Origin of the sequence: Methylovulum psychrotolerans (genome assembly GCF_002209385.1) — a bacterium.
GTDB classification, from domain to species: domain Bacteria; phylum Pseudomonadota; class Gammaproteobacteria; order Methylococcales; family Methylomonadaceae; genus Methylovulum; species Methylovulum psychrotolerans.
On the sequence record NZ_CP022129.1, the window covers coordinates 287,016 to 344,686 of the forward strand.

The 57,671-nt window shown below is 51.7% G+C and carries 38 protein-coding genes (1 of these 38 only partly in view); 6 read left to right on the forward strand and 32 right to left on the reverse strand.

All coding sequences use genetic code 11. The annotated features are described in order from the left end of the window. Positions 1 to 489 carry the 5' portion of an STAS domain-containing protein gene (locus tag CEK71_RS01245; protein ID WP_088617680.1) on the reverse strand. Its footprint begins 747 nt before the window's first position, so the window shows 489 of its 1,236 coding nt (coding positions 1-489); it begins with the start codon at positions 487 to 489; its stop codon lies beyond the left edge, outside the window. Positions 490 to 516: 27 nt separating this feature from the next. Next, the gene (locus CEK71_RS01250; RefSeq protein ID WP_088617681.1) at positions 517 to 3,468 is read right to left on the reverse strand and encodes an ABC transporter substrate-binding protein; all 2,952 of its coding nucleotides are present in this window, start codon (positions 3,466 to 3,468) and stop codon (positions 517 to 519) included. 661 nt (positions 3,469 to 4,129) lie between these two features. Here CEK71_RS01250 and CEK71_RS01255 point away from each other — a divergent pair. Both CEK71_RS01255 and CEK71_RS01260 read left to right on the forward strand, forming a co-directional pair. Further along, a complete protein-coding gene (locus CEK71_RS01255) occupies positions 4,130 to 8,041 on the forward strand; it encodes a DUF3683 domain-containing protein (RefSeq protein ID WP_088617682.1) in 3,912 nt (1,303 codons plus the stop codon). Between the two features lie 284 nt (positions 8,042 to 8,325). Beyond that, on the forward strand, positions 8,326 to 9,165 hold the full coding sequence (locus CEK71_RS01260; protein WP_088617683.1) for a peptidylprolyl isomerase: 840 nt from the start codon (positions 8,326 to 8,328) through the stop codon (positions 9,163 to 9,165). Between the two features lie 20 nt (positions 9,166 to 9,185). Here CEK71_RS01260 and CEK71_RS01265 read toward each other — a convergent pair whose 3' ends face one another. Both CEK71_RS01265 and CEK71_RS01270 read right to left on the reverse strand, forming a co-directional pair. Further along, a complete protein-coding gene (locus CEK71_RS01265) occupies positions 9,186 to 10,067 on the reverse strand; it encodes a LysR substrate-binding domain-containing protein (protein ID WP_088617684.1) in 882 nt (293 codons plus the stop codon). 65 nt (positions 10,068 to 10,132) lie between these two features. Next, the gene (locus tag CEK71_RS01270; RefSeq protein WP_088617685.1) at positions 10,133 to 10,801 is read right to left on the reverse strand and encodes an NUDIX hydrolase; all 669 of its coding nucleotides are present in this window, start codon (positions 10,799 to 10,801) and stop codon (positions 10,133 to 10,135) included. A gap of 166 nt (positions 10,802 to 10,967) precedes the next feature. Between CEK71_RS01270 and CEK71_RS01275 the strand changes: the two genes are divergently transcribed. Then, the gene (locus CEK71_RS01275) at positions 10,968 to 11,798 is read left to right on the forward strand and encodes a cysteine hydrolase family protein (protein ID WP_088617686.1); all 831 of its coding nucleotides are present in this window, start codon (positions 10,968 to 10,970) and stop codon (positions 11,796 to 11,798) included. A gap of 9 nt (positions 11,799 to 11,807) precedes the next feature. After that, positions 11,808 to 12,989 carry a nicotinate phosphoribosyltransferase gene (pncB, locus tag CEK71_RS01280; protein ID WP_232463733.1) on the forward strand — a complete coding sequence of 394 codons (1,182 nt, stop codon included), beginning with the start codon at positions 11,808 to 11,810 and terminating at the stop codon, positions 12,987 to 12,989. Between the two features lie 115 nt (positions 12,990 to 13,104). Here the strand turns inward: pncB and rtcR are convergent, their stop codons facing one another. After that, positions 13,105 to 14,706, reverse strand: coding sequence for an RNA repair transcriptional activator RtcR (rtcR, locus tag CEK71_RS01285; protein WP_088617688.1), 1,602 nt, complete (start codon positions 14,704 to 14,706; stop codon positions 13,105 to 13,107). Positions 14,707 to 14,969: 263 nt separating this feature from the next. Here rtcR and CEK71_RS01290 point away from each other — a divergent pair, with 263 nt between their 5' ends. Further along, the gene (locus tag CEK71_RS01290) at positions 14,970 to 16,199 is read left to right on the forward strand and encodes an RtcB family protein (RefSeq protein ID WP_088617689.1); all 1,230 of its coding nucleotides are present in this window, start codon (positions 14,970 to 14,972) and stop codon (positions 16,197 to 16,199) included. Then, a complete protein-coding gene (gene rtcA / locus CEK71_RS01295) occupies positions 16,186 to 17,217 on the forward strand; it encodes an RNA 3'-terminal phosphate cyclase (RefSeq protein WP_088617690.1) in 1,032 nt (343 codons plus the stop codon). Before CEK71_RS01290 ends, rtcA begins: the two co-directional genes overlap by 14 nt. Before the next feature lie 2 nt (positions 17,218 to 17,219). Here rtcA and CEK71_RS01300 read toward each other — a convergent pair whose 3' ends face one another. From CEK71_RS01300 to CEK71_RS01430, 27 genes are all read right to left on the reverse strand, one after another. Then, a complete protein-coding gene (locus tag CEK71_RS01300; protein WP_157678909.1) occupies positions 17,220 to 18,473 on the reverse strand; it encodes a hypothetical protein in 1,254 nt (417 codons plus the stop codon). Between the two features lie 19 nt (positions 18,474 to 18,492). After that, complete coding sequence (locus CEK71_RS01305) at positions 18,493 to 19,167, reverse strand: hypothetical protein (protein WP_198328412.1); 675 nt, start codon at positions 19,165 to 19,167, stop codon at positions 18,493 to 18,495. 12 nt (positions 19,168 to 19,179) lie between these two features. Continuing rightward, positions 19,180 to 20,976: a putative porin gene (locus CEK71_RS01310; RefSeq protein WP_198328414.1), complete on the reverse strand. Its 1,797-nt coding sequence runs from the start codon at positions 20,974 to 20,976 to the stop codon at positions 19,180 to 19,182. A 95-nt stretch (positions 20,977 to 21,071) separates the two neighbouring features. Further along, positions 21,072 to 21,746, reverse strand: a complete 675-nt coding sequence (locus CEK71_RS01315; RefSeq protein ID WP_088617693.1) for an energy transducer TonB family protein — start codon at positions 21,744 to 21,746, stop codon at positions 21,072 to 21,074. Between the two features lie 6 nt (positions 21,747 to 21,752). Then, entirely contained in the window at positions 21,753 to 22,157 is a 405-nt protein-coding gene (locus CEK71_RS01320; protein WP_088617694.1) for an ExbD/TolR family protein, read from the reverse strand. Next, entirely contained in the window at positions 22,154 to 24,049 is a 1,896-nt protein-coding gene (locus CEK71_RS01325) for a DUF2341 domain-containing protein (RefSeq protein ID WP_088617695.1), read from the reverse strand. Before CEK71_RS01325 ends, CEK71_RS01320 begins: the two co-directional genes overlap by 4 nt. A gap of 56 nt (positions 24,050 to 24,105) precedes the next feature. Then, the gene (locus CEK71_RS01330) at positions 24,106 to 34,626 is read right to left on the reverse strand and encodes a filamentous haemagglutinin family protein (RefSeq protein ID WP_088617696.1); all 10,521 of its coding nucleotides are present in this window, start codon (positions 34,624 to 34,626) and stop codon (positions 24,106 to 24,108) included. 9 nt (positions 34,627 to 34,635) lie between these two features. Further along, the gene (locus CEK71_RS01335; RefSeq protein WP_088621457.1) at positions 34,636 to 36,246 is read right to left on the reverse strand and encodes a ShlB/FhaC/HecB family hemolysin secretion/activation protein; all 1,611 of its coding nucleotides are present in this window, start codon (positions 36,244 to 36,246) and stop codon (positions 34,636 to 34,638) included. 380 nt (positions 36,247 to 36,626) lie between these two features. Then, positions 36,627 to 38,306: a hypothetical protein gene (locus tag CEK71_RS01340; RefSeq protein WP_088617697.1), complete on the reverse strand. Its 1,680-nt coding sequence runs from the start codon at positions 38,304 to 38,306 to the stop codon at positions 36,627 to 36,629. 559 nt (positions 38,307 to 38,865) lie between these two features. After that, a complete protein-coding gene (locus CEK71_RS01345) occupies positions 38,866 to 40,554 on the reverse strand; it encodes a hypothetical protein (protein ID WP_088621458.1) in 1,689 nt (562 codons plus the stop codon). Between the two features lie 808 nt (positions 40,555 to 41,362). Next, entirely contained in the window at positions 41,363 to 42,598 is a 1,236-nt protein-coding gene (locus CEK71_RS01355) for a S8 family peptidase (protein WP_088617699.1), read from the reverse strand. Between the two features lie 7 nt (positions 42,599 to 42,605). Further along, on the reverse strand, positions 42,606 to 43,286 hold the full coding sequence (locus CEK71_RS01360) for an anti-sigma factor family protein (RefSeq protein WP_157678911.1): 681 nt from the start codon (positions 43,284 to 43,286) through the stop codon (positions 42,606 to 42,608). Positions 43,287 to 43,300: 14 nt separating this feature from the next. Next, on the reverse strand, positions 43,301 to 43,882 hold the full coding sequence (locus tag CEK71_RS01365) for an RNA polymerase sigma factor (protein ID WP_088617701.1): 582 nt from the start codon (positions 43,880 to 43,882) through the stop codon (positions 43,301 to 43,303). Positions 43,883 to 43,968: 86 nt separating this feature from the next. Next, a complete protein-coding gene (locus CEK71_RS01370; protein ID WP_088617702.1) occupies positions 43,969 to 44,715 on the reverse strand; it encodes a TorF family putative porin in 747 nt (248 codons plus the stop codon). 38 nt (positions 44,716 to 44,753) lie between these two features. Continuing rightward, complete coding sequence (locus tag CEK71_RS01375; protein ID WP_088617703.1) at positions 44,754 to 45,485, reverse strand: retropepsin-like aspartic protease family protein; 732 nt, start codon at positions 45,483 to 45,485, stop codon at positions 44,754 to 44,756. Beyond that, positions 45,482 to 46,357 (reverse strand): aldo/keto reductase family protein, encoded by an 876-nt coding sequence (locus CEK71_RS01380; RefSeq protein WP_088617704.1) that lies wholly within the window; start codon positions 46,355 to 46,357, stop codon positions 45,482 to 45,484. The genes CEK71_RS01375 and CEK71_RS01380 overlap by 4 nt, the downstream gene beginning before the upstream one ends. Before the next feature lie 68 nt (positions 46,358 to 46,425). Next, complete coding sequence (locus tag CEK71_RS01385) at positions 46,426 to 47,952, reverse strand: GTPase family protein (RefSeq protein ID WP_088617705.1); 1,527 nt, start codon at positions 47,950 to 47,952, stop codon at positions 46,426 to 46,428. A 1-nt stretch (position 47,953) separates the two neighbouring features. Continuing rightward, positions 47,954 to 49,129 carry a GTPase family protein gene (locus tag CEK71_RS01390; RefSeq protein ID WP_088617706.1) on the reverse strand — a complete coding sequence of 392 codons (1,176 nt, stop codon included), beginning with the start codon at positions 49,127 to 49,129 and terminating at the stop codon, positions 47,954 to 47,956. Between the two features lie 33 nt (positions 49,130 to 49,162). Next, positions 49,163 to 49,642 (reverse strand): hydrogenase maturation protease, encoded by a 480-nt coding sequence (locus tag CEK71_RS01395; RefSeq protein ID WP_088617707.1) that lies wholly within the window; start codon positions 49,640 to 49,642, stop codon positions 49,163 to 49,165. Positions 49,643 to 49,648: 6 nt separating this feature from the next. Further along, a complete protein-coding gene (locus CEK71_RS01400; protein WP_157678913.1) occupies positions 49,649 to 51,136 on the reverse strand; it encodes a DUF4034 domain-containing protein in 1,488 nt (495 codons plus the stop codon). A gap of 139 nt (positions 51,137 to 51,275) precedes the next feature. Continuing rightward, complete coding sequence (locus CEK71_RS01405) at positions 51,276 to 51,755, reverse strand: cupin domain-containing protein (RefSeq protein ID WP_198328416.1); 480 nt, start codon at positions 51,753 to 51,755, stop codon at positions 51,276 to 51,278. 150 nt (positions 51,756 to 51,905) lie between these two features. Beyond that, a complete protein-coding gene (locus CEK71_RS01410; protein WP_088617709.1) occupies positions 51,906 to 53,399 on the reverse strand; it encodes a Ni/Fe hydrogenase subunit alpha in 1,494 nt (497 codons plus the stop codon). A gap of 60 nt (positions 53,400 to 53,459) precedes the next feature. Further along, positions 53,460 to 53,654: a hypothetical protein gene (locus CEK71_RS22375; RefSeq protein ID WP_157678915.1), complete on the reverse strand. Its 195-nt coding sequence runs from the start codon at positions 53,652 to 53,654 to the stop codon at positions 53,460 to 53,462. Next, positions 53,651 to 54,139: a type II toxin-antitoxin system VapC family toxin gene (locus tag CEK71_RS01415; RefSeq protein ID WP_088617710.1), complete on the reverse strand. Its 489-nt coding sequence runs from the start codon at positions 54,137 to 54,139 to the stop codon at positions 53,651 to 53,653. Before CEK71_RS01415 ends, CEK71_RS22375 begins: the two co-directional genes overlap by 4 nt. Positions 54,140 to 54,255: 116 nt before the next feature. Next, entirely contained in the window at positions 54,256 to 54,795 is a 540-nt protein-coding gene (locus tag CEK71_RS01420) for an NADH-quinone oxidoreductase subunit B family protein (RefSeq protein WP_088617711.1), read from the reverse strand. Then, positions 54,785 to 55,501 (reverse strand): 2Fe-2S iron-sulfur cluster-binding protein, encoded by a 717-nt coding sequence (locus CEK71_RS01425; protein ID WP_088617712.1) that lies wholly within the window; start codon positions 55,499 to 55,501, stop codon positions 54,785 to 54,787. Before CEK71_RS01425 ends, CEK71_RS01420 begins: the two co-directional genes overlap by 11 nt. Then, on the reverse strand, positions 55,494 to 57,281 hold the full coding sequence (locus CEK71_RS01430) for an NAD(P)H-dependent oxidoreductase subunit E (RefSeq protein WP_088617713.1): 1,788 nt from the start codon (positions 57,279 to 57,281) through the stop codon (positions 55,494 to 55,496). Before CEK71_RS01430 ends, CEK71_RS01425 begins: the two co-directional genes overlap by 8 nt. Positions 57,282 to 57,671: the final 390 nt, after the last annotated feature.

The window sequence follows — 57,671 nt, forward strand, 5'->3', positions numbered from 1 at the left end:
TGCACTGACGGCGATAGTCTGCGGCTGTTGGGCTAAAGCCTGCGCGGAGCCTATCACTGTGCCGTGCTGCTGGGCGGCGGCATCTAGGGTATAGACGGAAAAGTCTTGTCCTGCCAAGTGGCTTTGTCGGCAGGAGCGGCTAGGGATGGCGGAGGGCGTATGAGGTGTGGGGCTACCTACTGTTACGGGTGTACTATCCAACAGTTGGTTAAAACCGACCAGTTTCAGCACCTCACTGACCGTAGGGGAGGGGTTAATAAGCCGTAAGCTACCGCCGATAGTTTTCAGGTTTTTGACCAATAGCACCAGCACCCGGATGCCGGCTGAACTCAGATAACTGACTTGCGCCAAGTCCAAAGCAATACGGTGGGCACCATCGTGGATAATATCCTGCAAAGTTTTGCTGACCGACTGGCTCCAAGCGGCATCAAGCCGTCCTTGCAAGGTGATGTGCATTTCGTCACCTTCCAGTTGGGTAATAATTTCCATGGGCTTGCTCCTTTAGGATGGTGGGGGCTAGGGGAGGCGTAGGTCGGCTTTATTGACCAGCCCGACGGGTAGCGGCAGTTGTAAGGCCTTGGCATGTGCTTCGCTAATAATCAGGCGGATTTTGCTGGGCTTGGAAAAGGCGATGGCCGCTGGCGGCGTATCGCGCATGATGTCGGCGGCTTTGAGGGCGGCATCAAAACCGGCTTGATAATAATCCATAGAATAGGCGACGGCGGCTCCTTGCTTAACTCCCGATTCGGTAAAGGTAAACAAGGGCTTTTTAGCGCGGGTCGCCGCTTGGGTAATGGCGGTGAAGCCGGAAACTATCTGATTGTCCAATATTTGCACCCAAGCGTCAATCGGTTGGCTAGCCATTGCCAAGGCGGCGTTAGGCAGTTCGCTGGCGGAATTGACCGGCATTTTGTTTACCGACAGCCCTTGTGCCGTCGCGGCTTTTTCAAAAGCTTCCATATTGTAAACGGAATTGTCTTCCCCAGGGGTAAACAAAGTGCCTACCCGCCGTAGCTGCGGAAAATACTGTTTTAACAATGCCACCATTTCTTGGAAAGGGGCGAGAGTATAAACGCCCGTGACATTCGGCAGATGGTGGGTATCGTCCGTACCCGCCCCGGCAATGATTGGGTTGGCCACAAAGGTGAAGACAATGGGGATTTTTTTGACCTTGTGCAATACCGTCTGCAAGGTGGGGGTGGACAAGGTCATTAACAGCTCAGTACCGTCACTGCCCGCCGCATCGGCAAGGCCGGACAAGACGGTCATATCGCCTTGTGCTGACGCGTCGCTTAAGACAAAATCGCGTCCCGCCTGCAAGCCAGCCGCCTTAAAGCCTTCGTCAATACCGTGCAAGGCCTCTTCGGCAGGGGGTGTTTCCACATACAACATCCGCTTGATTTTCCAAAGATGGTCTAAAGGTTTGGCGGGCGGTGTCGGGGCAGTGTCAGTAGCTGCAACCGCCAAGGCGCGTAGTTCGTCAGGGAAGGTGATATGTAAGCGTTGGGCACTGGCTTCGTTAAGCACAATGGATTTTTTGCTGACATTGCGGAAGGGAATCCCCGCAGGTTTGATACCTGCCAGTAACTGTACCAGAGGTTCGGCAACGGCACGGCCACTTTCTTTGTAATCGACACCGACAACCATTAAGGCATCGTGACCGATAAAGTCCGGTTGGTCGAGGATTAGTGGGATATTGGCATCTTTGGCGATTTTGGCAATCGCATCCACACCTTGATACATGGTGTTGTCACCTACTGCGACTATCGCCCCGACCTTACGCGCCACGGCGGCTTGTGCCGCTTGCACTACGTCGGCAGTGGTGTTGATAGGGATTTCTTCTAAGGTGATGCCCGCTTTTTGGCATAGCTCCCGCAATACGGCGGCGACTTTCACCGAATTGGCTTCGCTAGGGTTATACAATGTACCCAACGAACGGACACCCGGCAAAACCTTGCGCGTCAATTCCAACATATCGGCGACGGGCGGGAAAGAGCCGATACCAGTAAGATTGGGCAAATGCTCGGTAAAACTTTTCCCCGCCCCCGCCGCCAGCGGGTCGGTGACATAGGTGAAGGCTACGGGCTTATGTTTGGCCATCATGCCCACGCCTTGCAGCACGGGTGTGGTCAGGGTCACAATGGCATCGACATCGCTGTTGTCCAGCACTTGCCCGATAGTCGGAATTTGGGAAATTTCCGCTTGTGCGTGCATAGTCTGGAAGCTAAGATTGCGGCCTTCTTCCAAGCCTAGCGCCTTCAGGCCTTCACGCAATCCTGCCATGACCGAATCAATGCCCGGTTCAGGGGCAAAATATGCCACGCCGATTTTATATGTCCGCCCTGCTGATAAAGCCATGGCCATTGGTGCAACTGCTGGTAAAGGCAAGGCGGCATTGGCAGGTTTAAGCGGGGTTTCCACGCCATTTTTATCAATAACAAGGCTGGCTTGGGCATACAGGGCAGGGTTGAATTGCCAAGCATCACGCAAGCTGCTGAGGGTTTTTTCGTTGAGAAATAAACGCTTAGGCACATAATCTTTGACCGGCAAAGTGGCTGGATTAGCCCCGTTCAAGACATCGGCGGCAATACGGCCTATTTGCTCACCGACTTCGTGATAATCGGCGCCTAAATCAAATAAGCCGCCATGTTTGGCATGGCCTGAGATATTGGAAAAAACGGGGATATGCGCATTATGGGCCACTTCTATCAGGCTATCCACGGTGGCGTTTACAGTGGCATCGCCGCCTGTCCAAAAGGCTTCCACGCCACGCGCCACCAAAGATTCGGCAGCCTCACGCACATCTTTGGCTTGCTCGACCGGGGCTTCCAAGAGGGTTAGCCCCAGCTCTCCGGCCACTGCCCGCGCTTGTTTGGTACAAAATTCCGAATTCACTTCGGCGGGGTTCCAGACCACACCGACCGTTTTTAAGGCCGGATTAAGTTGTTTCGCCAACCGGAAAATGTCCGCAACCGGTTGCGGGGTGCCTATGCCTGTCAAATGAGACGGCTTATCCAAGCTGTCCAAGGCTTTGATGCCGACCCCCGCCGCCACGGGCGAAGTCACCGCCCCAAATACATGCCCGACCCGCCCGTTGCGGTTAGCATTGGCCAAGGCCTGTAACATCACGGTAGAAATGGACACGGCCAGGCGATAATCGCCACCCGTGATTTTTTGCGCCATCAGATTACCCGTGGGCAAATCGCCTTCAGGGTTATAAGTCGTGATTGCCAGATTTTTCCCGTCATCCAGACCTTTGCTATGCAGGCCAGCCAAAATCCCAGCGTGGATTTCTTCCATCATCGGGTTGGAGCTATGCTGCAAAATGGCGATGGGGATGATGGTCGCGGGCGTGTTTGTACGCGCTTGGCCTTGGTGGCGGTTATGCCGATCAGACCATAGTTGCAGGGCAGCGGCAAGAACAATCAGCAAGATGGAAAAGGCAAGGCGCTTAGTGGCTTCGGTCATAATCAGTCGCTAGGTCGAAATACTCTGTTATAGGGCAAAGGAGCCGCCGCCCATTTGCCGGATGGTTTGCAAAGGCGACCCCTTTTTTTCAAGGTCATTAGCCTTAGCGATAACTATGGGGTTAACAATCATTTTTGCGGGTGGACATGCAGTTATATAGTATCGCATATCACAAGAAAATGACCGATAGATGAATTAATCAGCGCCTCCAAAAACATCCGGCAATTTTTCATTGCTGCTGTTGCACACCCAATCCTTAAGCGCACTTATTGTTTTAGGGTAAGCGCATATAAAGTTAAAGACATTTTAATCAATGGGCTATAAGAATAAATAGCCCCAATCAATGCCGATTTCCATGCGGCATATTGATTGTGCGGCAGTTTAAAAAGCCGCTGTGTTTTACTCTACACAACATTTTTTGAGCTGACCGAATGCCCTTTGACTAAAATGTCCATCGATTCAGATAAGGAGGCTTTGCCATTGTCAAACAGACGGCTATCGCTTGCTGAACAAAAGCTACACGGCTTTTAAAAGGTTAAAGTTCAGCGCATTTCTTTGCCAATGTCTCTGCGCTTGCCCTGCTTATTGCCACTTTCGGTTTTTCACCCCGTCAGCTAGTGATACAATGGGCTTTGTCAATTATCCGTAACACAGAATAGTAGTGGACTCAAAACTGCCCTCCCTTTTTTCCGAAGCGTCACCGACACGGTTGCGCGAAATCCCTTATAACTATACCTCTTTTTCCGACCGCGAAATTGTCATCCGCCTATTAGGTGCCGAGAGCTGGCAAATTTTGGAATCCTTGCGTGGCGAGCGGGTGACAGGCCGCTCCGCCCGGATGCTGTTTGAAGTACTCGGCGATATATGGGCGGTACAGCGTAACCCCTACCTTGAAGACGATTTACTGGATAACCGCAAGCGCCGTCAGGCCTTGCTGGATGCTTTGCGCCATCGTCTGGGGCAAATGGAAAAACGCCATGCCGACCATGAAGGCGAAAATGCCGAGCGGGCGAAGCGGGTGGCAGTGTTGCTCACTGCCGCGCATAAGGCCGTGGATGATTTTGCCGCCCATTTTGAACGTACTCACGCCATGCGCCGTAAGGCCTTGGCCTTGTTAGCCAAACACACGCGCAAAGATAATATTTGTTTTGACGGCTTTGCCCGCGTCTCCCATGTCACCGATGCCACCGATTGGCGGGTTGAATACCCGTTTGTGGTGCTGTATCCCTGTAGCGAAGACGAAGTGGGGCATTTGGTGCGCGACTGCATCAAGCTCGGCCTGACCATTATCCCACGCGGCGGCGGTACAGGTTATACGGGGGGTGCCGTACCGTTGACCCCCTATGCCGCCGTCATCAATACCGAAAAATTGGTGGAGATAGGCCGGGTTGATCCGGCCAGCCAATTGCCGGGAGCCGGGCAGCCTTACGCGACCATTTATACCGGGGCTGGCGTGGTGACACGCCGGGTCATGGAAACGGCGGAACGGGCAGGGCTGGTGTTTGCTTGCGACCCCACTTCCGCCGATGCTTCGTGCGTGGGCGGTAATGTCGCGATGAACGCAGGCGGCAAAAAAGCCGTGCTGTGGGGTACGGCGTTGGATAACCTGTGGTCTTGGCGGATGGTGACACCGGATGGTAACTGGCTGGAAGTCGAACGCCTCAACCACAATCTCGGCAAAATCCATGAACAGGAACAAGTCACCTTTCTGCTAAAACGCTATGATGCCACCCGCCAACAGTTACTGGCCGAAGAGCCTCTGGTCATCCCTGGGGCGGCGTTCCGCAAAGGGACGCTAGGCAAAGACGTGACCGACAAATTTCTCGGCGGTTTGCCCGGTATCCAAAAAGAAGGCTGTGACGGCATCATTACCTCAGCACAGTGGATTTTACACAAAATGCCTGCACATACCCGGACGTTTTGCTTGGAATTCTTCGGGCAAGTGCGCGAGGCCGTGCCCGCCATTCTGGAAATCCGGGATTATCTGGCGGCTTTGCCGAAAGAAGGCCCGTTACGCGTGATGCTGGCGGGGCTTGAGCATTTGGACGAGCGCTATGTCAAAGCGGTCGGTTATGCCAGTAAAGCCAAGCATCATGGGCGGCCGAAAATGGTGCTGATCGGCGATATTGTCGGCGATGACGAAAAGCAAGTCGCCCTCGCGGCTTCCGAAGTCGTGCGCTTATGCAACGCCCGCAATGCCGAAGGCTTTATCGCCATCAGCCCCGAATCCCGCAAGACCTTCTGGTTGGATAGGGCGCGTACCGCCGCTATCGCCAAGCATACCAACGCCTTTAAAATCAACGAAGACGTGGTGATTCCGCTGCCGCGCATGGGCGATTATTGCGACGGTATCGAACGCCTGAATATCGAACTGTCGCTACGCAATAAATTGCGCTTATGTGCGGCCTTGCAAACGCTATTGTCCGGCGATTTACCGCTACGCTCTTATGAAGACAGCGTCGACAAAACCGAGCTGATCGGCGACCGCCGTAACCTAGCCCTATCAGCCTTAGCCACCGTACAAACCCGCTGGCAGTGGCTGTACACACATCTGGACTTACCGTTAAGCGCGGCGGAAGCCCAGTTCGCCGACTACGGTATCGAAGCCGACACCCTGACTAACCGTACCGAACAGCCGACCTTGTTCCATCGCCTACAAGACCGCTCGGTGCGCGTGTCGTGGAAGCAAGAATTGTTGCCCAGATTGAAAGAAATTTTTGAAGGCGACAATTTCCGCCCTGTCATCGAACGTATTGAAGCGGTGCATAAAGACATCTTGCGCGGGCGCGTATTTATCGCCTTGCACATGCACGCGGGTGACGGTAACGTCCACACCAATTTACCCGTTAACTCCGACCATTACGAGATGTTGCAGGAAGCTAACGGGGCGGTGGTTGCCATTATGGCCTTGGCGCGTTCTTTGGATGGGGTCATTTCCGGCGAGCATGGCATCGGTATCACTAAGTACGAATTCCTCAGCGAAGCCGAACTGGCTGACTTCCACGCCTATAAACAGCAAGTGGACCCCGAAGGCCGTTTCAACCGAGGCAAACTGATGCCGGGCGGCAATCTCAGCACGGCGTATACCACCTCGTTCAGCCTGATGGGCTATGAATCGCTGATTATGCAGCAAAGCGACATCGGGGCGATTTCCGATTCCATCAAAGACTGTTTGCGTTGCGGCAAATGCAAACCCGTGTGTGCCACCCATGTGCCGCAAGCGAATTTGCTCTATTCGCCGCGCAATAAAATCCTCGCCACCTCGTTGCTGATCGAAGCCTTTTTGTATGAAGAGCAGACCCGGCGCGGCATATCCATCACCCATTGGAAAGAGTTTGAAGACGTTGCCGACCATTGTACGGTCTGCCATAAATGCTTTAACCCCTGTCCGGTCGATATTGATTTCGGCGAAGTGTCAATGAACATGCGCAACCTGTTGCGTAAAATGGGTAAGCAAAGCTTCAACCCCGTGAAAACGGCGGCTATCGCTTTCCTCTCCACCGGACATCCCAACAGCATTAAAATCATGCGTAAATTGCTGATTGAATGGGCCTATAAAGCCCAGCGCTGGGGCAATGTCCTGCTCAAACCGTGGACGCGTAAACAATTGGTGCAGCCGCCGTCTTCGACCGGACAACCGCAGTTACGCGAATATGTCTTGCACTTCACCAACCGGAAAATGCCCGATAAAGTGCCGTCAAAAACCGCACGGGCCTTATTAGGCATAGAAAGCGACCAGATTGTGCCGATTATCCGCGACCCGGCCAAAACCCGCGCTGACTCGGAAGCGGTGTTTTACTTCCCCGGTTGCGGTTCCGAGCGCCTGTTCTCGCAAGTTGGTCTGGCGACCCAAGCCATGTTGTACGAGATTGGCGTACAAACGGTATTACCGCCGGGTTATTTATGTTGCGGCTACCCGCAACGCGCCGCCGGACAATACGACAAGGCGCAGAAAATCACCACCGATAATAGGGTGCTGTTCCATCGGGTAGCCAATACCTTAAACTATCTGGACATCAAGACCGTCGTGGTCAGTTGCGGCACTTGCTTGGACCAATTGCTCGATTACGAATTTGAGAAGATTTTTCCGGGTTGCCGCTTAATCGACATCCACGAATACCTGTTGGAGAAAGGCGTACAACTGGACGGCATTAACGGCAACCGTTATTTATACCACGACCCTTGCCACAGCCCGATGAAGCAACAAGACCCGATGAAAACCGTCAACGCCCTGATCGGCACGACAGTCGGCAAATCCGAACGCTGTTGCGGCGAATCGGGTACATTAGCGGTGGCACGGCCTGATGTGTCAACCCAAGTGCGCTTTAGGAAAAATGCCGAACTACAAGAAAACGCCGCCGCCATCCGCGCCGACGGTTTCAGCGGGCCGATTAAAATGCTCACCTCCTGCCCCTCCTGCGTCCAAGGCTTACAACGCTTTACCGATGATGTGGAGCAGTTGGAAGTGGATTATATCGTCGTGGAAATCGCCCGCCACAAACTGGGTGCGGATTGGTTGAAAAACTATATCGGCCAGGCAGGTAATGGTGGGATTGAGCGGGTTTTGTTGTAAAAAACCAAAAGTTGAAACGTCGCTTAAGGCCTTTCAGGCTTGCAAGCCTGAAAGGCCAATGTTATTGCTAATTCCCCATCGGCTTTAATTACTATTCGAGTGTTGTTACACCCAAGGATTGATATGGGGCATACGCGAAAAAGGTATTGTCGGAGACATTAATAGACCTAAACTGTTACCAGACAGATTCTTAGCTGCTTAACCGTACGCCAAGCTTGCAATCTCCCCGTTCTTCTTCGGATAATAAGCCTGCCCACTCTCACTTAAACTTCTGGAATCCCCCTATGCGTCGATTAGCTATTTTACTGTGCCTTGGTCTGGCCTCATTCAAGCAAGCGGCAGTTGCCGCTACGCCACCGTCGATATTCGAATTGCAAACTAATGTCGGGACTATAACCTTCAAGGTTGATTACACAAAAGCCCCTATCAGCGCCAATAATTTCTACAAGTATATTCAAAGCGGTTTTTATAAAAACACACTCTTTCATCGCAGCATTAAGGGCTTTGTGGTGCAAGGGGGCGGTTACAGCCGATTTGATGGTAAGCTGAAAACAACCTTGGCCGCTATCGTTAACGAATCAAACAATGGTTTGAGCAATAAAACCGGCACCATCGCTATGGCACGGACTTCCGACCCTAATTCCGCCACTTCGCAGTTTTTTGTTAACCTCACCGATAACCTGTTTTTAGATTATGCCAGTGCCAGTAGTCCGGGTTACGCGGTTTTCGGCAGTGTGATCGACGGGATGGATGTAGTGGGAAAAATCGCCAATTCAGCGACTTATAATGACCTGCCTTTTACGGGTTTCCCCAGTCTCGTGTATATCCAAAATGTGTTCAGTTCCTACGCGCTTAACAGCAATGTCTCGCTCACCCGCATTACCTTAAACGGTTCGGGTACGGTCACCAGTTCGCCAGCCGGTCTCAATTGCGGTACGGCTTGTGTGTTATCCCAACCTGTATTAGGTAAGGTGATTTTAACGGCGACCCCCATCAGCGGCTTTTCTTTTACGGGTTGGACAGGCGATTGCCAAGGCTTTAACCGGACGATTACCTTAGATACCCTAAAAGGCAACCATAATTGTATGGCAACATTTACCAAAGATTCGACAGTTGCCCAATAGCGGCTGCAAAGGGGAGGGGGTTATTCCCAAGACAAGGTTTGGACTAATTCCCCTAGGCGTTTAAGCAAATCGCCCCGGTGACTGGTTTTGCGCCATACCAAGCCGATGGTGCGGCTGGGGGCGGGCAGGGCGAACGGCAGGTAACAAATGCCTTCATCGTGGGTACGGATGGCGACGCGCGGCATAAAGGTGATGCCCGTACCCGCGCGGACCATTTGCCGCAACGTCTCCAGCCCGGTGGCGCGGACATCTTGTTGCTCCTGCAAGCCGTTGAGCTGGCATATTTGTAAGGCATGGCCGCGCAGGCAGTGGCCTTCATCCAGCAATAACAAAGCTTGCCCGGACAAATCGGCGGGGTTAACAGTGGCTTTACTTGCCAACGGATGGTCGGCGGCAACAGCCAAAAAAAACTCGTCGGCAAACAATTCTACCGTCGCCAGATAATCATCAATAATCGGCAACGCCAATAAAGCCGCGTCTATTTGCCCCTGTTTCAGTTGCTGGAGCAATTGCTCAGTTTTTTCTTCCACCAAAATCAGCCGTACTTTGGGTAAAGTCTGTTTAATCAGCGGCACTAATTGGGGGAAGATATAAGTGGCTAGAGTTGGAAATGCCCCCAAGCGCAAATTACCCGCCAAAGGATCTTGGGCGATACGCGCCAATTCGTTGATATGCCCGACTTCCTGTAAAATCCGCCGCGCCGAAGCGATAATCTGCTCGCCCAGCTCGGTCGGCAAGACTTTTTTATTGGTGCGCTCAAAAATCTGCACACCCAAACTGTCTTCAACTTTTTTGATTTGGGTGCTTAAGGTCGGTTGGCTGATATGGCAACGCTCCGCCGCCTGCACAAAACTGCGCAAATCGGCAACTGCAATCAAATAATGCAAATCCCTTAGGTTCATAGGTTATCGTCCGGCAAATTTATCTTATCGCCATAAAGATAAGCCATTATGCCGCGGCTAGCCAACTATAATCCCCTCGCCAATGATTTTAAGCCGTTTTTAAATTCCGCTTTCAACCGATACAACTGGGCGGGCCTATGGGCACCCTCCGTTTCCATTTGTCCGGGTACAGCTTCCAATACGGCTAATTCCTGCATTTTTCTGCGGAAACTGACCTTGTTTAAGGCTTCCCCCAAACAGGCTTCATAGACTTTTTGCAGTTTGGGCAAGGTAAACGTTTCCCCTGCCAAATGGCACGGCAATGAGGAATACTGCGCCTTATTGCGTATCCTATCGACGGCTGTGGCGATAATGTCGTTATGGTCGAACGGTAGGCGGCGTAAGGCATCAACCGGGAAAATCGCCACATCGGGATGGTGTGCGGATTCGATGACGCGGTAATGCACCAAAGCAAAATAGGCCACCGATACAGACCAGCCGCGCGGATCTCTGGCCGCGCCCGCGAAAGTCTGCAATTGCTCCAGATAAGGCGGCAAAATCCCGGTTTTCTCATGTAGTATCCGCACGGCGGCATCTAAGCAATCACGGTCTTCTTGGGCATGGATATAACCGCCAGGTAAGGCATCACCACCTTGAAAAGGTTCTTTATCGCGTTTGGACAAGGCGACACCTAAGCGCCCGTTATGGATGGTCAAAAAAACAATATCGACAGTGGCAATGACAGCTTGGTGCATGGGCTTTAAAAGTTGGTTTTCGGGTGTTTGACTTAGTTTACCGAAGATATTCCCTACACAACACCATTAAATTTTATCGGCTTATCAGCAATATACTTAGTTGCATTTTGTAACTAATAGGATTACACTAACTGCACATCACTTATTTTTACCAATGGCTTCCCTAATGCCCGACAGACAACTGCTGATTATTGATGCCCAAAACGATTTCTGCGCTTTGCCCACCTATAGCTATTCGCCAGCCTTGGCGGTTAAAGGGGCGCATGACGATTGCCTCAGATTGGCGCTTCTGATCCAACAAGGCGGCTTAGCCATTTCCGACATCATCGCCACGCTCGATTCGCATCAGCCATTAGACTTGGCTAACGCGGTCTGTTGGCGGGATAGGTACGGCGGCAGTGTGTCGACCTTCACAGCAATCACTGCCGCTGAGGTGCGTAACGGCGACTATCGGCCTATCATTGGGGTATCCGCCCAAGACGGTGGCCAATTTCTGAGGGCGTATTTTGACGCGTTGGAACAAGCCGGGCGAACATTGACCCTTTGGCCTGAGCATTGCCAGATCGGTACGCCCGGACATAATCTGCACCCTGAAATTGCCAGCGCATTGCGGCAATGGTCATTACAGCGCTTAAAACCCATCACATTTATCCAGAAAGGCGAAAATATCTGGACGGAGAGCTTTTCCGCCCTAAAGGCCGTGTTTCCGTACCCTGACGACGAATCCACCCAATTAAACCAAGATTTATTGGCTTTATTGGCACGCCAAACGGAGATTTTGGTGGCGGGCCAGGCAAGCAGCCATTGTGTGAAAGAAACGGTGGAAGACCTATTGCGTTATGCCCCTGCCTTGCGCGACAAATTGGTTTTGTTGACCGATTGCATGAGCCCGGTGCCGGGTTTTGAAAACATTGCTCAGCAATTTTTCGCCGATATGCAGGCACACGGCGTACGCTTAGCCAGCAGTGCCGATCTGCTTGCCGAACTTACCGATTAAGGAATGACTATGCCTATCGTTAAAAGCTTATTGGAAAATGACCTGTATAAGTTCCCAATGTGGCAAACTATGCTGCACAAACGGCCTGAAACCTTGGCCGAGTATGAATTTGTCTGCCGCAACACCCCCGCTTATCCGCTGGCCGATTTGGTTAAGGATGTCCGGGCGGAGTTGGCGCATCTGTATAGCCTGCGCTTTACCGATGATGAGTTAAATTATCTGGCGGGCTTGCCTTTTCTCAAAGCGGATTTTATCGGTTTTTTGGCGGCATTCCGTTTTCAGGCAAACTATCTGCAAGTATCAGCCGAGAGTGGGCAGCTTAGGATTCGTGCCGTCGGCCCGCAAATACAAATCATGAATTTCGAAATATTCTGCTTGTATATCGTTTCGGAACTGTATTTCCGGCGTTTCGACCCCGCCGTTTTGTTAGCGGAAGGCCGCCGTCGGCTCCATGAGAAAATCGCCGTACTGAAAACCTTTGCCGCCGAACCCGCCTTACGGCATCCGTTCGAGTTTTTTGATTTCGGCTTACGCCGCCGGGCTTGGGGAGCATGGCAAGAGGAAGTGGTCACCACCCTACAGCAAACAGTGCCGACTCTACTGAAAGGCACTTCCAACGTTTATTTGGCCAAGCAACTGGGCTTAACGCCCATCGGCACAATGGCGCACGAATATGTGCAATCTTACCAAGCCCATGTCCGTTTGCGGGATTTTCAGCGGGTCGCCCTAGAAGATTGGGCGCAAGAGTTTCGCGGCGATTTGGGTATTGCCCTGACCGACACTATCGGGATGGAAGCATTTCTGCGTGATTTTGATTTGTATTTTGCCAAGCTGTTTGATGGTTTGCGCCATGATTCCGGCGATCCGTTCGCTTGGGGGGAAAAGGCGATCCGCCATTATCAGCAACTTAACATTGATCCGAACAGCAAACGCTTGGTGTTTTCCGATAGTCTGGACATAAGCAAAGCCATCGCCCTGTATCGGCAGTTTGGCGGACGTATCCAACTGGGTTTTGGTATCGGCACCCACTTAACGAATGATTTGGGGGTGCAGCCTTTGAATATTGTCATGAAGCTGATGCGTTGTAATGGCGAACCAGTCGCTAAACTGTCAGACTCGCCCGGCAAAACCTTATGCCAAGACGCGGCCTTTATTGCTTATTTATGCCATGTTTTTAACCATTTTGTTTGAAATGATCCCATGTTGGCTCTGTCCGCTGTGCTTTTGGTGCAGGCAGGTAAATGCCAGTTTTAGTATTTTATTTCAATAACATAGAAAGTACCCTTAATTTAAGGCAGAGAGACGTTTATAGCTCAGCCGAATTTTTTGTATAGTGCTTAACCGTCTTAAAATCCAAACCATATTTACTAAGAAATTGGATTAGCCTATGGCTATCGTTACCCGATGCCTTCTGTTGACGGCTGACGTTAAACAGTTTGCGGCCTGCTTCAGCGGCGCTGTGCGAAGTTTGGCAAATGCGGATGACATACGCCAATTGCGCTTGGTCAAACAAATCCACGGGCGCATCCAATAACTCTGCCAAATCCGTTGCGGCGTTATCGCCTTGGTTTTGCCGCCAAGCATGGCGCAGGCGGTCTATTTCCTCGGCCACCACTTCTAAAGTGATGCGCCCGCCGTCCGCCAAGGTTGCCATGCGGGTAATGCTGGCGTTAAGGTCGCGGAAATTGCTGTTCCAGGTCGCTTCCGGGGCTTTCGCAAATTGTAGGTAACATTCCCTGGCCTGTTTATTAAAGCCTATCAATGTGCGGGTCTTCTGGCTGTACTTTTCCAGCTCATAGTCTATATTGGCATCCAAGTCTTCCAAGCGCTGTTTTAAGGACGGCAATTGGTAAGACCACAAATTAATCCGCGCGAGCAAGTCTTCCCGAAACCGCCCTTGTTCCACTTGCGCAAATAAATTACGGTTAGTACCTGCTATCAATTGGAAGCGGCTGCTGGTCTCCTTATCCGAGCCTAAGGGCATAAAGCGTTTATCTTCAATAGCGCGTAACAGCATGGCCTGTTCATCCAAACCCAGTTCGCCAATTTCATCCAAAAACAACAGCCCGTTATCGGCTTCGGCCAGTAAGCCCTTGCGTACCATAACCGCTCCGGTAAACGCGCCTTTAACATGGCCGAATAGAGCCGACATGGCATTATCGCCGCGTAAAGTCGCACAATTGACTTCCACCAACGCCCCAGGAAATTGCCCGCGTTTTTTCTTCAATTGATAAATGCGCTTAGCTAATTGCGATTTGCCGGAACCGGACGGGCCGGTCAGCAAAATAGGTTCTTGCGAGCGGATGGCGACTTTTTCGACTTGCTCGATCATTTTATTAAAAGCCGGGTTACGGGTTTCGATGCCGCCTTTCAGGTAATGCGCACCTTCCTGATGCTCTTTGGCAAAACGCGATGCCAACTGATCGTATTTGGATAAATCCAAATCAATGATTTGATAATGTCCCGGCACAGTCTCCCTTTTATAGGGTGGCGACGTTTGCACCAAACGCCCCGGCAAGTAGCGGGCTTCAGTCAGCAAATACAGGCAAATTTGCGCGACATGCGTACCCGTGGTGATATGTACAAGATACTGTTCCTGCTCGCTATTAAACGCGTAGCCTTGGGCAAAATCCAATAACTCGGCATAGACGCTTTGAAAATCCCAAGGGTCGTCCAGGTTGATAAGATGTTGCCTGACTTCGGTTTCTGGGGAAATGGTGCGGATGTCTTCGGTGAGATTTTCGGCAATCTGTTGGTATTGGCTTTGGAACAGTAACTCCAGCCTATCAACCAGCAAATCGTCATGCTGGCATAAGGACAAAGTAGGCCGCCAGCGTTCCCAGCGTTTGTAATTAAAGCCGCGATTGTCTAAAGACGTGCCGAGCAGGCTGATGACAACGGTTTTCATAATATCTATTTTGATAGGCTGTTATTTATTTAGATAGCTTTTACTATAGTGGCTTTTTGGCAAAAAGCCACTATTTAGTATAAGTGCTTGATAAATTTATCATGATATTATAGATGGATACTTGGCGCGGCCTTTGCAATGGCTTAAGTAGGGCTTTATAAACTATCAGGATATAAAAGCTTGGGGGATAAGCCCCCAAAAACGTAAGCGGAAACTCTACATTGTCGGCATTTTGCCAAAGCCAAACCTAAGGATGATAAACCATGAGCCAACCCAACTATGAAGTGACCCACGTCAGCGGCGGTGTACCGATCAAAACTTGGACACGCGGCGTACCCTTTGAAGAGCAGGCCCGTGAGCAATTGATTAACATCTCGCGCTTGCCGTTTATTCATAAATGGATAGCCGCGATGCCTGACGTGCATTTAGGTAAGGGGGCGACGGTCGGCAGTGTCGTGCCGACCTTAAACGCGATTATTCCAGCGGCAGTGGGGGTGGATATAGGTTGCGGCATGATGGCGGTAAAAACCGAAATCCGCGCCGAGCAATTGCCGGATTCGTTACGCGATGTCCGCCATGCCATTGAACGCGCCGTACCGCACGGGCGGGATATGCATCCGGGTCGCCGTGATAAGGGGTCTTGGCATGACTTGCCCGAAGAGATTGCCCAGGTGTGGAATTTACAACTGGCGGAGCCGTTTAGCCAGTTGTGCGAAAAACATAAGGTGCTAAAGAACACCAATAATGCCAAACATCTGGGCACTTTAGGCACAGGTAACCATTTTATCGAAGTGTGCTTGGATGAAAGCGATGCGGTCTGGGTGATGCTGCACAGCGGCTCACGCGGGGTCGGCAACCGTATCGGCACGCATTTTATCGAACTGGCACAAAAAGAAATGCAGCGCTGGTTTATCCAATTGCCTGACCGTGATCTGGCCTATTTGCCGGAAGGCTCCGAGTATTTTGCCGATTATGTCCAAGCGGTGGAATGGGCGCAACGCTATGCCCAACTGAACCGCGATATGATGATGCAACGGGTCTTAAGCACTTTGTCACTGAGCTTGGGGCTGAATTTCAATGCCCAAGTGGCGGCGGTCAACTGTCACCATAATTATGTCAGCCGTGAGCACCACTACGGCAAAGACGTGCTGCTGACCCGCAAAGGTGCGGTGCGGGCCGGGCTGGGGGAATGGGGGATTATTCCCGGCAGTATGGGGGCGAAATCATTCATCGTCCGTGGTTTGGGTAACGAAGAAAGTTTTTGCAGTTGCAGCCACGGTGCCGGGCGGGTGATGTCCAGAACCGCCGCCATAAAAAATGTCTCGGTGGCAGAACATGTCGCCGCTACGGAAGGCGTGGAATGCCGTAAGGACAAGTCGGTCATCGACGAAACCCCGTCCGCCTATAAACCTATAGAGCAAGTGATGGCGGCGCAAAGCGATTTGGTGGAAATTATGCACACATTAAAACAGGTGGTTTGTGTCAAAGGTTAGCGAGGGTATTGAAATTGACGGTAGCCAAGGTGAAGGCGGCGGGCAAATTTTGCGTACCGCTTTAGCGTTATCGGCGTGTCGCGGTGTGCCTGTGCATATCCGTAACATCCGCCAAGGCCGCCAAAACCCAGGCCTGATGCGCCAGCACTTGGCTTGCGTCAAGGCCATTGCCGATGTTTGCGGCGCTGACGTAAAAGGGGCTTTTATCGGCGCGACGGCGCTAGCGTTTACCCCCGGCCCTATCAGGGCGGGGGATTACCGCTTCGCGGTGGGCACGGCGGGCAGCAGCACATTGGTGTTCCAAACCGTCCTGCCCGCTTTGCTGATGATAGGGCAACCCTCACGCCTGACTTTGGTCGGCGGTACGCATAACCCGATGGCCCCCAGTTTTGATTTTATCGAGCAGGCGTTTTTGCCGATCTTGCGCCAACAAGGCGGCGAGTTTAGCTGCCAATTGCACCGCTACGGTTTTTATCCGGTCGGGGCGGGGGAATGGACGGTAACGGTTAAGCCCGCCGCCGCTTACCGCCGCTTATGTTTGGAAACGCGCGGCGAGTTGGTGACGGCCCACGCCCGTTGTCTGAGCGCGAAAATTCCCGGACATATTGTAGTCAGGGAAAAAGACCGTTTATTGCGCCGCCTAAAATGGCCGGAAGAGAGCATCAGCACCGCGCAAATTGACTCCTTGGGGCCGGGCAATAGTGTCATTGTGCAAATGGATTATGCGCATATTACTGAGTTGGTGGCAAGTCACGGGGCGTTGAATATCAGTGCCGAAAAAGTCGCCGATAGTGCCGTTGATGCCTTACGCCGCTACCAAAGCAGCACCGCCCCAGTCGGTCATTATCTGGCCGACCAATTGTTGTTGCCTTTGGCTTTAGGGGCAGGCGGTTCGTTTATTACCGGAAAATTGACCGAGCATTGCCGGACGAATATGAATGTTATCCGGCAACTGTTGGCGGTGTCAATTGATACGGAAGAAGTCGCGCAAGGCTGGAGGGTTACGGTGGAGACGTAAACTCACAAACACGCCGTTAAAAAGTCCTGATAAGCCGCCAGCACCTGTTCATGGCTAATTTGCCGGGTGCTTCTGGCCAGAATCTCGACGATACCCAACACGCTGGGCAACAAGGTGGCGTTGAGTTCTATCATGCCTTCAAAGTCGGTGCTGTCGGTGATTTTATAGGTTTGCCCCAGTTGGCAAGTCTCCGCCTCTAATTGGGCAGTCAGGCCGCTGTCATATCGGGAGACAAATTTGTTCTGGTAGCCGGAGCGTTTGGATATGGCTTCATAAGCCCAGTTATCATAATACAAAACAGACACTTGCTTGTGGGTGGCGGTCAGGCGGGCCGATATTCTCTTAACCTTGCCGATGCCTTCGGCGATACCTGCCTCATCCAGCTCAAAGGTGCAAAGCCCCGGAAAATATAAGCAACGCTCAAAGCCTTGGGTTTCATAAGCCTTTGATAATGGAAGTATTTGCCAGTTATCCGGTAGGCGGAATTGTTGGTTACTGACAAATAACGCCAATAAACGGGTAAATTTCGAATCGCCTGTAATCAGCACCGCCTCTTGTGCCAACACCGCCGTCAGTAATTGCGTTAAGGCCCGGTCGAACGCCTGGAACACGGCGGATAAATCCACCGCCGTTTCACCCCGCAAATAACGGTTGATATAAAGCCAGCCGATCAGGCTGGGATGGGCGCTGGAGTCGATAAATAGCCGTTCGCCGTGGCCAAGCATGGCGCGGCTATCAATGGCTATGTCGGAAAATTGCGCCAACACCGCGTCCAGATTCCAAACCGGATGCCGATAATCTCCGCTCTCTTGATAGTAACGTCCGGTGCTGCGGTTTTGGTATTCGCGTATCGACAAATCCCAAAATAACAGGCGCAATCGGCCATTAAGCTGCCGCTTAAGCGCGTCCAGAGCCGTTAACGACAACGCGAACAAACGTTGGTCATTGGTTTCGTTAATCAAATCCTTCTCAATGGAGAGATACTCTTTCGGTTGCGGATAGTCCGGCGTAAACGTCGGATCATTCAAGACCGGATTGCCGAACCTGAAATCGCCGACGATCACAAAAACTTCTGACTCCGGTGTGGCGGTGGCCAGTTCTTTCGTGATGCGCGGACTCCAAATCGGTAAGCCACCGACCCCAATCAGGCGGCTAGGTAGCGTCAGTTCCGGCAGTTGCCGGGTTGCCAGCGCGTGCCGGAGCCTGACCACATGCGACGGGCCAATGATAAGACGTTCAGGCGTTGTTTTGGACATGATAGGCCTCGTAATTAGCTTATGGGTTTGGCGCGGCGGCATCCGCTTCGGCTGACTGTGCATGGCCCGCCTCAGCAAATTCGGTGACTTTAAGGTCCGCCAATTTAAACTGATAGCTTTCCACGGTGTTTTGGGTTTCGACTTTACCGATACCGGTAAATGGCTCCAATTCCGCCGCTTTACTCCAAAAACCTTTGTCTTGGTATTTGCCGACCAACGCTTGGTTGACCTCCAGCAATTGGTGGTTCTTATCACGGCATTGGCCTATCCACTGCTCACGTTCCTTGACAGCGGCGACCAGCAATTGGTTATCGTTTTGGATTAATTTCGCCTGCGCAACAATATCTTTCAGTTTATTGTGCAAGTTTTGCAGTTTGTCACGTTCGCCTTGCAGTTGTACCGCCAAGGTGCTGTTGCTGGTGTGTAAAGCCTCTTCTTGGCTTTTATGCAGCACCAATTCGGCTTGTAAAGGCCCTAACTGTTGGGCAGTGCCTTCTAGTTTTTTAACTTGGTCGATTAAAGCGGTTTTTTCCGCTTCTAAGGCTTGCTTTTCTTCCGTCAACTGCCGGACGGCACCTTGGGCTTTTTTTAAAGCCAGTTGTCCGGCGGATTCCTGCTTAGGTGCGGCCAAGGCGGGTACACTTAACAGGCAAGCTAACAGCAAACCGCTATAAAGAGTGGATTTTGGGTTCATTTTTGTCTCCGCCTATATACGCATGTTCAAATCCAATACCGCCGAGTCAATATCTAATGGCGGGCCGTCAATGGCCTCGGTGCTGAACCAACGGAACATCAGCCAAGTATTTTTGGCCACACCGTAACTGCCGCCTAGCATCCAACCTTTGGCATCCGTACCGCCTTGATGGAAAACATTGTCGGTAAACGCGTCTAAAATAGCGTCACGTTGGATGTAACGGTAAGCGATAATGGTGCTCCAGTCTTTAAAGTATTTAATTTCTGGCTTACCGACATCCAGACGGATTTGGAAAGCATCCGTCCTTGCCCGGTTGTTGTTGCCCAAATAGCCAGGAAATTCGCGCTCGATGCGGGCGGCATCATAGCCTAAGTTTTTCGCATAATCGAATGACACTAAGGCATGGGTCGGGGCAAAATCGGCAAAATCGTACATCACCGTCGCGTTGAATATTTTAAAGTCTGAGGCCAAGCCAAACAAACAGCCTTGGCCTTGTAGGCTTTGGCTATCGGTACAGCGGCTGTTGCTGCCGTTATTGACGTTAATCGGCACTAAAGTATTGCCCTTTTGGATAAACTGCGGGGCTGTCCAATCATAAGTAAAGCTGTCGCTGGCATTGCTGCGGGCGCGGAGATTTTCATAATCGTAGTATGCGGCGGCGACTTTCAGGCGCGAATCGTTATGTACCAGCCAATCGGCACCGATTTGCCCGCCGAACAGCCATTTGTCGACAGTGGAAAAGTTGACTTCCTGAATCGGAAACGCGCCTAAAGTGACAAATAATGAATCGGGGGTCTGTGGCCCCATTTGCAAGCCGAAGCGGCTATTAGCTTGGGCGGGCTGATAGTATTTGACACGGTCTTGCTCTTGGTTAGTATGCCAACGGAACGTAGCCGCAAAACCTTCAAAACTCAAATCCGGGCTGTAGACCATTTCGGTGGATACCCAAGGGTTGGCAATCCGCCCGCCGGAAAGGGTAAACCAGTCATTATGTTGGCTGTCGACAAAATCGTATTGCGCAAAGGCACGGTCAATGGCAAGTTGGAACGATTGCCCGGTATTGCCGAGCGTCTGGTTGCTGGAGACCGGACTGTACTGGTTAGTGGTAGACAAGCGTAAACCCGCCTTTAAGCCGTCGGTGATTTTCGCATCAATGGCTAGGCGAAAGCGTTCGCGTAGGCGTAAACGGTCTTCGGTGGTGTTGAGATATTGCTGGTTTCTGCTTTGCGCCGCCAATTGGCCGCCATCTTGATTGATATTCAGATAATCCAGATAGGAGCTTGGGCTATTGGCCGAGCCGAAAATGTCATCTTGGGCGCGCAAGCGCATGTCACCGGAAATTTTGATGTTATTTAACCATTCCGGCAACGCGGCGGGTATGCCCCATTGTTCTTTTTTGGCATCCGCTTTCACTTCGCTCACTACTTTACCCGTCATATTGGCAATGACATCTTGGCGGATCTCTTCTTTGACAAATTCAGGCACATAAGCAAAACGGATACTTTTGGCATCTTTTGGTTTGCCAGCGTCTTGGCTTGCGGTGCTGTCCGGCACAGCAGGGGGCTGTTTGGCCTCCAGCGCCGCTTTCGCTTTGGCGGCTTTCATCAGGCTTTCTGCCTTCTCTTTATTTAATAAGCCTTGTTGGACAAAAATATCAATCAGATTGACGGCAGTGTTTTTTAAGTTAAGCAGTTCCTCACGCTCACCCGCAATTTCTTGCTTGAGCTTAAGCAAATCCTCTTTTTCATCCGCCATAATCGGCGTTACCAGCGAGCTTGCCAGTAGGGCCGCCAAGGTTTTTTTGGTCATTATCGTTACTCTCATTACGGTATTTTGAATTCTATTGGCATTGCCCTTTAGGGCAAACAACATTGCCGATCCGCCCAAAAGCTTGCGGACACGCCCTAAATCCTTGAGGTGACGCGCAGCTTAATCGGTTGCGGCATCGTTTCGGGCGGCGGTTTGGCTAAGCTGAAACGTAAGGTCGGCAGGGCGGCGCGGATGGCTTGATCGACTTCCGGCTTACCGCTGGGGCTGGCTAATTCAACGCGGTTGACGCTGCCGTCGGCATTGACCCAGACATTCATTTGTACGCTATAAGCCGCCTTACGCGCCGGGCTGTCCGTCAGTAGGCGTTGCAATTCCTCCTCCAGACCGCGTTTTACTTGCCCGCCATACCAAATCGCGGCACTGCCTGCCGTGCCGCCTAACAAGCCGCGCCCACCTTTTTTACCGATTAGGCCAAAGCCATCAGAACCTGCACCGCTATCGGCATCTACGCCCAGTTCTTCACCAGCGGGTTCAGCCGCCGCTTCTGGGGCGGGTTCAGGTTCTTTTTCCGGTTCCGGTTCAGGCATTTTTTCCGGCTCAGGCTCCGGTTCCGGCGGTTTTTGCTCAGGCGGCGGCGGGGGTGGCGGAGGCGGCGGTTGGATCATGGTGATTTGCTGCATCTGTTTTTTCGCCTGCGCCGGTTTTTGAAACATGCCTTGTAGAAAATACACCGCGACGGCGATCAGCAGGGCTAAAACAATACCGATAATCAGCGGCAAGTTGCGTAACCAACGTTGGTATTTCTCCATAACCGCCTACTTGACCAGTTTTTGGGTCACCAGACCCAGTTGGCTAATTTCCAGCCGGGTGACAATATCTAACACTTCAATGACTTTTTCATACTGTACGGCGGCATCAGCCTTCACTACCACGGGCAAATCCGGTGTCGCCGCTTTATATTGCCCTAAACGCGTTTCCAAATCGGCCAGAGAAATCGGGTAAGTATCCAAATACACCGTACCGTCTTTGGTGATGGAAATGGCTTTAGTTTTTGGTTTCGACAACGACGGCGTACTGCTGGCTTTGGGCAGGTTGACGGTGATGCCCTGTACAGTCGCCGTGGTCATAATGATGAAGATCAACAACAATACATAAGCCACATCGAGCATGGGGGTGATATTGATGTCATCGTAGACTTTGCCTTCTTCCCCGACTTTCATGAGCTTAACCTCTCTTGTTTGGCGGCGATGCGCTCGGCAATAATGTTGATGAACTCTTCAGTGAACACGACTTTTAAATCCGGTTCGCCGCGTTGGCGGTCGGCGATACGTTTGGCGATCATCGCTAAAAACTCATCAGTAAAAACGTGCATGTCGGCGGTGATGTCCTTAATTTGCGTGAGCAAATAGTTGTAGGCGAACAAGGCGGGGATAGCCACCGCCAACCCGGCAACTGTAGCCGCCAAAGCACCGGAGATACCTGGGGCAATCGAGTTGATATTGACATCTCCTGTCGCGGCGATTACCGCAAAGGTGATCATTACCCCCATAACCGTACCTAGCAGACCTAAGAACGGCCCGCCGGAAATGGCTATGGTCAGCAACACCATATTTTTGTTGAGTTTTTGGCTCTCCCGCACAACAGCGGCATCCAAGCGGGTACGCACCAAGTTTAAGGCTTCGGCGGTCAGCGGGGTAACGCCCATGCCATCACCAAAATTCACTTTCAACTCATGCACGCCAGCATGGTAAATGTGATAAATCGGCGAGCTTTGGAAATGGTCATGCTTGCCGACGATGGCGGCGAGAAAATCAGAGTCGTTGACTTCTTGCTCGTCTTCGTTTTCTTCCCGATCCAACGCATCCAAATGTGCCGCATCGACATTACGGTATTGCTTGAGGAAAGCGGCGTTATCCTTACCTGCCCGCCGTAAAGCCAAGCCCTTACCGATCATCACTAACAGGCTGATGACTAACATCACACCGCACAAGGCGATGACCACCCAGCCGTCTACCGTCAAACTTTGCAGAATAATGACGAAATAATTGGGGCCTTCGGCGGAACCTCCGGTTTCGTCCTGACCCAAATTCAGGACGCTAAAATCGGGGCTTTGGCTACGGAATTGCAGTTTAAGCCAATCGGGGCTACGCGCCTGTTTGGCGATCTGCACTTCATCAAGCAAGCCAGTTAAACCTTGCCCGATACTGACCGACGGATTCATGGCCGCGAGTTTGATGGCGGTGTTGCCGACGGCTTCGCCGTTCAGGTATAAGGTCAAACGGTCCGCTTGCGCCACTAGGGCAATTTGTTGCCATTGGCCTAATTGCAGGTTGGCGGGTAACGTTTGGCTAACGCCGCCGCCTACGCCCTGATAGCTGGCGGTGATAGCCGAGCCTTGTAGCGTTAAGGTGATTTCAGCTGCACCTTCTTTGGCCTGTACCAATACAGCGTTGGTTTGGGCTTGGTCAATCTTCGCCCAAGTAGTGAATGTCCAGCCGCTGTCTGGCGTAATGGCAAGTGCCGGGGCGGCGTTAACGCTAATACCGCCTTGCCCGTCAAATTTAGCCGCCGACCCTATCCAGCCCGCAGGGTCGATAGTGGCTTTGGAAGCCGAGGCATGGAGGCTATAGGCCGTGGCATCTTGCGGCAAGGTTTCGCCATCATTGAAATGGTAGACTAAGGCTTGGTTGACATCGTAAATGCCTTGCGGGTCTGAAGCATCGGCAACTTTGGGGTTGCCATAATACAGAGTGAACACATCGGTACTGACACCGCCGCGCACTGTCGGCAGTTTTACCCAAACCAAACCGACTTCGGCCAGCGGATCGACTTTTTCGATGGCATATTTCAGTGCCGTTTTGTCATCCAACATAAAACGCAAGTCTTTGCCATTTTCGGCCAGCTCGGCAAAATAACCGAAATTGCCGGTATGTAGACGTAACAAAACCGGCACGTCGCTCAGCGTCTCTTGGATGTCCGCCCCTGTTGCGCCGGCATCTACCGTTAAAGGTTTGCGTGAAGACCAATCGTTATTCCACCAAGCCAAGGCCACGGTAGGTAACAAAGACAGCAGCAAGGCCAGTTTAAGAGAATTACGGGTAGTTTTTTTCATGGTTTAGCTTGGGTTGATTAAAAATAATTTAGCTGTTGCCCAAAATAATGGGTCACTTAACCGCCGCAGCCTTTTTTACCGTCACGGACATCAGCCACGCTACAATCACCATAACCGACGACATCGGCACTCAGTAGGCTGACGGTGGTTTTTTTCTTGTCGCCATCGCCGTTGGCGGCGTTGTTATCTTCTTCATTCGTAGTGGTGGCCTGTTTGGCGGCACTGGCGGCGGCACTGGAAACCCCTGAAGGAACAACCGGAGTTGCTACGGCGGTAGGGACACCGGATGTACTGCCGGAAGCGGAAATGTTCGCCGCACCGACTACCGCTGTGGCGGCGATAATGATTTGTCCGCCACTGATTCCGGCTTCGCCCGCATCAATCACCCCGACTGGGGCGGCAAGGTAGACATTGCCTTGTTTTTTGGTTTTGTCTTGCGGATTGATGGTTTGGATACCGCTACCCGATACGATAGGCGGGAAGGTGGTGACGATATTGCCTTTGGCATCGACAGTAGTAATCGGTGCCGGGGCAGAAATCGCCGACTTCGCACCTTTACCCGCATCAATATTGCCCGTCGATGACCAGATGGCGATGTCGCCGCCGCCCATAGTGAAGACCCGCGACTGGTTGACGTTAAAGTCACCGTTACTGACGGCATTAATATCACCCGTTTGTTGGGCGACGATACCCAACTGGTCAGCACCTTTGGAAATGCCGCCCACTGTACCCGCCAAACCGACGTTGACCGCCCCGCCTGGTACCGCCAAGTCAATACTGCCGCCCGCTAAGGTTTTAATTTGGCTGAATACTAAAGACAGGTCACCTTGGTATTTGCTACCCGGAAATAATGCCGCAATGGCATCAAAACCTTGTTGGTAGAGGGCTTTGCGCTGTGATTCAGGCGCCACCGCCGCTGCGGCGGCGGACAATTTGATTTCATTAAACAGCACATCCAGTAACAGCTTTTGCTTGCGGGCATCAGGCAGTTGTTCAAGCACCGCCAATTTTTGCGCGGGTGATAAACCAGCCAGTTGGTCGTTGCCATTGTCATCAAGCAGTTTTGCGTTACTGAGGTAACTGCTGCCCACCGCGAAATATTTGTTGATAAAGCCGGCATAATCGACTTTGTCGGAAATACCCGCCAAGACATTAATGTCCGCGCCGTTAGTCGCCGACAAGCTGGTGTTTTTGGTATTGCCTATAGTATTAATACCTGTCGAGCCACCTAAGCTAATATCGCGCCCAGCTTGGATTTGCAATTGCCCGGGGCCGCCCAATTCAATACCTTTATCATTCGCCTGGACGATACCATCGGTACTGATAAGCGCGTCAAAAGTAATGTCCCGACCCGCGACAACCCGTGTCACATCGTTGACGGAAAGGTTTTGGCCGAACAGGCTAAGGTTAGAGATGTCGCGCCCGGCAATAAAATCGGCGGCTTGCGGGAGGAAAAACGTCACTTCCGAGTTGGAAGAAAATCCAATATCACCCGTTTGGGCGATAATTTTCGGTTTAGCGCTAGCTCCGCTATGTACTGGTGTGGCGGCATGGATTAACGTGGCATCTGGCGTGGATGGGTCTAAACGTTCGCGTGCCCGGATCAGGCCATCGCTCAGGCTACCTTCAAGTTGTTGGGCAGGACTGTTTACGCCGGGTAAGAAGCTGAGGTCGGCATCGGACATATTGACATTAATCAGCTGCGCGGCATCGCTATCTGTGCCGATGTTGCGGTAAGCCAATAATGCTAAGATACCTTGTGCCGAAGGCATTAAGGTCATGGAGTTATCGATGCGGATATCACCTGAAAAGGCAACCGCACTTAAACTGCCCGGATAGACGGCGTATTCAAAGCCTGAGGAGGTGCTGGTATCGACATTTTTCGAGTTTCTGATGCCGTCCACATCGTTTTCTAAAACGATATTGCCCGCTGTCGCCAACAGATTAACTGCGCTGGTGTCGCTATAAGTGAAAAACAGCGAGTCGCCGCCTGCCGCTAATGGCAAAGGATTATTTTGCTTGATAACAGTGGGATTCAGCACTGAGGCGATCACGACATCTTGGCGGGCTTGCACAGTAAAACTGCCGTCACCCTCTTCTAAAATCGCCCCCAAGCCGTTGGCGGCTTTACTGACGCTGCCGCCCGCATCCAATTCTGCCGTACCACGGCCTATATAGTATTCGCCGCCGACAATGTCATTGCCCGCTTTGAGTTGCAAATTACCGCCGCCGTTGACTACCGTGCCGGTTTGCGTCCATTGGTTAGTCGCCTCACTGAGTTGGCCAAACGGCTTGCCTGTGGTCGGCAGCATCACGGACAAATTGTTGACGGAACCGCCCGCTTCGATGTTGACATCGCCACCCGCTAAAGAGCCGATGTTTTGGTTGAAATAATGCTTGCCTTTTGAGGAAATGCCGTTAGCCGGGTTGGTGCGGTCGCCGCTGATATTAATCCCCCAAGCGGTAGGACGGCTGTTATCACTGATAGAGCCGCTACGCACCAGCCAATCGCTGGTTTGTTGTCCGGTATAGATGCCGTTGATATTGCCGCCCGCATGTAAGCCGATAGCACCGCCTTGCGTGGGATACTCTGCGACCATGAACACCAGACCTAAGCGGCTTTCGTCAAAATAACCGTAGCGCAATAAGGTGTTCATTTGCACGGGGTCTAGCCGATTCAGATACTCGGCATCGGTTTCTCCCGTCAGTTTTGCCGGAACCCCCGGTACCGACCCGCTTAACAGTTGCCCACGCGTATATTCGGCGGTTGTCCCCATGGTGTACACGGCTGCTGATGCAGTGCTGTCATTCGGGTCAGCGACAAATTGGATATTCCCACCCGCATTAATATCAATACTGCCCGTGCCAGTCCTGACCATCACTTGCGTACTGACTTGCGTGCCTGTGCCGTAAGGGTCAGCCGCCAGATAGCTGTTCGCCAGATTGACATTGCCGTCAGCAGACAAATCATAGCTCCAAGACCGTCCTGTTTGCAGCACATCTTGCAGCTTCATTGACGACTGTCCGGGTAAATAGGCTGTGGCAAACGCATCAGTGATGCTGGCCTTAACATTAAGGTTACCGCCTGCGTGTAAGGTCAAAAAGCCCGGCAGGGTCTTGTTGCCTTGGCTGTCGGCATAACGCCAGTTGAGAAAATCCCAAGTAGTGTTCAGGCTCAAATTACCCGTACTGCGGATTTCAAGGCCGGGCAACAAGTCAATCGCCGTGCCGGAATCATTCACCAAACTCGGCGCGGAGGCCATGAAACTGCTGGTGTCATGTTGCCAAGCGGTAATATTACTGGCTTTGATCGTGCTTTGCCCATCATAAACACGGGTCGCTTCCAGCGCGGTGCGGGTCGCATCAGCACCGATAATATGGCTATGGATCGCCGTCGCGTTTACGGTATGTAAAGTATCGTCGCGGCCTGTGCGCAAATGCACCGAACCGCCCGTACCACCAGAGCCTGCGGATACGTCAATTGTCCCGCCCGTTTGCGATAAGTCCAGCAAACCGCTGCCCGTGTCATCACGATGGACAGTATCCAGTATGACACTGCCGCCAGCCGCTCCGGCAGTGGTTGTTGAAGCGATGATATGGCCTGTTGACCCCAAGATAATGCCGTTGTGGCCATAAACCGATACGCTGCCCGCTTGCTTGCCGCTGGCATTAAGCGTGCCGTTGATGGCAACATTGCCTTGATCGGCCAGCAAGGCCAATTGCTGGGCGGTGACGGTATCGGTGGCGGCGACTGTCAAGTCGCCCGTATGTTGCTCAACCGTCAAGGCTTGGGTGAATCCGGCGGCTGCCAATTGGCTGTTCAGCGCCGAAAAGCCGCCCTCCCCCAAGGTATTGGCGTTCAGATGGAAAGAGCCTTGTTTGACCGCGCTATTGGCTTGGGCACCATTCAATGCCGTTATATTACCTTGCCAGTTGAATTGGCCTTGAGTAACGGCGATGTCTAAAGTTCCGGCATCGCTGGCCTGTTGTGTGCCATTGGCCGCTCCGGCCAAATTGATGCCGGCACCGTTTGCCAAGGTGATGTTACCTTGGTTGGCCGTCAGCGACACATTGCCTGCGGCGGAATATTTGACCACGTCGGCAAAGTTGAGCGTCCGGCCTGAGACGTCAAGACGCGCCCCGTCATTAAGGGCAATATCGCCTTTTAAGGCGGTGAGTTTGACAATGCCGGACGGCAAGTCAAAACGTCCGTTACTGGTGATAGCATCGCCCGTGATTGACCAACTGACACCCAGCCCGCTAGTCCACGTCGGGTCAACCGCCCCCAACGCCGTAATATTGACTTGGTGGCCACTGGCATCAATGGCTGTCGTCGCTCCTGCGTCACCGATAAAATGTCCGGCATTGAGGTTTAAGTCACCCGCCACGCTCAGATTGCCCGCAGCAAGCAACGAACTTTGCCCAGTACCGCTGGCTAAGATTTGCCCTAAACCTTTAATAGCGGTGCTGGCATTCAAATTGACCGTAGCAAACCCCGTCAGCGCATAACTGCCGCTACCCAACTCGATTTGCCTAGCATTCAGTGCCAATATGCCCGTACCCGTACCACTGCTGTCCGCAGTCGCCTGGGTATTGCTCAGCTTAATGGTGTCCCCGCTTAAGTTGGCGGTAGCCCCATTATTATTAAAGCCATTGATGTGTGCAGCATTAATGTTGATCAGCCCGGCATTGACGTTGATGCCGCCGTAGATATTAAAATCACTGGCACTGGTCAGCGTCAATTCATCCAAACTAAACTGCGTGGAGGCCAACACCAAACCCGATGTACCTGTAGGTGCCGGGCCAAAACTGATTTTGCTGGAAGCCAAGGCCAGAGAACCGCCCTGCATATCAATTGAGCCTGCAAATACTGTGTCCTTGGTCGAATCCAGCAACATTGAATGGCCGGACTTAAGATGCGCACCGCTTTCCACCACCAATGTACCGATTGCGCCGGATACTGTCTTATCGCGTGTCACTTCCGCCTGTGCCGACGAAGACAACCGCACCAATGCCCCATCACTGTTATCCTTACCTTTTTCGGTTACGGTCAGGGCTACGCCTGTCGCATTAGTTTTGCCCGTACTTTCGACGATGGCACCGGATTTTATGCGCACTTCTTGGTTGGCCGCCAACAACAGTTCTTGGCCTTGCAGATCGGCATCACCGGCAATGCTCAGGGTTTTTGACGACACACTGACGCGCTGCCCAGTGGCGGTTTTACTGCGGATACCGCCCAACAGTAAGCTGGGGGCATTCAGATTATTCAAATCCTCGGCTAACAGGCTGACCGTACCTGAACCTGCCGCCGCCAATTCTTCGCGCCGCCCGACAATCGCCAAATGGTCGGCGCTGATGTCAACTTGTCCGCCCCGGCCATTATTGGCCGGCGCCGCCGCCAGTTCCGCCCCCAGTGACAACCCGGTTTGGGCGCTGATAGCCAAGCTTCCGGCATCTTGTGGCAAAGCGGCCACGACTGTGCCGTCAGTTGCGGCTTTGGCGGTGAAAAAACTGTTGGCAAAATAATCGGTGTATTGCGAATAAGTCCGCGCGATGCTGCCCGATTCCACGGTAAAACCTTGCCAACGGCTGTTAGCGGTATCGGTGCTGGCCACTCCGTAACGGCCGGCAACAATGGTGGTTCCGGCCAAATCAGTCACCGTCACTCCGGGCTGCATGTCTTGCGTACCCGTTTGTGGTGTGACCAAATAGGCCCCAGGCAACAGTGCGTAATGGGCGGGCAATAAGGTATACCAGCCAGCGGCCAAACCGGAACCGGCACTGAGATAAACGCTGTCACCAACGCTTAAACCCGAAGCGGCAAATTCTTGTGGATCATAAGGTGTGAGGGAGTTGCCCAAGCTGGGAATGACCGCAAATTTTTGCGTAAAGCCATTGGTATTGGCATCCAGCACATCAGTGGAACCGCCGGGGCCAGTGATAAATTCATAGGCGTAGAGGTCACCGCCGCCCGATAAATCGACCTTGGCGCCGCTGTTTAAGGCGATATTCTTACCGTTTAGGGTCAGGCGTTTTTCAGGCGGATTGCTGATGACAATATTGGTATTCCCTGTGCTGTCTAATGGGTACAGCCAATTTAAGCCACCGGAACCTTGGCCGAATAATACCGTCAGACCATCGCCCGATACCGAAGTCAGGCTACCTGCGGCTAAGGTCAATTGTTGGCTGGCATTCAAGGCCAAAGTGCCAAACGGCACTTTCACTACCCCCTGTTGGTTGATGTTCGGGGCATTGATAGTCAAACTACCATCGGCGGAATAAACCGCACCCGGTGTGTTGCCGCTGTTTTTAATGGTAACGGTATGGTCGCCGCCACTGACAGAAATCTTATAATTGCTTAAGGTCGCCGGATAGACTTGGCTGGCGGTAATGTTTAAATCACCCGCCAGTTTTAGCTCGCCCAGATAATCTTTAGTATCGCTACGGACACGGATGCCAATAGCACGGACATCACCTTGGCTGTCCAAATTGACTTTGTTAAAGCCATTAAAACTTAGGCCTCCAACCAAATCAATGCCTTTGGCGGCGACTGTCAATTGCCCAACCCCGGTTTTAGCGGCGGGCGCTAAGGTACTGGAAAAGGTGCCGTCACCCAAATCCGTATCGACCCGGCTTTGGCTGGAACCCAACTTGGCGTAAGCGGTGTTCAACGTCACTTGCCCGTCAGTGGTTTTCAGGGTCGGCGTATCCAAGACGATTTGCTGGCGGGCGGTTAAGCTGACATTGCCTTGAAATTCGATAGCGCCGGCATATTTGCCGTTTGCCCCCAAGACATCGGTTGTCAACAGCAAACTATCAAAACCGCCATTATTAAGCGGCTTTTCATTAAATAAAGCCCGGCCACTGTAGGTGTTAGAAGCGATAGAGCCACCTTCGGCCAAATCCTTAGGGATAAATTGAGTATCGGTTTCGGCAATGACAATCGTACGCGGTAGGGCAGGGTTTATATCATCAGGAAATAGACCGCCGCTGATCGGCAACACCGGCTTATTGCGTAAGCCCCGGTTAAGTTCAACGCTAAGCGTACCGCCAGCGGCAGTGCCGCCGCCGCTATGGGCGCGTAATATGCCATCCGCTAAAATACCTTCACCTGCTTTAAAATTAATGCTGCCGCCTGCGGAAGTAATGGTTTTGGAGACGGTTTCCGGCTTACCTGTGCTGAGGTTGGTCTGTTGAAAATCCAGTTGTTCTGAGGTGCCTGACACGTTAATGACCGAGCCGGCCCGGCTGACGATATAGCCGCGATTGGCGGTCAAACTGACGCTGCCACCCGCCAACACCTCACCTGTTTTCAGGCCATAGTTGCTCACTTCGGGCTTAAACACGCCTTTCGCCAATAAGCGGCTGTCTGCCCCCAACCAAATGCCTTGCGAGGCATAAAAACCTTTGTCGCCACTGGTCGGTGTGTTGATGTTCAGGGCAATCGCCCCGCCGGGTGTGCTGATTGTGCCGTCCACAAAAATGGAAGTGTCGGAAGACAGTGTTACCGAGCCTGCCGCATCCGTTTGGATTAACGCCCCTGTACCGATACTGAGGGCTTCGGCGCGGTTTTGCGTCAACAACTCGCTAAAGGTCAAGCTCAGATTCGCGGCATTCCTTTCGCTGTCAGGTAAGGTGGTGATGGCCGTAAAATCTTGCAGCTGGCTACCTGAGGCTTGGGTGATGGCAGTAGTATCCACTAGCCAATTGTTTTGCCGGACAGTCAGGTGGACGTTATCGGCGACTTTTAGGCCATGCTGGTTAGCGGTGAGGTTGTAATTGGCAAAGCCGCCTTGTTGGAAGAAATCCGGAGCTAAAACCAGCGGTGTGGTGGTCGCGCCTGTATGGGTAGGCACATCACTGGCGGTGCCGATGACGATTTCATTTGTGTTCAGGCTTAGGCTACCGCCTTCGTTAATGCCAAACGCGGTCACGCTACCGTCCATCAGCAGGCTGGAAGACACGCCGCCGCCGTCATGGGTGGCGGCGGTCAGGCTGATTGAGCCGCCTTTGCCCGCCGTAATTTTGCCTTGGCTATTGAGCCATGCGCCGCCGTTGGCATTAATTTGGCTGCCCTGTGCCAAGGACAAATCACCTTGTTCGGAAACCAAGGTGACGGAACCGCCTTCACTGGCAATCAAGCCCAAGGTATGACCAGGCTTACCGTCAATGACATCGTTTACCCATAGCCCCGATACATCAATCAGTGCCGAACTGCCGAGGTTTACCGTACTGGGCTGCAAGGCATCGTTAATGCTGATCGGGTTGAGCTTAACCGTACCTGCATGGGCGGTAATTGTCCCTTGGATGTCAAAACCGCTCGCGGCTAAATTAAGGTTACCATAGACAGGCAAATCCAAATTGGCCCCTTTTTGTAAGCTGACCGAGCCGTTGGTTTTGATGCTGACGTTAGTGATGCCGGAGCCTTTAAATAGTTGGGCATCCAATTGTAACGCCGCCGCGTCGGTAGAACTGTCCGTTGTTCTGGGCAAGGCATCAGTAAAGCCCACATCGGCTAAATGTTCGCTTTTATTGAACACCACATCTTGTTTGCCCAATAAATTATTATTGCTTAAATTAATATTTAAGGTGCTGCCAGTGGCTTGGCTATCTGCTGTGCGCTGCAAAGTACCCGCCACAGTGGAGCCGTCCAACGTGCCGTTCAATAAGGTTTCATAAGCGCTGATATTTAAAGTCCCGCCCGCTTTGCCGTCGGTATAACCAGCTTCAAAATACTTAACCGCCAAGCCCGGAATCGACCACGTTTCCGTTACGCCCCATTTCGGATGGCTGTCGCTGATCTGGCCTAATATCGTGTCGTAATGGCGGTTGGCATGCGCTTGGGCAATATCGTAAATTTGCCCATCCGCCACCAGTTTAGTGGTGCTGATATAACCGTCTTGATACACTACCGAACCGCCGGAAAAATCAATGGTGCTGCCGGTCTGGGTAATGACATCGCCGCTGGATTGTAGGTTGACCGTACCGCCGGAAGTGCTGCGCTCATCAATATTGCGGGCGATGCGGTCGACCGCACCTTTAATGTCGGCGACCGGAATAGTGGCGGTGTTGACTGTGCCGTCGCTGTTATAGCTTATTGCCGCGTCGCGCAAATCCACCGAAACAGTTTGCCCGTACAAGACACCGTTACGCTGTAACGGCGCATCACGCAATTCGTTTTTACGCAATTCGACTTTAACGACATTACGCTCCATCGCCACGTTGACGTTTTTCATCCCTGAAGCATCGACGACGCTACCCGTTTCCAAGAAAATCCGCGCATTGCCTTTCACTGTGCTGTCGGTAGGATCATCAACGGCCTTTATGCTAATATCGCCGGATTTCGCCTGTACTGTAGAGCCTTTATGCAAATACACATCGTGGCCGCTGATTTCTATTTGTGAGCGGCTTTGGGCTTGGGCATCTATCGCCGTGGTGGTTTTGTCGCTATCTAAGCCGACACTGGTGATACTGCCTGCCGCCAAATGTACGGTGGCTTTAGTGCCTAAGCCGTCATCCAAATCAGTCGTCCTAACCGTGGCTTTAGGCAAAAGCTTACCGCCTGTGCCGGACGGATCTTGAATGCCTTCATGCGCTAGTAGCCTGACCGAACCGTTGAGACTAACCGAAGTCGTCGCCGAGGCTGTGCCTTCTTGGTTGACAGCGAAGCCCATTAAGCTGACGTTACCGCGTTCCGCCAACACTTTGCCCATATTATTGACTTCACCACCCGTACCCACTTCAACCAACAAGCCACGGATATCCGAATCACTGCCCGCTTCCTGCAAATAGACCTTATCTGTAGACGCGGCGAGGATAGTTTGCCCGTCCGGCGTTTCTATAGTCCCGGCATTATTAATGACCGGGGCGGCAATAATGACGCGACCTCCCGGAGCATTAGCCTTAATATGCGCCCCTTGCTCGATAAAAATCTGGATTTTGATTTTATCGCCATTCTGATCATGGATAATATGGCCTTGGCTATCTTTAAGATACACCTCACCATTACCTTGTAAGGCTGCCGAGCCATCGGTATTGAAGGCTTTAGTCAGACCATTTTGGAAGGTGGTTTCGCTTACGCCCAGCGTGCTGGCAACCAAGGTATTGACATTAACTTGTGAATTAGCCCCAAAGACAAAGCCGTTTTGGTTGACCAGATAAACTTGGCCATTAGCAGTTAAAGACCCCATGATGCGGCTGGCATCAGCTTGGTGGATATTATTTAAGGCCACGGAAGTGGTGGCGGGCTGGTCGAAATGCACACTATTGTCAACGCCGATATTAAAGCTTTGCCAATCAATACTGGCCTTATCGGTGCTTTGGTTAATCGTCATGGCTGTACCCGACACCGAAGCCGCTGCGTGGCCTTGGCTGGCAATATCCACTGGGGTATCGGATAAGGTGACGGGATTAACCGGCACAGGCAGTTCCGCGTAAGCCGCCGATATACCCGCGCCCATCGCCAAGCCCCCGGCGATTAAGGCGCGGATCGCCACAACCAAAGGCTTAGGGCTAAGCGGATGGCTAGGCCTTAACACTAGCGGGGAAGGTGTAGTTAAATGCGTTTGCGTCATCATATTGCCGCCCTAAAATTCGTAAGCCATGCGAAAGTCAACGCGTTGGGTGCCGACATTGACCGTACCTTGCCTTTCCAGCGGATAAGCCCAATCCAATTCGCCCAGCCAGTGCTTAAAAAACTGTAGGCGCACCCCCGCCCCTGTGCCGGCAAGGCGATAATACTGGGGGTTCGGTGCTATGGCATGGTCAATCCACAAATAAGCATAATCAAAAAATGCGTGCAGGCGCAGGTTTTGGGCAAACTCCCAATCGCGCCGTTTCAGTTGCGGACTTTGCAATTCCACCGACAAATTGGCCCCGTCATCACCCAATTGTTGGGTCTGATGGTAACCGCGCACGCTTTGCGGGCCGCCGACGGCAAATTGCTCGTTACTGATAAGAGGCATATTGGTAATCTGTCCTGACGCGCGGGCCGCCAAACGCATATCCCACGGCAATTCGCGCAGATGTTTAAGTTCTGTGGTGAAATAGGCGTAGCTGGCTTTCGCCTTATAGCGGCGGTTTTCAAATTCCTGATCGTCGCTACCGAATCCACGCAACGAAAAGTGCAGGGCGGAATTGAGCGTTGTCAGTACGCCTGAAGAACGCCAATTGGCATCGTAACCGATTAAAAAAGGCACATAGCTGATCGGCGAGGTTTGTAGGTCTTGACCCTGCTGGCTAATGCCCTGATTAAAACTTTTATAATCAACCCCTAAATTTAAGGTATGGCCATAGTTGTTAATGCCAGGCAAGGGCGTGACCAAACGCGCCCCATAAATTGCCCCGCTACCGACTACTGATAAGCCGCCGACACTCGCCCCCAATTGGGTATTGGAACTGATGCCGATACCGTAAAGCGCCAAACGGCTATCCGCCCAATGGGTAGGTAAGACATAAGTGCCCGACCAGACATCCACTTCATCGGAATTTTCCGGCGACACCTGATACTGTAATGATGCGCTGTGGAAACGCTGCCACAGGTTGTCATAACGTAGTGAACCGATCAGGCGCGAACGGGAGGTGTGTTCGGAATTGCGCCCGTTCATTTCGAGGCTGCCATGTAAGGGTAATTGGTCTTTCACACGCAATTCCACTTCAGTGGTGCCGGGTGTAGATCCGGCTCGGAAAATCGGCGTAATTTGGCGGTCTGCCGACTCTTTGCCCAAATCAGCTACCTGTTCTTGTACTTTGGGCATATACGGTACTTGCCCAGTCGCTAAAGCAGGTACTTTGTCCCGAATTTTGCCTAAGAAAAAATACCGCGACCCTGTTACTTTCAGCCGCTCCACCGCCCCTTCAACGACTTTCAGCCGCACTAAGCCATTCACCACATCCTGTTCGGGAATATCCACCAATACAGTCGGATAGCCATTATCTTTGTACAAGGCTTCTAAGGCTTGGCGGGCTTTTTCGACATCATCAACGGTTTTGGCAGGCCCTAAAAAAGGATAGAGTTTTTTTTCAACCAGGGTTTGTGCCAGTACGGTATTGCCGTCAACCTGCATTTCCAACATATCAAACGTAGGTAAAGCTTCGGTAGGGGCAGCAGGCGTGGCGGTAACTTGCTGCGCCGCTGCACCTGATGAAAAAAACCACACGCTAGTGCTTATTAAGGCGTATTGGGCTAACTGCTTCATAAAAAATAAGATAATCGGCAACGCTGCATTAGAAAAACCCAATGCTTTCCGCGCCAAGAGAAGGGTTTATAAGTACATGAGTTATGCTTATTGCAGATAGTATGCCAATATTTACGCTATTGATTCATAATAGAAAATAATGGCTTTGCTAGTGAATGGCTGTTGAATTATCAACAGCCATTGCTGATTTGCTGTTGATAATTCAACAGATAGGCAATAACTTCTCCCCAGGCAACCAGAAATTGATAGTGCCGAAAGCAATTCGCCACAAATGGCGCGACCTTGTTAGCCATAAATCTGGCCACGCCCTTTGTGGCATATAGCTTGCTAAACAGCAAACGCCGCTTGCAGCTTAGCTGAGAATATCCGTATTTCCTGAGTTATTTCATTTGTACCGCTAAGCCACCTGCGGCATTGGCATCTGCCACGGGCACCAGTTCCGTATGTACCGTGCCGTTGTTTTTATGCGAAAACGGTACGACCGGACTGCTGGAAGCAAACGGGATGCTGGCAGTAAAGCCGCGCGGGTCGGCGGTGGTGGCAAATGCCCCGGTTTTACCCCATGGCTGGGTGGTAGTAACCGCACCTATAATGGTTGGGCTGCCCAAATTGTCGGCCAGGGTTTTCATGAGTTTGGTTTTTAACGCCCAATTTGCATCCCAATATTTGCTGGTACGGTACAGCACAACACCCTCGCCCCAGTACGGATAGCCTCCCGCAGCAATGTTTTCTAGCGTCGGCGCGTAGCCGTCAATCCGAATGTAACGCCAAGGGTCGCCGCCCGTACCTGTAACCGTAACGGTGTTATTGCGGTCGGCCGAATTGACGGCGATACCCCAACGTTTGGCATAGGCGCTGCCATCGGCCACGTTGTTAAAACCCAGGACATTAGTACCGTTTTGCCAGTCCTTCAGCAAGGTACCGGTATCGGCAACAATAATTGGCTCCTTAACGATAGGCAAAGAGGCATCTTCATCGACGGCACTATCAGGCGTTTTAGTAGCTGGACTAAAGGCATTTTTGGTCGCCGGATAATTCAGGAATACCGAATAGGCAATGACACTGGTGGCGGCACCGTTATTTCTTAAACCCAAAGCCACTGGGGTTAAGTTATTACCTGTTGTCGATTCCTTGTAAGGGGCGGTGACACCTGCATCAGCCAAGATGCTGCTGTCCAACAAACTTTTGACTTTGTTACTGTCCGTTTTATCAACAATTTTTATCTGATCCCATGAACCTATTTTGCCTGCAATCAGCGAAGCCAACAGGTTATGGTTAAGGCTGGGCATATCGTTTTCGTTATAATTGCCGACCACCACGCTACTGGACAAGGTGCCTGCGCGTTTTTGCGCCGCTTGCAGTACCTTATATAAATCTAGCGTCACCGCCACTCCGTACGCCAAGCCGCCTGTAGGCACTATGGTAAACGCGCTCGTACCTGTGGTCGGAATTTGTATGGTCGTCAATGGCCAACCAGGTTCAGGCAAGCCCGTCATCAGTTCGTTTTGTTGGTCGGGATAATTGGCTGTGCCGGGTTTTAACAAAATTGCCGGATCAACCGCAATAGAGCCACCATCAGAAATGTGTTTGATCAGGTAGGTGCTGGCATTGGTTGCGCTGATTGTCTGTTTCCAAGCCTGCGTGCCGTCCGCTATCCAAGCGGATGCCGGCTTGCCGACAATATTGAGATGCTCAAGAGGAATATTGCTGTTTAAAGGGATGACCCCATAGCCAGACCCACCTGCGGTACGTCTGACCAAAAGGATTTTTTTACCCGCCAAACCAGAGCCTAAATTGGCGTTACCCGTGAAATAATGCGCTGTCCACCGCGAGCCTTTAGAACCCGTGACCGGATCGACATCATTAAAGGTATCGACGGTGCCAGATGCAGCCAAAGTGGTGGTGACCACTTGGGTGTATGCATTGGTTAGGGCTACTGCCCCCGAAATAAAGACAGTAAGGTTAGGTGTGCCGTTTGTCCAAGGTGTCAGTGCCTGTGCCGTGTGCGGGCCAGCGAATAATGACACGGCGATAGCGAGGGAGGTAGAGAGTTTTTTCATAGCCGCTTTCCTGATGAGGGTAAATGAACGCTTGTGTATAATGTTACAAATAAGTAAGGTAACGCATTGGTTGAGGCAGTTATCATGCCATTTCAATACGATGTATACTTAACTATATAACGATAAATAAAGCAAGCATTAACGGGTTATGAGGATTATTTTTGTAGCCTGTGCAGAACGCTTTAATGTCATAAAGCCGACAAAATACGTTAAGGCCAGTTGGATTATTGGCGTAAAACCGACAAGATAGCCGCACCAATACAGAGTCGCTGATGCCTGCGAAAGCTCTGAAAATAGCGTAACGTAGTGATAGGTAACATGATGGAGTGGGCAGAATCCTCAGTCGCTTGCAACAAGTAGCTTACAAGCGACTGGGTTTAGGGAGGGCAGATGCTGAGCCAAAGATAGGGGCAATCTGTATAGGCTGTAGGGTCTTTTGTGAATCTCTGTAAAATCCGTGGTCTTATCTGTCGCCCAGTGCTTTTTAGGGCTTGCCGTCATTGCAACGGCGCAAAAGACGAGCCGGGCAGCAGTGTGTCCGGCCTGTTAAGGCAAAAGCTTATTTCAATTGGATGGCAAAACCGCCAGCGGCATTCGTGTCGCCAACAGGCACAATGTCAGCATGTGGGTAAACGCCGTTTTTATGCGTCAATGCCACAACAGGGTTGCTGGTATTGAAAGGAATGCTTGCGGTAAAGCCGCGCGGATCGGCAGTTGTGGCGAAAATGCCAGTTTTGCCCCACGCTTGGGTGGTGTTAACTGAACTGGCAACGGTCGGACTGCCCAAGTCATCCGCTAAAGCCTTCAACAGTTTGACCTTAGTCGCCCATAAAGCATCGGTGCTTTTCGCTGTACGGTACAATACTGCACCCTCCGCCCAATGCGGATAATCGCCTGCTGCGACGTTTTCTAAGGTCGGGGCGTAGCCATCGATTTTGATATAACGCCAAGGGTCGCCGCCTGTTCCGGTGGCTGTCACCGCATTATTGCGGTCGGCACTGTTGATGGCAACACCCCAACGCTTGGCGTAGGCAGAACCGTCAGGAACATTGTTAAAGCCCGTCGCGTTAGTGCCATTTTGCCAATCTTTTAACAAATTGCCGGTATCAGCCGCCCCGCCAGGGGATTTAACGATAGGCAAGCTGGCATCTTCATCGACTGCCGTATTAGCCACGGTACTGGCAGGTGGGAAAGAATTGGCGGTGCTAGGATAGTTAAGGAATTTCGCATAAGCCACCGCGCCGATAGCCGCGCCGTTGTTGCGTCTGCCTACCGCTACCGGAGTCAGGTTATTGCCCGTAGTGGTTTCTTTATAAGGTGCGGTGACACCGGCATCGGCCAGAATACTGCTGTCCAGCAAGGTTTTGACCGTGTTGCTATCGGTTTTATCAACAATTTTGACTTCTTCCCAGTTTTGGATTTTACCCGCCAGTATAGAAGCCAGAACATTACGGTTCAGGTTAGGAAGGCTGGCTTCGTCATAGTTGCCGATAACCACAGAGCTGGGCAATGATCCGGCACGTTTTTGCGCAGCTTGTAAGACTTTATACAAATCCAAAGTGACCGCCACACCATAAACCAAACCGCCAGTCGGTACGACAGTAAAGGCATTAGTTCCTGTTTTCGGTACTGACGTTAATGCTAAAGACCAATTGCCTTCAGGTAGGCCAGTAATCAGTTGGTTGACGGGCAACGGATAGTTTTGGGTATTGGGTTTTAGCAATATATCGGGGTCAACACCCAAGAAACCACCATCAGAAATTGCTTTAATCAAGTATTTGGTCGCGTTGGTAGAACTGATTGTTTGTTTCCATTGCTTAGCGCCGTTAGCAACCCAAGCGGTAGAGCCTAGCCCTATCACTTTTAATTGCTCAAGGGCAATACCATTGCCTGAGTTGGCGATTAAAGGCACAACCCCATAACCGGCCGCCCCATAGATACGTTTTTCTAACAAAATTTTCTTGCCCGCTAAACCTGCACCTAAATTCGCGTTGCCGGTAAAGTAATACGCCGTCCAACGGCCACCAATAGTGCCAGTAGCCGGATCGACATCAGCGAAGGTGTCAACTGTGCCTGATGCAGCCAGTGTGTTGGCGACCACTAAGCCATAGGCCTTATCCTGCGCCGCCCCGCCTGAAGTGTAAACGGTAAGGTCGGGTGTGCCGTTTGTCCAAGGGGTAAGGGCGTAAGCTGCCTGTGTACCCGCCAGTAAAGAGACCGCTAGTGCCAATGTGTTTAGTTTATTCATAAAAATCACCTTTTTTAGTTTTAAAAGCCAAGCGTTATGCAGATAGCTTGCAGGGAAGGATTCTGCTGAATAAGCTATTGCACTCATTGTGCCAATATTTAATCTATTGATTTTAAATGATTTTTATTTTTAAAGTTTCAAAGAGGTGTTGGCAGACAAACAGGGTGCTGTTGGTGTGGTGTATTTTTAAAAACAGTTGCGCTATCCAGCCGCATCATTTGCCTTCATAAACCATGATGCTTTGGATGTGTTCTGATAGCCGGCCAAAAATTGATGGTAGTCCGCTGTTGCAGAAGACAAAACAGCCTGATCGTCTTTTTGCTACACACTCTGTCCAATCTTATGGTTTTTCTTCCCACATCGGTGCTGGCTTCTCATTTCCAATTGCACCAAAAATAAAATATATTTTTCACTTTAAAGGTGTAAAAATTATTATTAATTCAACACTGATATAGATAATCCCCATAATCTATACCAATGACTGCGTCTATGAGATTTAAATGGTTGGCAACTATTGCACCCAGACGGGCATCCCATGAGATGCTTACAAAGGATTGCCCAAGCCGTTATCATGTCAGTAAATCCAGATGCCACGGATGGCATCTGTCAATTTCGTACCGTTGAAAATGATCGGATTTTATTCAATTTCCGCCAGTTTTCTTGTGAGATTAATGCGCTCATTCCTGCGAATTGGATTCTCTTGCTTGGCCTACGGCTCTCCGGTACTCGCGAGTACGCGATAATAGCGAATCTCTGCCCCTAAGGGTATGCCGGAATGACAGGTATATTGCTGATTGTGGCTTATAGCCTATCGGCTACTCTCTAACCTAAGGGCGGCGGTGATGGCAGGTAGTTGGGCGGCTAAGTTGTGGGAACTGCTACGCAATAGGTGCAGGATGTCGGCACTGCGCCAGTCGGGGTGCAGTTGCATCGCTAATGCCGCGACCCCGGCGACGTGGGGGGCGGCGAAGGAACTGCCGTTCATGAAGTTATAGCTTTGTTGGGGTACGGTCGTCAGGATGTCTTTGCCGGGGGCGACAATGGCGGGATGGTTACTGTCATCTTCGCCGACAGCTATCACACCCTTAACATTGGCCGGAAAACCGCCGATTTGGCCTAGTTTCGGCATGGCGGCGACCACCAACGTGCCTTGCGCTAAAGCTTTGTCCACTAATTGCCGTAATAACGGATCATCCGGGCCGCTTAGGCTAAGATTAATGATACCGCAACCCATGCGCAAAGCTTGGTTGAGCGCGAACGCCAACGTAAAACTATTGCAGTTCGCCGCCAAGGCCTGAGGCTTGCTAGGCCAGCAAGCCCGAAAAGCAAACAGCTTAGCATCAGGGGCGATACCAGCTATGCCGATGCCATTGTCAGGACGTGCCACCAGCACCCCCGCTACCGCTGTACCGTGGAGATCGGCCATATTATGGTCGGCAGGTTCTGGCGCCATATTTTCCGAATAATTGATTTGTCCTTGTAAATCAGGATGGCTGCTGTCAACACCCGTGTCGATCAAGGCGATACGCACACCCCGTCCGGTGGTGGTGCGGTGTAACTCGGCGATGCCTAAGGCTTGGAAACCAGTCTGCAAATGCACATAAGGGTCGGAAGCCATTGGCACAGGGTCGCCGCCCAGTACCCGAAAATGCTGTAGGGCTTGTACTGCGGCTACTTGGCGGTCTTTATTCAGGGCGCTCATGACGGCAGATAATGGCAAACCTTCGGGGACTTCGTAAAGTACGCAACTAACCCCTAATTCCGTAACCGGCCATTGGGCGACAACCTGTAAATGGTGGCGTTCCGCCAACGCCCGCGCCACCCGCCCGCTCCAACCTGAGTTTTGGTATTGGCCGCCGGTAGGGTAATTGTCAAGCGCGTTGCCGGACACAGTACGCCCGATGGTCTGGTCTACAAACGTCACCAGCAAACGGCGTTGATCGGCGGCATTGTCGCCGACCCGGCTAAAGTCGGTAATATGGGAACAAGCCGCCAAACTCAGCCATAAGCTCAGCAAAACAAGGCGGCTAAGAAATAATGACATGGCGGTATCAAGGGGTGATAATGGGTTCGGCGAACAACACATCAGGCTGGGCGCGTAACATTGCCAAAGCAGCCGCCATATCGGGGCTGTCCGGTACGACTTCCAGAAGGACGGTATAAGCGCCGACACTATTCGGCTCACCGATCCGTTGCCCGTGGATTTGCGCCAACAAAGCGTTAATACGCAGATCGGCTTGCTTATCCGCAAACACGACATGCAGCTTGGTGCCGCCAATAGACACGGGCGGGGTGGCTGATAAAGTGTAATAATCGGCAGGTGCCAACCGCCACGTCTGTGTCCCTTGCGGTATGAGCACTAACAGGAGCAGCAGAGCGGCGGACAGCGGCACGCTGACCCACCGCCATCGCCTGCGCCGTCCACGGTTAGCCGATAACGCCACCAAGCCGGGTTGTTGCGGACAGGCCTGTGCGGCTACTGGGCCAGTTTGCAATTTTGTCCGTAAACTGGCAAAAGAGCCTTCGGCAGCAATATCCAGTACCTTGGTTTGCTGTACGGTATCTGCCAATTTATGTAAAAACAGCAATTCCTGTTTGCATACCAAGCAAGTGCGCAGATGCCGTTCGACTTGTTGCCGCTCGTCTGCCGCCAATGTGCCGTTGACATACCAAGGCAACAGCTCCGCTAAGGCTTGGTGTGGTTCTTTTGCCAATAAGTCGGCTGTATTCATGTCATTACGCTCCATTAGTTGTTTGAAAATGACTGAAGCCTTTTACGCGCATGGAACATACGGGTCTTCACGGTATTTTCAGGGCAGTTGAGGATATGGGCGATGTCTTGGTAAGGCAAGCCATGGTAAAAAGCCAGTTCGATAACCGCCCGTTGGTCTGGCGGTAACGAGGCAAGGGCGCAATTGAGCCAATCTTCGTTTTCATGGCGTTGCGCCAAATTGGCGGCCGGATCGGCCACTTCGGCCAGCCAATCGTCACTGTCGGCATGGGCGTTACGCGCATTATGGTCTAGGGCTTTCAAAGTCTTATTGTAAGCAATGCCAAAGACCCAAGTGGACAGTTTACTGGTATAGTTAAACCTCTCCGGTTTTTGCCAAACCACTAATAACGTTTCTTGGATAATTTCCTCAACGGTTTCGGGTTGGCGGCTAATGCGTTGGATAAAACGGAACAACCGGGGGTAATAGAGCTTATAAAAGGCCTCAAAGGCCGCCATATCGCCCGCCTTAAGGCGTTGGAACAGCGTGTTTTCATCTTCGGCCGGGCTGGGTTCCGGTATCGGCGGTTTTTCGCGGGTTCGCACTAAACGCAACATTGCCACTTTTCCTTTGCTAATCTGGGTTTGCTTCTCTCCTATATCCTGATAAATCGGCTAAAGGTTCAATCGCCGCTAATAATTTCTTAAAACCCCAGACTCATTGACAGCAAATACTGGTTCGCCATAGGCGAGGGCTGGAACCAGCCATAGTGGTAATTTGCCCAATAGTTACCGCCTAACTGGGTATCGACATAGCGCAAATCGAGGCTTAAAGAGCTGGTCACAAACCAAGATAGGCCTGCATTCCAATAAAAATAGTCCTGCCCCAGCAATTGCCCCATTTGGGCATAAGCCAGACCCGCCGACACCTGCACAGTATCGGCAATATCCCGGTGGTAGTCCAATTCATAATTGACCGTTGTGGCATGACGTTGGTAAGCATTCGGTGCCATGGAAATTTTCGCACTGATGCTGTCCTGATAATGCAGGGCGGCGGAATATTCCGCATAGTCAGCAGTTTGGGCAAATACTGTCCCGTCGTATATATAACCTGTCGCCGCTACCGCCACTTGCCAATCCGTAGCAACCGGTAGCCGCCAACCCGTATAAGGCCTCGCTTCAAACTCGGCAGTCCCTTTATAATAACGGCTACTCAAAGCGACTGGTGATACCCCCAAACCCGCAAACCATCCGCTCTGGTTTTGGTAATCGAATTGGCCTTGGCCAACCGGATCCCCTTGGCTTTTAGAATACCCCCGATACACATAGTCGCTCAACAGGCGCACTTTACCGTGCCACTCCGCCCCAACAGGCGGCAGGTAAAGCGACAAGCCTAAGTACCACAAAAACAGATGCTGTGGCGGTTTTCCCAACGTAGCCGTCAGTTTCATGGAGGTCTGGCCTTACTTAAAAACCAGAACAGCCGCGCTCACCGCGCCGCCTTTTTTATTAGCGTAATCGCCTGTAAATTATCATCAATCGCCATTTGGTAACGGCCTAACACGCTCATACCCAACAGGCGGGTATTGCCTAACAGCCGATCAGCGACAAAGGCCACTTCCACATTAAACACGGTCTCCCCGGCAATTTTCAATTCCTGCAACACCCCTATCTTGGCATCGCTCAGGCCATTGGCGGTTTGCATTTTTTGTAGCGTAAATTGGCTCTCACTCAGGCCTAAAGGGGCGATCATGGATTCGGGTAAGACCACCAAATCGGCTCCGGTATCGATCAGCATATCCACCGTTTGCCATAGCCTGCCATCACCGGAAAGGGCGACGGAAACCATCAGATGCTTGCCTTCCTGACGGGTCGGCAAGACAATGCCCCGATTTTCGCGGGCGGTTTTTTTGTTGATAATGGCAATATGCGCCAATTTGCCTTGCTTGTTGCGGCTAGTGATATAGTTAAACCCCGCCAGCAATTGGCTCAGTTGCTGGTCTAAATTGCCATAAGCACGCACTTTTGCTTCATTCTGGATGCGTTCCAAGCCGCTGATTTCGATGTGCATCTGTTCTTGTAGCGACTGGATTTGCCCAAACAGATCGTCACCTTCCAGCGTGGCTTGCGCTCGTGCCGTTAAAACTGCCCCCATTAAGCTGATAACGGCCAGCAAACGCAAGACGTTATGGGGGTGGTTAAGCCCGCTAAACAGGGTCATGGCTGCACGCCTATCTGTTCGATAGTTATCATGTCTGCGAGACCCAGTTCGGGCAGGCGGTAACTGGCCAGATCATCGTGCAGATGTTGTGCGTTGCTGCTGCCGGTCAGCGGTATCATGCCGATTTGCAAGGCGAAGCGGAACACCAGTTGCGCTACCGTACAGCCTAAGCGTTGCGCCATCTTAAGTATCGGGGCTTGCTGTAGTTCGGTCGAGTTGGCCGTTAATAACGAGAAGCCTTGGTAACGTATCCCATTAGCTTCGCATAAAGCGCGTATTTCCGCATCCCATTGGCTACGCGCATAACAGCGGTTTTGGACAAAAGCCGGTTTAATTTCGGCTTCCGCCAACAAGCTGTGCAATTGTCCGAAACTGACATTAGAAATACCCAATAACTTCACCACACCTGTGTGGCATAAATTTTCCATCGTCCGCCACACTTGCCAATCGGCATCAACCAAACCCTGCCGCGCCGCCGGGCCATGCAAAATATAAGAGTCCAGATAATCGGTCTGTAAATGCTCTAAAGAACTGGCCAGCGATTGCCGGACTTGGGTGCTGTAATCCGCCTTAGGGTCGTAAGGCAAACGGTGGTCTTGGCTGGAGACAAACGTGAATTTACTTTGTAAAAACAGCCCGCTGCGTTGGCACAACCCATCCACCACCGCCTGTTGGACGGCCTTGCCAATCGCCGCTTCATAGTAATGGCGGCGTTGGTTGGCGGTGTCGATACCTAAAAATCCTGCCTTAAGCGCTTGGTAGGTCAGGGCTTCGGTGAGGTCCTCTTTCCAGGCCGTACCGTACAGGAACGTTGGAACGCTTACGCCTCTATGGTCGATAAGCGGGCTGATGGATAATTGTGGTTGGCTCATGACAGTTTTCGCTGAGGTCTGAAAGATAGACAACAGTTTCTATGATTAAAGGCCAATTGGCAATAGCCTTAAAGCCTATCCAACACCAGTCGCCCCGCCTGCATGGCCTGCTTGCGCCATTGTTGCCAATAGCTTTGGCTTTGTTGGTGGCGCAGACAACGTAAATACCGCACCCGCTGGGCTTGGTCGAGATGCTCGTGCAGCAAGGGAATTAAGCCATCTTCGATATTGTAAGCGGCTTTGTCCGGTGCCAAACACACAGGCACGACAGACGCTAACGGCAATTGCAAATCCCCGGCAATGGCTTCGCAGGCTTGGCGGATGTGCTGGGCTTTGGGGGTATCCGGCTGCTGGATATTGTACGGCGGCTGCCAATCCCGGATAGGCCGGAGGCGGTCGATTTGGGTCGCTACGGCGAGGATCACAGGCAAGGCTTGGTGTGGGCGTTGCTCCTGAAAGTAACGGCGTATCTTGGCCAATTGCCCGGCATCGGCGGCGCGGGCCGCTTGGGTGGCAGAGCAGACCAACAGAATCACATCGACTTTCGCCCATTCGTGCAGTAACGCCGCCGGGGCTTCGGGGTGCGCCAACCCGGCATAACCTGCACTGTCGAGAATAATGGCTTGTTGCAAACCATCGCGCTCCAGCGCATAAGGCGTAATTTCGCTGGTGCTGGGCAACAGGCTAGCGGCACTTTTTATTTCCCCAAACAAGGCGTTAATCAGGCTGGACTTGCCGCTGCTGACTTGTCCTAACACCAAAAACCGCAACGGCTCCAGAGCTTGCGCCTGGGCGGCGGTTTCGGCAAGGTCTGCCCTGGAATCGGGCGTTAACTGCCCAACCGTCACCATATCATCCAAGCTGATCTGGCCGCTGTACAGTTGGATGGCGTAATAGCCCAGTTTATTAATATACGCCGTGATGAGGCGTTGCGATAATTCTTTGGTGACGGTACTTACACCCTTACTGACCAACACCCCCCGCGCCGCCGCCAGAGCCGCCCCCGACCAATTGAATAACCAGTTGCCGATATTAAAAACCGCTTTGAATTTATTCAGGTTAACCGCCGCCTGTTGCAGGCGGAGCAGATCGCCGACCCGCACCGCATGGCTGCCCGGGATTTTATCCAACACCTCACGCTGGAGGTCTTCGCAAACCAACACAATCAGCTTGAGCAAGTACGGCAAGGGAAACTCTAACACCGGATACTTAGAATCGGCGTGAAAGTGTCTGGCAACCACGGCCAACACTTCATTGCTTAGCTTTAGGGCTTGGCGGGGGTCGGTCAGCACATCGGTTTGGCTTTGCCAACGTTGCGTCAAGGGTTCCAGGGCTTGCCAAGCCGATTGCGCGGTGTCCGACCAGTTAGGATTAGCCGGGTTGCTAAATGCGTCTATGATAATCGGCTGGGCGGCATGGCTACGCCAGTACAACAGGGCATAAACCAAGGCGAAGTTAGCCGATAACGCCACCATGCCTTCATAAAGCCAGCCCTGTTGCCATAACCAATAGCCCCCCAAACCGACCAAGCCCAACACGGGCAATAACGCCAATACGGCGACCAAAATGCCAAAACGGGTGATGGAGACCGGCATATCAATTATCCTTCTGCTTAAGAAAGTGCCGCGCTTGGCTAAATGCCTCGTTGTAAGTGGCTTTTATGGTTTCGGCGGTCGGTAAGGCACCGCGCTCGACACCGTATAAATACACACAAAAGGCTTTGCCTAAGGCATAAGTCATCGCCCCTGAATACACACCCGCCACCGCCGAGCCGTACACCGGGACTAATTTCAGCAACTCGCGCCCTAATAGCCCCAGACCGACACTCACCCCTATCAGGCTGGTAAATTCGGCATACAGCCTGCGGGTCAGTTCCAAACCATAAATCGACGCGATGCTATGGAACAGCTTGGCCTGCACCGCCAGCACCAAAGGCAAACCTGCCAACGGCACTGCGCCCATGCCGACATTTAACAGTGCGTAACCGATCAGATGCGGGTGGGCTTGTTGGGCATGAAAATCCAGTAATGCCTTATGGTGTTCCGTGCCGCGTAACAAGCCCAACACCCCCTTGGGTAAGACCGTTTCAATCGTATCCCACAATGCCTCCCCGCCATAATCGGCAGGTTCGAAACCGTCTTCCGGCAAGGTGAAATCCACAGCGACAAAATGCGCGGGCAAGCCGTTAAACCAACTCCGCTGATATAGCAAGACTTGTGCTAAAGCGTGCGGCACTTGCGGCGGGAAAGGGCTTTGCAGGTAAGGGTAAGGTTGCAAATGCCCGACATCACCTTGATAGGCTTCATGCAAGGTGGTTTGCACGACAATGATCGGCCAATCAGGGTGTTGCTTATGAATGGCTTGCACCGTGGCGACCACTTCCGCTTGGTTCATATCCAAAGCGCGGAGGACGACAATCAGCAAATGCGCCTGATTAGCGCACCACGCTAAATCCTCTTCGGGATTATAAGCGGTTTCGCCCAAGCCGCGCGTGTCCAAAAACCTAAGCAACGGATGGCTGGCGGACGGGAAATCATAAAACTGCGAACGCTGGGTACAGGCTTGGAAACCATTGCCGATAGCCGCCTTATCGCTACCCGTCAAGGCTCGGATCAGCGAGCTTTTCCCCGCTTGGGTTTTACCCAATAGCCAAAATACCGGAATCGGCAAACCTTGCCTGACCGCGTTGATTTTCACCTCCACACCGTCGGCCTTAGGGCTAAACAGCGCGTCGCCCAAACCTTGCCACGTCCACTTACCGAGTATTGTCATGGGAATTGATTGAATGGAAAAGTTATTACCGATTTAAGGGCTTAACAAGCATCGCCAAGCCGCCACGTCTAAGTCTGTCAATAAGTGCTGCAAAAACTGGCAGGCTTCCGCCAGATGCCCGCCCGCTTCTGCACTTAAGCCTTCACCCAGTTCAAAATGCTCACCTTTAATGCTGAGCAAAAAACACGGTGGGGGAGGTTGGTGTTTAATGGTTTGGTACACCGCCAATACCGCTGCCGGGCTCATGGCGTGGGTCGTATAACTGTCATCCTTAGCGGCGGCGAGTTCGGCAAACGCGAAAGCGCCGCTACAGTTAACCGAAGCATCGACAAATAATACTAAAGCCCGCTGTTCCAAATCCAGCGCGTGTTCAATCTGGAGTTGGAAATCATCGAGCAATTCCACTGAAGCCAAATCGGCATGACCTTCAATATACGCCAACGCCAAAGGCCCTAAGGCATCATCACCACGGCTAAGATTGCCATAGCCAAATATTAATATGGGTTTGGGCATGAAGGTTTATTCCTGTATTGGCACTTGGCTTTTAAAGCGATCATACGCCTTTTGCCCATCGGCATTGCCTAAATCAGCGGCTTGCTTGGCATCGGCGACCGCTGATGCCAAGTCGCCTTTATGGAAATAAGCTCCACCCCGCTCAAGATAAGCCTTATCATCTTGTGGGTAGAGCCCTAAATAGCGGTCCCAATAGCTAATGATAGTAGCCCAATCGGCTTTCTTAGCCAGTAACCAATCCATAAGCTGATAGTAACCGATTTGTTTGGGATCAGCTTCAATAGCCGCGTTTAAATCCGTATAGGCGGAATCAAAATCCTTTTTATCAACCAGTTCCCGCGCTTTCCGGTAGTAGAGATCCGCGACCCAATCTTGCAGCGTATCTAAATCGTCATCATTAGGGTCTAGTTGCCGCGCCCTAGCAATATCGGCTAACGATTCTGATAAGCTATCTTGATAGGTTAAAATATGCGCCCGGCGGTAATACCAATCACGGTGTTGCGCATTAAGGTCAATGGCCACATTAATATTGTTTAATGCCTGCCCGTATTGTTCTAACTGCTCGTAAACCACCGCCCTTGCGCCGTAAAATAAATCCGATTTACCGAACTCTACGGCTTTATCGAGTAGCTCTAAGGCTTTGCCATAATTTTTGGCATGTTTTTCAATAATGCCCATGTCATAATAAACATAGCCGGGCAATAACGCCAATCTTGGATTCCTAAACAGGGCTTGCTGGTATTCATTCGCCCAATATGCCATTTCGTCGTAGCTTCCGCCCCATTTAGGCGACAAAGCCAACAAAAAACTTGCGCGTAAGATGAACGATGCCGGGCATTTTTCTAACGCTATTTTAGCAATGGCCCTGACCGTATCCAGTTCGCCGATGGCTTTGTGCATATTCAGCAACAAATAATACGGTACGATGCTGTCTGGCTTTTTGCTTAAGGTCATTTTAATGTCGGGATTTGCTTTGGCAAAATAGCCTTTCATGCCCTCTATCTGGCTATCTGAAGTCTCATTCCGGTATTTACCGCCCCTAGCTTGCCAAGCCGAACGGTAAAAATAACAGGCTCTGGCGAGATAGGGCTGATACTGGTCAGGAAAACTTTGTACCCATTCATCCAATAACGGCCCGTAATCCGAATCTTGAAAAAAGAAAGCCTGTTCATAGATATTGAACAAGGCGTTTTCATTAGCGGGATTCTGTTGGTAAGCTTGTTGGTAGCCTTCCAAAACCGCGTTTAATTTTGCAAACTCCCGGTTAACCAACATCTGCCTAATATCCAGAATGGCTTGCAGCGTATCGGCAGCATTGTCAGGTGCCGCCGTCGCCGAGCTGGATTCTGACTTGTCCATGCCACTAGCGCCGCTAGCCTTTGGCGTGTCTGGCGTGTCAATTAGCCGATACCACACGGATAGACGGCTTTGTTGGCTATAAACCAAAATGCCCAGCAAACTGATAACGACGAGTATATACGCGAGTTTTTTCACTACCTTTGTCTCCCCACTTTACTGAACTTACCATGAAAATAAGCCAAATCCTAGGGATTCTAAACGCTATTTAAGCACTAAAAACCATAGAATTTAATATGACATTATTTTACTGGTTTTAAGCAACAAAGTAAGCCGATTATTTACTCGCCGGAGCCGCTAGCGGTACTTTGACGGAAACGGGCATATTAACCGTACCTGCATAAAACGCCAAGATTTTTGCCGGAACAGTACCGATGTTTTTGCCGTTATGCGCGGTGTTAACCACTTCAAAAAAGGTTTCGCCCGCTTCGATGCGTTTTTTCGTGCCGTCTGCTAAGGTCACTTCCAAGGTGCCTTCAATCAGCAGTTCAAAAGACGGCATCGGATGATAATGCCAGCCCGTTTCGGCATTGGGGGCAATTTCTATTAATAGCCCCGTCACTTCGGCAGTGCCGTTAGGATAGGCAATAGCCTTGCCGTCCCAAGTGTGGCTGCTTTTAATCATCGGGGTGACTTTTATCGGCGGGTTAGTAGCAGAGGTCGCGCAAGCGCTCAATACAAAGGCTGTGAGTAATGGGAGAAAAGGCTTAGACATGACGAAAGGCGGCGGGGTAGGGGTAATAAGGATAAGGCGCATTGAAACACGCTTTTTACATCATGGCGAGCAGTGTTTTGAGCCAGACGTGCAGCGCATATAGAACCCAGCATTAAGCAAATGGCAGGTTACTAGGGCATCGTGCAATGGCTAAAGACCATTGCACTCCACGCTGAGCGCTTAATAATACGGCTAAACCCGTTCGATACCGCCATTGCTGTGCTTTACCAGCTTATCCAGCAACCGCCCTTCGGCATCCAGCAATTCCAATTGCAGGGGCATTTTGCCGACCGCGTGGGTGGCGCAGGACAAGCAGGGGTCGTAAGCACGGATGGCCACTTCCAGATTATTCAATAAGGGTTCGGTCAATTCCCGTCCTGACAGATACTCCGCCGCCACTTGCCGCACCGATTCGTTCATCGCCTGGTTATTGCTGGTGGTGGAGACGATTAAATTGGCTTTGGTGACAATATCGTTTTCATCGACTTGATAATGGTGGAATAAGGTGCCGCGTGGGGCTTCGATAACGCCTATGCCTTCGTAGCGTTTTTCGCCCTGCGCCACCAATTCGCCGCCCAACAAATCGGCATCGTGCAACAAATCCTTAATGCTTTCCGCACAATGCAGCACTTCAATCAGCCGCGCCCAATGGAACGCCAAAGTGCTATGCACCATCGCTTCGGGGCTGTGCGCCTTAAAGTCCAGCCGAGCCGCTTCGGCTAAGGGCGTGTTGATAAAATCGCAATTATTGACCCGCGCCAAGGGCCCGACGCGATACCAACCCGCCTCCTTACCCAACGCCAACAGATACGGAAATTTCATATACGTCCATGAGCGGACTTCTTCATGGATAAATTCGTTATAGCGGCAATAATCGACATGATCCATAATGGCTTCGCCCGCCGCGTTATTGGCGCGGATACCGCCGTGATACAACTCTAAAGCCCCGTCCGGTTTAATCAGGCCTAAATAATTGCTGCGGATGGTGGCAAATTCATCATAATACGGCAAATTGGCGCAATGGACTTTTTTGACTAAAGCCACGGCTTGGGCAGACCAACTGATAATTTGGTCTATATCCGCCAATAAATAATCCCGCTCGGCTTTGTTCAAGGCCTTGTTCATACCGCCCGGAATTGCCCCCGTGCCATGTATGCGCTTACCCGATACCATGCGGATCACTTCTTGCCCGTATTTGCGCAGCTTAACGCCTTGCACGGCAATATCGGGATAATCCGCCAACACGCCGATAATATTACGTTTGCCGATGTCGCTTTCAAAGCCGAACAATAAGTCGGGGCTGGACAAATGGAAAAAATGCAGCGCGTGCGATTGCAGCACCTGCCCGAAATGCAGCAAACGGCGCAACTTATCGGCGGACACGGGTAGGTTTTCAGGGTCAATGCCGACCAATTGGTCTATCGCCTTCGCCGCCGCCAAATGATGGCTGACCGGGCAAATGCCGCACAGGCGTTGCACTAAGACGGGCAATTCCCAATAAGGGCGGCCTTGGATAAAGCGTTCAAAGCCACGAAATTCGACAATGTGCAGCCGTGCTTGCTGGACTTTATTGTCGGCATCGAGCAATAAAGTGACCTTACCATGCCCTTCGACACGGGACACAGGGTCAACAACGACACGTTTCAGGCTGTCACGGTTTTCGGCGGTTTCTAAGTGTTCGTACATGATTAGTCTCGATGGCTTATCTCAAAGGGATGGGCAGTTGGGCGAAACTTGGGGGTATCGTCATGACCCTGTACTGACGACCTTTTCCACACGCGGTTGCGTGCTGTCTACCGTCCGAAAGCCTAAAGCACGGCAATGTGCTTCGGCAGCGTGGGAGTAAGCGACCAAGTCATTATTATATTGTGCCGCGAGGTGTTCACGGGTAGCGTGAAGCTCGGTAATAATCGGATCAGGCCATGGTGGTGTTTTATTCATGGGAGAACCTCCATTAATTCAAAAGGTGTGACTAATTCAGGCAGCCGGTAGCCTTTGGCGGCGCAAAGGCCACGCATAACAGGCAGTTGTACCGGATTTGCGATGTGCGTGCAATTCCAAGTCAGCAAAACGTCGATTTCATGATAAGCCGCGCAGGCAATATGCAAAGCGTCAATTCTTGCTTTAGCAGGCAAACCTCCACCGAGCAGCAAAAATTCCGCAAGTTGGGGGATTTCATCCGTAATGGGCAAAACGTGTAGGGCGCGTAATGCCCCAATACGTTCTGCCGCCGCTATTGGATCGCCAGCACTGGCCTCTTCCACCACATAAGGTGAAATGTAAGACGCAACGGTAAGCCGACCGGAATCCCACCATGCTTGAGTAATCTGTTGGCAAGCCGACCTAATAGTGTTGTTGCTTGGACGCGCTGTCAAGTAACTGACCACAGATGTTTCAATATAAACACGCTGTATCGTTTTCGCCATTGTCTGTTTTTTCCTAAAGCCTACTAATAAGGGGGAGGGGCACAAGCGCTATCCGCACTCCACACATTACGCCTTACCGCACTGAATAGTCAGAAACCATAGTCTCATTTCTGTATTCAATCATAATGCACCAAGCCATAGTCCAATTTAGGCTCCCTGCCCGCCAACAAATCGGTCAAAAACGCCCAAAACACATCCGCTGAGGGCGGGCAGCCGGGTAGGTAGTAATCTATCTTCACTACCTCGTGTATCGGGCGCACTTTATCCAATAATAGCGGCAGTTCAACATCGTTGGGGATTTGTGGGTTTTCTACACCGATGCCGTCCAGATAGGCTTCGGCTAGGCATTCTTCCAGCGGGATGAAGTTACGCATGGCGGGTAAGCCACCGTTGATGGCACAAGCACCGACCGCAACCAAGATTTTGCACTGTTTGCGGAATTCACGCAGGGTATGGACGTTTTCGGAATTGCACACACCGCCTTCTATCAGGCCGACATCGCAAGGGCCACAATGCTCTATATCGGTTAAGGGCGAGCGGTCGAACTCAACCAACTCGGCAAGTTGGACGATGCGCTCGTCAATATCCAAAAACGACATGTGGCAACCGAAGCAGCCCGCCAGTGAAGTGGTGGCTATTTTAATTTTATTCGCCATGCGCTTGCTCCGTTGCCAAACTGACGGCATCAATGTCCTGATGGTCATAAACACGTTGCCCTATCGGCACTTGATAGGCGGTGCGTTTGCTGATAATCGCCCCGGTCGGGCAGATATGCGTGGCCTTATCGGTGACGGCCAAATCGGTATCTTTCAGCAACCCGCTTTCGGCATTGACGATCAGATGCTTGTTAATGCCGCGCCCGCTGATGGCGAAGACATTTTTGCCGTCGTGTTGTTGGCTAGCCCGCACGCACAGGGTACAAAAAATGCAACGGTTATGGTCGATCAGAACATCGGGGTGCGATGCGTCCATTTGGCGGTGCGGATAAAACAACGGAAAATGGTCATCAAGCATATTCAGATGGTAAGCCACGGCCTGTAATTGGCAGTTGCCGGTCTTTTCGCAAGACGGGCAAAAATGGTTGCCTTCGACAAAGAGCATTTGGGTGATTTTTTGCCTATCGGCATTCAGCTCTTGGGTGTTGTTCAACACATCCTGGCCTTCAGCGGCGGGGAAAGTGCAGGCCGAACAGTTACGCCCATTGACATTGACGGTACAAAGCTTGCAACTGCCGTGCGGGGTAAACTCAGGATGATGGCATAAATGCGGGATATAAACCCCGGCGGCGGTGGCCGCCTGCATAATGGTCTGCCCGTCTGCAAACGGAATGGCTTTTCCGTCCAAAGTGATAGTCTTAGTCATGTTCTGCCTCTATTTGTGCCAGATGCGCGGCGGGGTCGTTGCGGTTCGCCATGCGCCGGGCGGTCTCTAAGGCCGCATCCAGATCAAAGCCCGGTTCATAACTGATTTTTTTCAATTGGCTTTGGTAGACTTCGGGGAAGCGTTCCAAAGTCGTTAAAATGGGGTTGGCGGCGGTTTGTCCTAGCCCACAATGGCTCTGGTTTTTGACCAATTGGCAAAGCTCTTCTAAAGCCACCACATCACCCGCCGAGCCATGGCCGCTAATAATTTTATCCAGTTGTTTTTTCAGCAAAGACGTGCCGACCCGGCAGGGCGTACAAAAGCCGCAGCTTTCGTGGGCGAAAAAGTGGGTGAAATTATTGACAATATCGAGCAGGTTGCGGCGGGTGTTAAAGATAATAAACGAGCCGCCCGTCGCCAAATCTTCAAACGCCAACAGGCGGTGCAGCTCTTGGGCGGAAATGAACGTCCCCGACGGCCCACCGACTTGTACGCCCAGCACATCATCCGCGCCACAGTCGTTAAGGATAGTTTGGACGCTAGTGCCGAAAGGGTATTCATAAATGCCTGGGCGGCGGCAATCACCGCTGATGCTGAGGATTTTTGTCCCCTTAGATTTGTCCGTGCCGATGCTGGCGAAACCTTCGCCGCCGTTTAGGGCAATATGTGCGGCCGCCAAAAAAGTTTCGACATTATTAACGACCGTAGGCTTGCCAAGATAGCCGTGCGTGACCGGATAAGGCGGACGGTTACGCGGTATGCCCATTTTACCTTCCAGCGATTCGATCAAGGCCGATTCTTCGCCGCAGATATAAGCCCCCGCCCCCAAACAAATGCTAATGTCGAAACTAAAGTCTTGGCCTAAAATCGCATTGCCCAATAAGCCCGTTGCCCGCCGCCGGGCCAGAACGGCCTGTAACGGTTCATACAGGAACAAGTATTCGCCGCGCAAATATAAAAAGCCTTGGCTAGCCCCGATCAGTGCCGCGCACACGGTCATACCTTCAAACACTTGCTCGGCATAGCTGTTCAGCAACACCCGGTCTTTAAACGTGCCGGGTTCGCCTTCGTCGGCGTTACAGACCACATAACGCACCGCATCCGCTTCTTCGGCACAAAACCGCCACTTCATCGCCGTTTTAAAACCCGCCCCGCCGCGCCCACGCAAACCGGATTGCTCAAGTGCCGCCAGCGTTGCCGCCTTGCCTCGGCTAAACATCGCCTGTAAAGCGGCTCCTGGTGCTACGGTTTGGCTTAACAGGAGGGCGGTTTTTTGGATATTGTCACTGACTACAAATAATTCGGCAGGCCATTCTGCCACGGGCTTGCGCTGGCTAATCAAATCAGCTATCTGGTCAATTTTGGCCTTATCCAACCGCGTCAAAGCCCTGCCGTTTACCAAACCCGCCGGCCCTTGGTCGCATAAGCCCGTACAGGACGTGTTATCCAAACTGACTACGCCATCCGCGTGTACCCCACCCACCGGCACCTGTAAACGTTCGGACAAATACGCCATTAACTCCGCTTTGCCGAGCATTTGGTCGGTAATCGAGTCGCTGATCAGCAGTTCATACTCGCCCTGGGGCTGTAAATGGAAAAAACTGTAAAACTCCACCACGCCGATGATATGGGTGCGGGGAATGTTTAACAATTCGGCCAACTGTTCTATCGCCGCTGCGGGTATATAATGGTAACGGCCCTGCACCGCCCTTAAGATGGCGAGCAACTGCGTGGCTTGGTAGCTGTGTTGTGCTGCGAGTTCCTGAATAACGTGTCTCATGATTGCCGCTGCCTATATTGGAAAAGTACCTCGGATGATCTCTAGTGATACCCCCGCTCACCGGACTTGCCTAAGACCTTAAGCCTTTGGCTGGCTGGCGGGTAAAATAAAAACACTACATTTTATATTGTATCATGGATGACCGTTAGCGCTCATTACACAGCAGATGGTCAGTCAGGGCAATTGCATTAAAACCTAGCTAACACGCGGATATACTGTGAACGGCCAAGTTTTCGGCTTTTACAATTTACCGTAGGGTACGCTGTACCCTACCAAAAAAACCGAAAACTTGGCTGTTTGAAGTATAGAATGGGGGATTTAAAGCCTGTTATCCATGCCTTTTATTTTCCAGCAAAGTCGTCTATACTTGGGTAATTGAAAGTATTCGCA

What these genes read in the sequence shown, in the direction of transcription:
- CEK71_RS01250 (WP_088617681.1), bottom strand. Translation starts at nt 3,468, where the DNA reads ATGACCGAAGCCACTAAGCGCCTTGCCTTTTCCATCTTGCTGATTGTT.
- CEK71_RS01260 (WP_088617683.1), top strand. Translation starts at nt 8,326, where the DNA reads ATGCGTCGATTAGCTATTTTACTGTGCCTTGGTCTGGCCTCATTCAAG.
- CEK71_RS01265 (WP_088617684.1), bottom strand. Translation starts at nt 10,067, where the DNA reads ATGAACCTAAGGGATTTGCATTATTTGATTGCAGTTGCCGATTTGCGC.
- CEK71_RS01270 (WP_088617685.1), bottom strand. Translation starts at nt 10,801, where the DNA reads ATGCACCAAGCTGTCATTGCCACTGTCGATATTGTTTTTTTGACCATC.
- CEK71_RS01275 (WP_088617686.1), top strand. Translation starts at nt 10,968, where the DNA reads ATGCCCGACAGACAACTGCTGATTATTGATGCCCAAAACGATTTCTGC.
- pncB (WP_232463733.1), top strand. Translation starts at nt 11,808, where the DNA reads ATGCCTATCGTTAAAAGCTTATTGGAAAATGACCTGTATAAGTTCCCA.
- rtcR (WP_088617688.1), bottom strand. Translation starts at nt 14,706, where the DNA reads ATGAAAACCGTTGTCATCAGCCTGCTCGGCACGTCTTTAGACAATCGC.
- CEK71_RS01290 (WP_088617689.1), top strand. Translation starts at nt 14,970, where the DNA reads ATGAGCCAACCCAACTATGAAGTGACCCACGTCAGCGGCGGTGTACCG.
- CEK71_RS01300 (WP_157678909.1), bottom strand. Translation starts at nt 18,473, where the DNA reads ATGTCCAAAACAACGCCTGAACGTCTTATCATTGGCCCGTCGCATGTG.
- CEK71_RS01305 (WP_198328412.1), bottom strand. Translation starts at nt 19,167, where the DNA reads ATGAACCCAAAATCCACTCTTTATAGCGGTTTGCTGTTAGCTTGCCTG.
- CEK71_RS01310 (WP_198328414.1), bottom strand. Translation starts at nt 20,976, where the DNA reads ATGACCAAAAAAACCTTGGCGGCCCTACTGGCAAGCTCGCTGGTAACG.
- CEK71_RS01315 (WP_088617693.1), bottom strand. Translation starts at nt 21,746, where the DNA reads ATGGAGAAATACCAACGTTGGTTACGCAACTTGCCGCTGATTATCGGT.
- CEK71_RS01320 (WP_088617694.1), bottom strand. Translation starts at nt 22,157, where the DNA reads ATGAAAGTCGGGGAAGAAGGCAAAGTCTACGATGACATCAATATCACC.
- CEK71_RS01325 (WP_088617695.1), bottom strand. Translation starts at nt 24,049, where the DNA reads ATGAAAAAAACTACCCGTAATTCTCTTAAACTGGCCTTGCTGCTGTCT.
- CEK71_RS01330 (WP_088617696.1), bottom strand. Translation starts at nt 34,626, where the DNA reads ATGATGACGCAAACGCATTTAACTACACCTTCCCCGCTAGTGTTAAGG.
- CEK71_RS01335 (WP_088621457.1), bottom strand. Translation starts at nt 36,246, where the DNA reads ATGAAGCAGTTAGCCCAATACGCCTTAATAAGCACTAGCGTGTGGTTT.
- CEK71_RS01340 (WP_088617697.1), bottom strand. Translation starts at nt 38,306, where the DNA reads ATGAAAAAACTCTCTACCTCCCTCGCTATCGCCGTGTCATTATTCGCT.
- CEK71_RS01345 (WP_088621458.1), bottom strand. Translation starts at nt 40,554, where the DNA reads ATGAATAAACTAAACACATTGGCACTAGCGGTCTCTTTACTGGCGGGT.
- CEK71_RS01355 (WP_088617699.1), bottom strand. Translation starts at nt 42,598, where the DNA reads ATGTCATTATTTCTTAGCCGCCTTGTTTTGCTGAGCTTATGGCTGAGT.
- CEK71_RS01360 (WP_157678911.1), bottom strand. Translation starts at nt 43,286, where the DNA reads ATGAATACAGCCGACTTATTGGCAAAAGAACCACACCAAGCCTTAGCG.
- CEK71_RS01365 (WP_088617701.1), bottom strand. Translation starts at nt 43,882, where the DNA reads ATGTTGCGTTTAGTGCGAACCCGCGAAAAACCGCCGATACCGGAACCC.
- CEK71_RS01370 (WP_088617702.1), bottom strand. Translation starts at nt 44,715, where the DNA reads ATGAAACTGACGGCTACGTTGGGAAAACCGCCACAGCATCTGTTTTTG.
- CEK71_RS01375 (WP_088617703.1), bottom strand. Translation starts at nt 45,485, where the DNA reads ATGACCCTGTTTAGCGGGCTTAACCACCCCCATAACGTCTTGCGTTTG.
- CEK71_RS01380 (WP_088617704.1), bottom strand. Translation starts at nt 46,357, where the DNA reads ATGAGCCAACCACAATTATCCATCAGCCCGCTTATCGACCATAGAGGC.
- CEK71_RS01385 (WP_088617705.1), bottom strand. Translation starts at nt 47,952, where the DNA reads ATGCCGGTCTCCATCACCCGTTTTGGCATTTTGGTCGCCGTATTGGCG.
- CEK71_RS01390 (WP_088617706.1), bottom strand. Translation starts at nt 49,129, where the DNA reads ATGACAATACTCGGTAAGTGGACGTGGCAAGGTTTGGGCGACGCGCTG.
- CEK71_RS01395 (WP_088617707.1), bottom strand. Translation starts at nt 49,642, where the DNA reads ATGCCCAAACCCATATTAATATTTGGCTATGGCAATCTTAGCCGTGGT.
- CEK71_RS01405 (WP_198328416.1), bottom strand. Translation starts at nt 51,755, where the DNA reads ATGCGCCTTATCCTTATTACCCCTACCCCGCCGCCTTTCGTCATGTCT.
- CEK71_RS01410 (WP_088617709.1), bottom strand. Translation starts at nt 53,399, where the DNA reads ATGTACGAACACTTAGAAACCGCCGAAAACCGTGACAGCCTGAAACGT.
- CEK71_RS22375 (WP_157678915.1), bottom strand. Translation starts at nt 53,654, where the DNA reads ATGAATAAAACACCACCATGGCCTGATCCGATTATTACCGAGCTTCAC.
- CEK71_RS01415 (WP_088617710.1), bottom strand. Translation starts at nt 54,139, where the DNA reads ATGGCGAAAACGATACAGCGTGTTTATATTGAAACATCTGTGGTCAGT.
- CEK71_RS01420 (WP_088617711.1), bottom strand. Translation starts at nt 54,795, where the DNA reads ATGGCGAATAAAATTAAAATAGCCACCACTTCACTGGCGGGCTGCTTC.
- CEK71_RS01425 (WP_088617712.1), bottom strand. Translation starts at nt 55,501, where the DNA reads ATGACTAAGACTATCACTTTGGACGGAAAAGCCATTCCGTTTGCAGAC.
- CEK71_RS01430 (WP_088617713.1), bottom strand. Translation starts at nt 57,281, where the DNA reads ATGAGACACGTTATTCAGGAACTCGCAGCACAACACAGCTACCAAGCC.